The organism is Granulicella sp. WH15 (assembly GCF_009914315.1).
Taxonomy (GTDB): domain Bacteria; phylum Acidobacteriota; class Terriglobia; order Terriglobales; family Acidobacteriaceae; genus Edaphobacter.
The window spans coordinates 1,435,887-1,493,557 of the sequence record NZ_CP042596.1 but is presented as its reverse complement, the minus strand read 5'-3'; the positions used below and the strand labels follow the sequence as shown (position 1 = coordinate 1,493,557).

The following is a 57,671-nucleotide window of genomic DNA, read 5'->3' as shown; positions in this document are numbered from 1 at the left end:
GATGGGATCGGGAACGTCGCTGTCGAGCAGGGTCTTGCCGCGCCAGTGCGAGGTGGCGACTCGCTTGCCCGTACGATCGAAGTTATCCCACGTCCAAGTCCCGTCGTCGCTGTAACGCTTCGTCCAAACCGGCGTGCCGTCCGGCAGCAGGTACTTCTCTTCCCCGACCTTGCGGCCAGCCTTGAAGTCCACCGACCACATCGGCTTGCCGTTAGCGTAGAAGAAGCTCTCCGGCCCGTCGAGCAGTACGCGACCATCGCTGGCGACGCCAGCCGACCAGACAGTCTTACCCTCGGTAAACTTCTTAGCCTTGGCCACCGTGGCGCTCGCGCCCGTGTCGCCCGAGGCGTTCTTGTCCAATACCCACGCCTCGTTCAGCTCGATCTCGTAGTCCGGCTTGTTCTTCGAGGTAACGACGTGGATGATGCCGTCCGGTCCCTGCGTGGCCGTGGTGTAGCCGACGGTAAGAACATCCGACGGAAGCTTCTTCATCGTCCAGGTTGCGCCGTCGTCGTCACTGAGAGCCACATAGGAGCCATCCTTGTGGATGTGCTTCTGGTTGGTTGGATTGTAATCGGCCACGAAGAAGAGACGGCCGCTGGCGAGACGGATGACGCTGGGACGCTCGCCGCTGAGGAGCTGGTCGAAGGGCGTCTTGGACTTGGTCCAGGTCTTGCCGCCGTCGGTCGAGCGGGCAAGCGGCATACGGCCCTCGATGTTGGAGTTCTTGCCGCCGAAGCCGAGGATATCGCCGTTCTTAGCCATCACGATGGTGGTGTGGCGTCCGGCGGTGCGTCCGCCGGTGTCGTACCAGGTCTTGCCCTCGTCCTTGGTGGCCCAGACGGCGCTGACCGAGCCGTTGCCGTCCGAGTCGCGCCCGGTGGAATCAGTCGGAATATAGATCGTGCCGTCCTTGGCCCGGACGATGGAGTTGATGGGCTGCGAGACGTAGCGGCCGATCGGATTCGGGAAGTAGGGGAAGATCACCGGCGACCAGGTGGCCCCGTTGTCGTTCGAGATGGCGTAGCAGAAGGGCCCGGCGCCGATGAGGCGCGGGAAGCCCCAGAACAACCAGATCTTTCCCGGGTGCGTGGTGTCGTTCCAGAAGACAGGCGCGGCCAGGGCGGCGTCGGCAAACTGCGGGAAGGCCTCAGGCATATCCCACTCCTCCGAGCCAGCGCGGCGGCGCATGATGAGGACGGTCTGGTCGGGGTCGTCCTCGCGGTCGGGCGTATTGTAGTAGGCCGCGATGGCGTCGCCGTTGGGCAGAATCTGGATAGCGGAGTTGTGGTAGTTGATGCCGATACCGGACGCGATGCCAAGCTTCCAGCCGACGCCGGGCATGTCCTTCCCTTGCAGGTTCGGGAACATCTCGTGCGTGTGATACCAGGGCTTCGAGAGGTCGGGGCCACTGAGCTTGGCCTTCGCCAACAGGCCCGTCTGCTTGACGGCAGTCTCGAAGAAGAAGTGCTGGGCCGGAGTGGGCGCAGTCGTGACCGGACCGGCCTGCACTACGCGGAAGCCGATGTTGCCCTCCTTCGACGCGTAGACCGGAGGCATGGAGGCGCGGTTGGCGGGGCGGACGAAGAACGGCGCGGTGGCCGGAACGTTGAGGTCGGGAGAGGTCTTGGTGGCGGTGTGACGCCAGTCGAGCCCGCCGCCGCGAACGACGCGGGTGTAGCCGGAGGCTGCTCCGGAGGGATCGGCCTGCTCGCCCGGCTGGTAAGGACCATACCAGTCGGCGACCCACTCGGGACGGCCGACTTCCATGTTCTTGACTCCCCAGGGGTTGGCCTCGTCGGCCTTGGGTGTGGTGTCGGATGCGCCGAAGATGGACTTGCCACCGGAGCGGGCCACGTACTCCCACTCGGCCTCGGTGGGCAGACGCCACGGCTTGCCGGTCTTCTTGGTGAGCCAGGCGCAGTAGGCCACGGCCTGCGCGTAGCTGACGCCAGCCGCATAGGCCGGGGTGGCGGAGCCGGCAACGTAAGTGGGATCGAACTGCTGGAACTCGGCCGGGCTGACCTCGGTGACGCCGATGCGGAAGCCCTTGGTGATCTGGACGGGGTGCGCGGGCAGCTCGTCGTAATCGCCATGCTCGGGACGGGAGGACATGACGCCGAAGTTCTTGATGACGGACTCGGGCAGCGTGGCGGCGTCAGCACCCATGAGGAAGCTGCCGGGGGAGATGGCGACGGTGGCGGGTACGCCGTCGGCGGCCAGCGGCGGAGCGGTGCCTTCCAACGTGGCCAGGCGGCCGTCTTTTTGCGCCATAAGCGAGCCGGCCAGAGTGAGAGTGAACACGGCGGCGGCGAGGTGGGTCTTCTGCATGGGGTCGATCTCCGTTATCTCGTGCTGATCTTTAGCGCAGGGCCGCTTCTAGCGGGCCAAGGGTCTTGCGTGAGGCGGCTTTTTTGCCGTCGATGAGGAGGGTCAGGCCCTTGCCCCGGTGGTAGCGTTTGCCGGTCTCGTCCCACAGGATGGTGAGCGTGTGGCCGTGGTATGGCAGGGCGTCGATGGCGAAGTAACTCCACTGCCCCGGCGGCAGCAGCGGGTGCAGGACGATCTGGTTATCGGCGCGCGGGCGCAGGCCGATGAGGCCAGTGATGAGCGGGTCCACGAAGCCGGAGTGGTTGTAGTAGTTGCCGCGGCCCACCTGCTTGTTCTTGGCGATGAGCATGTTCTTGGCGATCCACTCGCCGGTGTCGGCGTCGTAGTCCTCGTCGATCCAGTCGATGGTGTGGCCGCTCGCCAGCGTCTGGTGCTGGGCCAGCACGTAACGCGAGAAGAGCTTGTAGTAGTCCGCCGGGCCGAGGACGAAAGAGCCGGGCAGGTTCTCATAAGCCGCCAGCGCCAGCAGGGTCTGGGTCATGGCAAAGGGCCACGCGGGGCCGTTCCAGGTGCACTGGTCGGAGCTGGCGAAGCGGAAGCGCGGGCTGCGGCGCTCGGCGGTAGTGGCCCCGTAGCGGCCGTCGAAGCCCTGGGGATCGAAGAGCTGCTTCCAGGCAATGGCGTGGCTGACGGGCGGGATGTCGAAGAGCCAGGGGTTGTAGCCGATCTGCTCACGGACGCCGGAGAGCTGCATCTGGGTGCCGGGGTCGATGAACTTCTTCTGCTTGCGGATGCCGGAGTCGGCGGCGGGCGAGACCACCTCGTAGAACTGGTCCTTGGGGTTCCAGAGACGGGTTTCGATGAGGTTGCGGAGGGTGTCGGCCTTCTGGTTGAAGGCGGTGGCCGTGGCCGTGTCGTTAGCAGCGGCGGCGATGGCAGCGATGGCGCGGGCGTCGCCGTACATATAGGAGTTGAGGGTGGGGCGGTAGCCGTCGCCGGAGATGCTCTTCTCCATCGCATCGCGGGTGTCGATGGACCAGAAGAGGCCGTTCGCATCCTGCTGGGTCGTCTCCCACGCCTTGTAGTAGGTCTTGAGCGCGGGCAGAAGCGTTGTGCCCAGGGCGGCGTTACCATTGGCCAGCGTCAGGTCGCGGACGGCCGAGGCCATGGCGGCGCTGTACTTTCGGGTATCGGAGTCGGGCACCGAGAACCAGTAGCGGGCGTCATCTTCGGCGATGGCGGAAGTGTGGAGCCAGCGGGCCTCGCCGAGGTGGAAGGGCACGGCGTCGTTCAGCGCGCCGTAGCTGCCGTCCTTGAAGTCGGGCTTGGGCAGCCACTCGGTGACGACGTAGCCCTTCGAGGTCTTGACCAGGTGTTTCTTCCAGGCGTACCAGCGGAAGTAGTACATCTCCTCGAAGTGCTTGTCGGAGGCGTCGAACCAGGGGATCTCGCGCTGCATCCAGGGCCATGTGGACTCGCCGCCCTCGCCCTCGTAGAGCTTGCCGGTGGCCTCGCGCTCCTGGTCGTGGAAGAGGTCGACGTAGTGGGCGTAGTCCGCTGGATGGAGGACGGTCTGGGCACCGGCAGACGGGGCACCGGCAGGCAAGGCCAGAGCCAGCGGGAGGATCGTCAGCCAGCTTCGAGTTGCGTGCTTGCGTGAGGTCTTCATTCGTCTGCCACTATACCCGGCTGGATGTGGAGGTATCAATCATGTTTTGAAAGTTAAATGATGAAGTTGAAGGAGAAAGGGACGGGACGGCTGCAGAAAGGAGTCCCGCAGCGGCTTAAAGCCGCAATGCGGAAGGATGGTGGATGGCACGACTGAAGCCGTGTCCTTAAATTCCCTGCCCCGGCGTTCAAGCTGCAAGCCTCGTTCGCCGGGGTGTTGAGTCTATCTCAAGCCTGTGCCAACAGAGCGCGGGCCTCTTCGAGAGCCAGCCCCGCGCCGCGCTTCAGGCAGGCGATGTCGTTGGTGCAGAAGAGCAGGTCGATGTTCTGGTCGAGCCAGAACTTGAAGTCCGCCGGAGCACAGGCCGAGGCGATGAGCTTGTTGTTCGCGCGCGCGGCCTGAACGATCTTTGTGCAGGCTTCGCGGACGACCGGGTGGTTGGTCTGCGAGGGATAGCCCATGCTCGCGGCCAGGTCGGCGGGGCCGACGAAGAGATCGACATCCGGCGTCGCGGCCAGTTGGCTCAGCTCCGACATCGCATCGGTGTGCTCGATCTGAGCCATCAGGCACAACTCTCGGTTGACGCTCTGCTGGGTCTCGTTGACGCTGTTGTTGACGCCGTAGTTGACCGCGCGGGAGACGCTGAAGTAGCCCCGGTGGCCGTCGGGAGCGAAGCGGGCATACTGGCGGATCTCGCCCATCTGGGCCGAGGTGTTGACCATGGGGACGTCGATGATATCGGGTGCGCACTCGGCGGCCTTGAGGACGTTCTCGCGGCGGGAGTCGGGGATGCGGATCATGGTGAGCATCCCGGTGCCGGCAGCCATGCGGCAGAGGTCGGCCGCCTCGGCGAAGGTGATGGGCGCGTGCTCCATCTCGATCCAGATGGCCTGGTATCCGAGGTGAGCGGCGATCTCAAGGAAGATGGGATCGTAGAAGTAGAGTGCCGCTCCAAGTAGCGTCTTGCCACCATTCAGTTCAACTGCCTTGCGCAACCGATTCATCCGTTACTCCGTTGTGTGTTGAGGGTTGGGTGTTGTGGGTGTGAGCGGCGCTGGGCCAGCCAATCCCATAGGGTCGCGCCGGAGGCTTCGCTGGCGGGCAGCGCGAGCGAGGCGAGATAGCCGACGACGAAGAGCAGAATGTTGCCGATGGCTCCGATGGTGAACTCGTGCCAGGGGTAGTTGTACTGGTGGAGGTTCCAGGTGTGGCCGTGGTTCATGGTGAGGGTCGCCCAGGTGGTGAAGACCAGGTTGACCACGATGCCGATGAGCCCGGCGGCACGGCCTGCTTTGCGGACCAGAAAGGCCAGTAGAAACAGCCCGGCTAGTCCGCCCGCGACCACAGCCGTGATGAGGTAGTAGAGAGCCAGTGCCGAGCCCTGGCTGTTCGAGAGACGCAGCGCCACCGCGATGGCCAGCAGACCCGAGACCGCCACTGCGACCTTGCCGACGCGTAGTCGCTGGCGGTCGGTGCGGCCCGGAAGCAGGTAGCCGTAGAAGTCCTCGACGACGATGACCGCGAGACAGTTGAGGTCGGAGGCCAGCATCGACATGGCCGCGCCGAAGAGAGCCGCCATGAAGAGGCCGGCGACGCCGGGCGGCATCTGCGTGACCATGAAGTGCGGGAAGATCTGGTCGGGCTTGGTGATGGACTTGGGCAGGTGCTCGCCGGTGATGCGGTAGAAGGCCCAGAGCAGGCTGCCGATGAACATGAACGCCGTCCACACCGGCAGGCAGAGCATCGCGCCCATGCCGATGCCGCGCAGGGCGGCGCGGTCGGTGGTAGCGGCGAGGTAGCGCTGCACGACCGTTTGGTCGGCGGTGTACTTTTGCAGGTAGAAGAAGAGGCCGTAGATCGCCATCGTCCAGAAGGTCTGGGTGTGGAGATCGAAGCTCATGCTGCCGAGGCTGGTCTTGTGGTTCGCCGCGATCAGGTGCAGCACCTCGCCCGTGTGGACGCGGGGCGAGAAGAGCAGCAGACCGATGGAGACGGCGACGCCGCTCCAGAGGACGAATCCCTGGATCACGTCGGTCCAGATAACGGCTTCGAGGCCTCCGATCAGCGTGTAGAAGATGGTGATGATGCCGAGGACGATGATGACCTTCGTGAGACTCCAGCCGGTGATGCCGCCGACCGAGAGCGCCAGCAGGTAGAAGACGAAGCCCATCTTCGAGAAGTGGCCCATGGCGAAGGCGAAGGACGAGTACATGCGCACGCCGGAGCCGAAGCGCTTGCCAAAGTACTCGTAGACGCTCATGGCGACGACCTGGCGGAAGAACGGGACGACCACGACGCCGATGCCCGCGATGACAAGGACGAACATGATGCCCGGCACCAGCAGCGACCAGTTGCCCGCGTAGGCCGCGCCCGGATAGGCGATGAAGGTGACACTGGTGATGATCGTCGCCAAGAGCGACATGCCGATCGCCCAGCCGGGGATGGAGCGCTCGGCGAGGAAGTACTGGTCGGTAGTACGCTGACGTCGCGAGACGCGCATACCGATGCCGACCAGCACAGCCATGTAGAGACCGATGACGATCTCATCGAGAAGGTGCATCTATTGAGCCCCCTTCAGGCTCAGCTTGCCTGCCGCCATGCGCGCCGCCATGCGCATCGCCGCCTGCATGTTGCGGCAGTCGGCCTTGTCCTGGCCCGCGATGTCGAAGGCCGTGCCGTGATCGACGGAGGTGCGGATGATGGGGATGCCGAGCGAGATGTTGATGGTCTTCTCGTAGTCGATGAGCTTCATGGGGATGTGGCCCTGGTCGTGGTACATGGCCACGATCAGGTCGAAGCCGCCGCGCACGCCCTTGAGGAAGATGGCGTCGGGCGAGTGCGGGCCGGTGACGTCGAAGCCCAGCTTCTGCGCGGCTTCCACCGCCGGGGCGATGATCTCCGAGTCCTGATGGCCGAATAGGTTGTGCTCGCCCGCGTGCGGGTTCAGGCCGCAGACGCCGATGCGCGCAGGGCGTCCGAGCATGAGGCGCATGGCCTCGGCTCCAAGCTCAATGGTGCGGATGATGCGGCCCTGCTCGAGCTTGCAGGCCTGCTCGAGCGCGATGTGCGTCGAGACGTGGACGGTGGAGAGCCTCTCGCTGGCGAGCAACATGCGCGACTCGGTGGCGCCGCAGATCTCGGCGATGAACTCGGTGTGGCCCGAGAAGATCTGGCCGGACATGGTGACGGCCTCTTTGTTGAGCGGCGCGGTGACCATGGCGTCGGCCTCGTCCGCAAGGCACATGAGCGTGGCGCGACGGACGTAGTCGATAGCGGCCAGGCCGTAGTCGGCCGAGAGCTGGCCGTGCTGGATGGGCTTGGCAGGGTCGAGGTTGCTGGCTTCGACGAGGCGTACGCGCGGGTCCAGCGACTTGCGGAACTCAGGGTCGATGGCCTCGAGGGCAACCGGGTCGGCGATGACGATCCACTCGGCGATGCCGAGCAGGTCGCGGTCGGCCAGGGCCTTGAGGGTGATCTCCGCGCCTACTCCGGCAGGGTCTCCGATGGTGAGAGCGATTTTAGGCAGACTCATACAACCTCCGTTCACAGAACTCAAATGCGTGTACGAGCGACTCGGGATTGCCGAAGCCGCCGGATTTGGTGATGACGATGCAGCCCGCAGCCATGCCGCCCGCGATGATGCCCCAGGGGATGCCGCGGGCGATCTCGCCTGCAAGCAGGATGCTCGAAGCGCTGAGCGCACGCAGGACGAACGCTGCGGTATCGCCGCCGGTGAGGATCAGCGCGGAGACCGGCGAGAAAGAAAACGTCTCTCGAATTGCAGCCTCGGGCGTGACGGCGCAGTCGATGATGTGGGTCTCGTGCGCGGCTCCGTCGAGGCGCGCTACCTGACTCAGAGTGACCGGGTGCGGCGTGCCCGCGAAGAGCACGGTTCTTCCCGGCTTGGCTGTAATGGCCTGTGCGATGGAAGATGCGTTGGCCTTCGGCAGCTCATCCGCCAGCGCGTGCGCCAGACCGGCAGAGCCAGCCCAGAGGATCGGCTGATCCAAATGCAGAGCGGCTGCGGCCAGATCGTGCAGGTGCTGCTGCGTCCTTGCGGCGCAGAGAAGGATGTCGGTGTTGTTGGCGATGGCAGCGGAGATATCGTCCGCAAGCTGCTGCCTTGGAGAATCATCGGCCAGCACGTCGATACTGATTTCTTTTTCGTGAGCGAAGAGGTCACGCAGGGCGATGGTCGAGTCCTGACCACTGAAGTCGCTCACGCGCAGGACGCCAGCATGTACGGTGCGGCCAGCCTCGGGGAACGCCGGAGCGACCAAGGCGATGCTGGCACTGGAGGAACGAAGCGCTGCAATAACCTCAGTACCCAAGTGACCGCGGGCCGCGGAGTCCACCTTCTTGAAGAAGAGGCTTCCCTCGTGCGGCAGCTTCGCCATGCTCTCGGTCAGGCGCTCTGCGGCCTCATGCATCGGCAGGTTACGCGACTCGGTAGTGAACGACCACACCTCATCTTCACCGCTTGAGCTATCGAAGCTCGTCAGATCGAGAACGACCCGCACCTGTCTTCCCGAACTGAGGAAGGCAACGCCACTGTCGCAGGCGCCGGTCAGGTCATCGGCCAGGATGATGACTCTGGGCGTATCGACCTGCTGCTGCGGAATGGATGGGGCGTTCTTCATCGTCACTTGCTGCTTCCTTCGTTGTTTGCCTGTGCCAGCGCGGCCTTCACCCAGTTTGCGTAGACGAACTCGCTCTTGCGCTCCTGCCACTTTTCCATGCTGAGCACGTCGGTCTGTTCGTGGGTCATCAACGGCACATCGCCGTCGATGGACTGGATGCCCGCGTCGCGGTCTTCGCGGCCCGAACTCTTACCTAGAGGGTAGCCGACCTTCGCGGCCCATGCGCGAATGGAGATGATCGGCAGTTGATTGATGGTGCTCTCGGGCCAGTTGGGGAAGCGGAGATTGTTGCCCAGCCACTTGGCTGACGGGCGGGCGATCCAGCCGGGACGGTGGCTCGCGCCGGGGTCGAAGAGGGTCTCGAATACTCCCTTCGAGCCACCGTTAAGTGCGATGACGCGCTGCCGCATAGCGTCGAAGAAGTCCTGCTCATGGTGCGGGATATCGACCACCGTGTCGTTGGTGCCGTTGAGGATGAACGTGGTGCCGCGACGGGCGTTCATGGTGTAGAGAACAGCCGGGCGATCGCCGAGGAAGCTGAGCGCCTTGTACGGGCCGGACTGGCACATGACCGCGTGGCTAGCATCCCAGTAGCCGCCGGGGCCGTCGAGATCGCCGCCGCCGGTGAGCAGCAGCGCGTGAATACGCGGGTCCGCCGCACCCGCCAGCGCGGAGATAAACGACCCCATCGAGAAGCCCATGACGGCGATGCGGTGGGCGTCCACATCAGGGCGCTGCGAAAGGTACGAGACGGCCTGCATGACGTCGGTGACCATGAGGCCGCCCATGCGCGCGGGCATGGTGGGGACGTCGATGATCTTGTCATGCTCGCTGGTGCCGTACTTATGGTCGTCGTTGCGCTCGCCCTCGCCGATGGGGTCGTAGGTGAGAACGACAGCCCCGGCGCGGGCGTAGAGGACTCCGGTGTAGTAGGCATACCAACTCGACTTATCGCCACCGTGGCCGTTGACGACGATGATGGCGGGCTGCCTGCCCTTAGGCTTGGTGGCCGGTGCATAGATGACGGCTGGAATGCGCAGGCCGTACTCGGAGCGGTAGGAGACGCGCTCGGCGACGATGCCCGGGGCTGGCGTGAAGGTGCCGTAAGACTCGGGCTGCACGGCGGGCAGGGGGTTGGGGATGAAGAGGGCTTGGCGCATCTGGGTGCGCCACTGGTTGACCTGCTTCTTGCTGGCCACCTGCGCGGGCGCGGCGATGGCGACTCCGAGCAACAGCAATGCGGTGATGCGTGTCGAGAGAGTCATGGACGAGTCAGCCTTCTGAAATGAATGTCGAGGAAGTTAAGGTACTGGTCCCAGTCAAAGGCTGTCACGTCGTGAATGCCGGAGCGGACGTGGTAGGCGACGTTCGCTGCCGGAGAGTTGATCGGCTGGTCTACGGGCGGCATAGTGTCGGTGGGCAGGCCGTGGCGGCCTAGCAGTTGATAGACGCGGCTGGCGCTGACGGAGGAGAGGAACTCACCTTTGGGGTCGGACCATTCGTCGCCGACCGCGCTGGCGACGTAGAGCGGGCGAGGCGCGATGAGAGAGAGCAGCAGGTTGCCGTCGGCTGGGATCTCTTGGTCGTGGCCGACCCAGCGGGCGTAGTTGGGGCAGAACCAGTAGGGGAAGGAGTGCTGGAGGTGATAGACGGACTCGCCGAGGCCGCGGCGCTGGATGGACTGGCCGCCCTTGCCGGACTCGGTGGAGAGAACAGCGGCGATGCGCGGGTCCTGCGCGGCGGCCCAGTCGGCGACCTTGGCCAGACGGCTGTGGCCGGTGACGGCGATTCTCTTCGCATCGACCTGCTTGTCGGTCTCGAGGTAGTCGATGGCGCGGCTCAGACCCCAGGCCCACGCACCGATCGCGCCCCAGGAATCGGGGGCGTTCGATGGAGCAAAGAGCTGGCGGATGCTGTACTGGCTGGCATCCTTGAAGTCAGGCTCGAGGTCTCCGTAATAGATCGTGGCCAAGCCGTAGCCTCGGCTCAGGACCTTCTCGACCTGCCACTCCTCTGTCTGGCTGCCGCGTGTCTTTTCATCAGGGGCTACTTGCTGGAGCACCAGCGAGGGCTTCGGCTTGACCCAGATTTTGGTGGGCTGGATGCCGGGGTCGTTTACCACCGTCTGATTGCCGCCGAAGTTCAGCCCAAGCACCACGGGCACTCTTCCCTTTGCACGTGCGGGCAGATAGAGCAACATGCGCATTTTCGGGCCGTCTGCGCCTTTGGTGGTGAAGTAGAGGTCGATCTGCTTGCGGATCGCTAAACCGCCGAGTGCGTGTGGGTCGGTCTCGATTAGCTTGGCTCGCAGAGGGACTTTGGCGTTCGCCGGAGTGACGCCGAAGACGTTTTCTTCGAAGAGATGGACGATCTCGGGGCGGCGCTGCTGCCACCATGCGGCTGCGGTATTCACGGGCTTACCATCGGCGGCAGTGAGCGGGTCGAGCAGCGTGTACGGAGGGATCTTCGCCTCATCGTAGTTGTAGCCGGGGATGTGCTGGGCCAATGCAGGGGCTACCAGAACGGCTAGAAGCGCGGCGCAGACGGGCAGAAGTCTCACTTGGCCCTTCCCTTCTGCGTGAAGGTGAACTCACCTGCATGTTGCAGCGTGATAACGGAGCGGGTGCCGTCCTCGGCTGCAACGGCCTTCACGGCTCGGCCGTTCTGGAGGATCGTTCCCTGCCCCGAAGCAAAGGGCAGGATGAGCTTTGCGACCGTCGCGGGCGGGATCGACACCTTGATGGAACCTGCATCGGCAGCGACGCGGATGAGGCCGCGCGGCGTCGGCTCCGCGCCGTGTGCCCACGCGAGGCCCGCGAGATCGGGGCGGATGGTCACCGCTCGGAAGCCCGCCGCCGTGGGCTGGATGCCGAGGATCTGCTGCATGAGCCACGCCGTGGGGCCGCTGGCCCAGCCGTGGGCGAGGCTGGTGTAGTAACCGCGCTTGCCGTCGGCTTCGAGGTAGGCGTGGAAGTTCTGCTTGGGCCAGCGCGGGTCGTAGGCCTCCCAGAAGCTGGTTGCACCCTCGGCGATCATGCCGCCCCAGTACTGGCGCATCCAGGTGAGCGCGTCGGAGCGGTGATCGAGGCGGGCCATCGCGTCGAGCATGTAGAAGCCGTAGTACGGGGTGACGACGGTTTTAGGACCGACTGGCGCGGTCACATGCGAGAGAACGCCGGTCCAGATGGCCTGCTGCTGCGTGGGCGTCGCCGCGCCCGCGACCACCGCCATCGCGTTCGACTGCCAGCGGTTGCCGAAGGTGTTTGTTGCTGGATCGAGAAGCTTCTGTTGCGCTGCTAAGCGTAGATGCTCGGCTTTGGCTCGGTAGGCCGATGCGTTCTCAGGATCGCCGATCTCGGCAAGCAGGTACGCTGCCTCCTGATAGGCGAGGTAGAACTCCATGTGCGTGGCGATGCGGGCGTCGGGCGTGTCGGCGCTGAAGCCGTCGGACCAGTCGACGAAGACCTTGTGCTTCTGTGGATTGGCGAAGACACCGTCGGCATCAAGCTCGGCGTCCATCACGCGCAGCAGCTCGAGCATCTGCGGGTGAACGCTGCGCAGGTAGGCCAGGTCGCCGCTGTGCCGGTAGAAGTCGGCCTGGCCGGTGATCCAGAGGGCGGAGTAGCCCGCGATGGTGTTGACGTCGCGGGTGACGGGCGAGTCGCCGATGACCTCCGTCATGGTCTGCTCCATCAGCTCGCGGTTGGCGAAGACGCTGCTGATGACGCGGCCGGTGACGTCGAGGTCGCCCATCCAGCGGCCACGGTCGCGCTTGGGCGCGTCCCAGATGCCCTCCTGCATACAGAGGTGGGCGGTGTAGGCGCCGGTCTCCCAGATGCGGTTGAGGAGCGGGTCCGAAGACTCGAAGGAGCCGAGGTAATCGACCGGAAAGGCAATGCCCTGCGCGTCGATGCGGCTCCATTGGGAAGCTGTGCCCGCGGGGAAGGTCAGGCGCACGTAGCGGAAGGCGCTCTTAGGGCCGAAGGCTTCGCCGTGGGGAGGGACGGTGACGCTGCGGACGCCGAGGTAGGCGTGGCCCATAGCCTCTTCGGCGGACTCGCCGTAGCTGGTCTCGACCGTGACGGGAACGTCGGAGGAGGAGACCAAGCGGAGGCGACCGCTGATCTCTTTGCCGAAGTCGAGCGTGAGCGCGGGGGCCGTTGCGCTGGGAGATACCGTGAACTCGCCTCTGGATAGCAGGCCGTCGGTGTGGGCAAGGCTCTCTGGCTGAACCACGTCGCGGACGCTTGTGACGGAGGCGTCAAAGGTCCGCATAGCGGGACCGATGCCAGCGTAACCGGGCCACTCGTAGAGACCCGCGTCGGCGTTCCACTGGAGGAAGTCGCTACGGCTGCCCAGGGGACCGAGGCTCTGCACGAGGGGCCACCCGGAGTCGTCGAACAACGGTGCGGACCATTCGCCGTGGGCCTCGAGCGAGCTGCGCCATGAGGCATCGGAGATCAGCAGCGGCGGCGCGTCCGCGGCGATGCCCGCGGGGACGATCTTGGCCGCCAGCACCTCGCCGTAGGTGACCTGATTGATGACCGGACCGGCCCCGGTGTGCAGCGAGCTGTGGCCGCGCACCTCTTCGATGGCCAGCACGTTTTCGCCCGGGTGCAGCGCGGCAGCGACCTCCGCGTGCATGACGTGGAAGCCCTTGCCGAGTCCCGCATCGGCGAACTCGAGGACCTTCGTGCCGTTCAAAAAAACTGTGGCGGAGCGGGGACCGGCGATGTAGAGCGTCGCCTGCTGGGGGAGCGTATCTACGCGGAAATGTGTCCGAAAATAATGGGGAGCGGTCTTGTCGTCCTGTCCACGAACCTTGGCCTGATAGGCCGGATCGAGTGCGGCGGCATCGTTTTTGGTCCAGATGAACTGCTCCCGCAGAGTGGTGGCAGGCGGCATGTGGAGCGAGGTGCGGTCGCGGGCGGGATCGAGGGATTGAGCGGCTGCCGAGGCTGCGAACGCGACACAGCACAGCAGCGCCGGGGCGGCTAAACTCCGCCTCTTCCGTTCCCTTCCCCCTTTTCCCAGCACTGACACCACGTCACCCCGGTTCTTTACGATAAGGAGATTGACTTCTATTCCCGCCAGGGCACAGTATATGCACACAACTGAAAGTTAGCGAACTGTTTTGAAAGAGACGGAAACTCATGGGAAATCTGTATACATCGGTCTGGGCGAAGAGCGTCCTGAACCTGGGTGCGGCGGTGGTCGTCTCCGCGGGGCTTGCCTCCTCGGTGCAGGCGAAGATGATGACCTGCGACGCACATGCGTTTGGCGCTAAGGGCGATGGTAAGACCAAGGATACGGCAGCTCTGCAACGGGCGATTGACCAGTGCGCAAAGAAATCGGGCGGGGTGGTTCATCTGGGCAGCGGCACGTATGTCTCGGCTCCGCTCGACCTGAAGAGCCATGTTCATCTGCAACTCGATAAGGACGCCACGCTACTGGGCTCGCCGGACCGGGAGGACTACCCGATCCGCGAGGATGCCAAATGGCGCAAGGTCTCGCTGATCCATGCCGATCATGCGGTGGATATCGGGATTACCGGTGAAGGTACGGTAGATGGCAATGGGCATGTGTGGTGGGAGGCCAAGGCCGAAGACCACAAACGCGGTGCGCCTGAGGCTCCGCGTCCGCTGTTGATCGACATTACCAACTCGAAGCAGATTTTGATTGAGGGCGTCACGATCCAGAACTCGCCGCAGTACAACATCACGACGTTCTGGTGCGACGGGTTGACGGTGCGGAATGTGAAGATCCTGAACCCGGGCCGGACCGCTCCGAACACCGATGGGATCGATCCTGTGTCGACCAGCCATGTGCTGATCGAGCACGACCTGATCGACACGGGTGACGACAACATCGCCATCAAGTCCGGGCTGGTGGAGCGTGGTGATCCCAATGTTCCCAGCACGGATATCGTGGTCCGCGACTGCATTCTGCGCAATGGGCACGGGCTTTCGATTGGAAGTGAAGTTGCCGGTGGCGTGAGGAATGTGACGGTGGAACGCGTCACCTTTGCGGGGACGCGACAGGGGATACGGATCAAATCGGCTCGCGGGCGCGGCAACGATGTGGGCAACTTCGTCTATCGCGATATCACGATGGAAGACGTGGAGACGCCCATCGAGATCACCAACTACTACACCGGGCTGGTGAAGAACGATCCCGGCCAGCCGGTGACCGAGCACACGCCGCGGTTCCATGACATCACGATTGAAAATGTAACCGCAACAGGAGCAAAACGCGCGGGCGTCATCATGGGACTGCCGGAGAGCCCGATCAAAAACGTGGTGCTGAAGAACGTGCATTTGACCGCCGCTACCGGCATGACGATGCAGTACGCGCAGGTGAGTCAGGATGGGTTGGTGATTACTCCTGCGAGTGGCGATGCGCTCACCAAAGGGCCGGGCTTAACGATCAACGGTAAGTAAAGCGCACTTCATAACGAAGGTTCTCCCGTTGGTCGGAATTGAGATGCTTGCTTCCGACCAACGGGAGACCTCAGAAGACCACTTCCCCATGCCGCCCCGAAACCTCACGAAGTGCTTAGCTGCTGATCCCCACCTTGTAACGCTGCCACATGGGGCGGATCAGGTGGTGGTCGACGACTGGCGGTCTGTCGCACTCGACCTCAATGACAGTGACAGGATCGTCCGGTGCCGTTGCAGGCAGGCCGGTAAGGCACAGGTGGATATCATCCTGTGTAAACTGCACGGGCTCGCCGGTTTTGAGCAGGCGCGCCGAGAGCGCCTTGGCCTTGACGCCGCCGACTGAGACTACCGTGCCGGGCTGGTAGTACGTGAGCCACTCGGCTGCGGGGGTTCCGCCCGGCCAGAAGTAGACGTGGATGTAAAGCGTGTTGCCCTTGCGGGTGAAGTTGTCATAGTTGCCGAAGCTGACGGATGCGCCGCCATCGGTGCCGTAGATGGCCTTGCCGTTGACGTCGAGCCACTGGCCCACGCGCTCGAGGACGCGAACAGACTCCTCCGGCACCGAGCCGTCTGGCTTAGGTCCGATGTTCAGCAGGTAGTTGCCGCCCTGCTGCGCGCAGATCGTCAGGTCGTTCACGATGCGCGTGGGCGACTTCCACTCGGTGTCGTTTTTCTGGTAGCCCCAGCCGAGATTCATGGTGTCGCAGGACTCCCACGCGCGCTGTGCGGCCTCGATCTTGTGCTCCGGCGTGGAGAAGTCGCCAGCCAGGCCGTTGCGGTTGTTGACGATGATCTCGGGCTGCAGATCGAAGACCATCTGGTTCATCTTCTCGGCCTCCCACTGCGCGCTGGTCAGCGGCTTGTCGACGTCGTACCAGAGGATGTCGATCTTGCCGTAGTTCGTCAGCAGCTCGCGGATGAGACCGTGGGTGTAGGCGACGAAGCGCTTGCGGGCCTCCTCGTCCGTCTCGCATTTGGCTCCGTCGGGGTGGTGCCAGTCCATCAGCGAGTAGTAGAAGCCGACGCGCAGCCCCTCTGCGCGGGCGGCATCGACGAACTCGCGGACGAGGTCACGACCCGGCCCCTGCTTCATGGCGTTGTAGTCGGTGAGCTTGGTGTCCCAGAGGCAGAAGCCCTCGTGGTGCTTGGTGGTGAGCACCATGTACTTCTGCCCGGCGCGCTTGGCCAGGCGTGCCCACTCGCGAGCGGCTCCGGGCTTGGGCTTGAAGTGCCTGGCCAGAATTTCATATTGCGGAATGGGAACGCCCTCGGACTCGAGCACCCACTCCTGGTGCCCGATGATGCTGTAGAGCCCCCAGTGAATGAACATGCCGAACTTAGCCTCCCGCCACCAGGCCAGGCGACGGGCGCGGGAGGCGCGCTGCTCGGGCGTCTCGTGGGCGGGGTCGGTCTGCTTGCCGGTGGGCGCGGCCCCGGCCTCCTGGGCCATGGCGGCTGCGGGAGCCAGGGCGGCGCTGGCTCCGATTCCGAGCATAAACTTTCGACGTGAAATAGAATCGTGCAACATATGAAAACTCCTGAGTGGTTCGACCACTGGATACTAGCAGAGGAGAGCGTCTCAATTCACCATGATCTTGCCTGAGCTATTCCGCCTTGACAGCGTTCCCTGCACGCTCCGCATAATGGGGCCAACTCAACCGTACGGCCAATCTTCGAGGGTTTAGAAATGTTTCCAGATCGCGCGCTTCCACTGCGCCGAGGCCTTGGGGCTGCGGCAGCCACTCTCTGCCTGATGCTCCTGCCCGCTGTTTCTTCGCGCATGATGGCTCAAGAAGCTGTATCTCTGCCCTCTGCCGCAACCTCGACCCAGGCCGTGGCGCAGGAGTTCTCCTTCGCCTCCGATGGGCCCACCGGGCCGGGCTGGTCGCGGCCGGACGAGATCGCGCGGGCCTACTTTCACGAACAGCTTCCCCTTCTCTTTCAGCGTACGATCCGGCTCGACGGCGATGTGCCCGGTCATGGAAAGCTGCAGTGGATCTTTACCGGGCCGCACGCGGGCTTCACGGTGGAGCTGACCGGCTCGAAGGTGCGACTGGTGCAGCGTTTCTACAACTCCACCGCGTTCTATAGCGGCCAGGGCAGCTCTCCCGACAAGATAGTTCACGACGAGGAGCAGCAGTACACCGGACATGCGCGCACCCTTACGGTTGTCATGGATTCGCATCTCTCCTTGCGGGTTCTGCTCAATGGGCGCGTTCTCCTTACGCAGCCGTGCGTCTTCGATGTCACGCGCCATCAGTTGATGTTCACCGCTCCGCGAACGGAACACCTCGTAGTGGCAGGAGCTCTGTTCGCGGAGTCTACCCAACAGGCTTCGGTGACCGTAACTCCGCAACAACGGCACCAGACCATGATCGGCTTCGGTGGCAGCCCGAGTATTCCGGCCTATGAGCAACTGAGTGATGCAGGCAAGAAGCAGTACTGGGAGCTATTGCAACGCTATAACCTGCTGCTCGATCGTGAGTACCCGATGGGCACGCAGTTGAAGCCCGACCTGTCGAACTTCGATCACCTGAGCGACGCGACACCGCACTACTACGGCGATAACTTCCCCAACGGCGAGGTGTCGAGCTTCGAGTACAGCAAACATGCGCTGGCGCTGGGCGGCGAGGTGATCTACGAGATGTGGGCGCTACCAAAGTGGGCCACTAAGCCCTACTCCGGCCCGCCGGTGCTCGACGCATGGAACAAGTCGATCAAGATCACCGCCAACCCGGAGGAGTATGCGCGCATTGTCGTGGAGTACTGCCGACGGGCCAAGGAGCGGACGGGTTCCGCGCCTGCCATCGTGGGGATACAGAACGAGGTCGAGCAGCCGACCGAGGTCTTCAACCAAATGGCGCTGACGCTGCGGCGCGAGTTGGACAAGGCAGGCTTTCAATCGACGAAGATCCACATGGCCGATGCGAGTTATCTCTACTTCGGCATCGACCGCGCCCATGCACTGAAGCAGCAGAACCCGGCGGGCTGGGCCGCAATCGACTACACCGCCGCGCACGAGTACGACTATCAGGAGTACTTCGCCAACCCCGATCTGTACGACGCGCGCATGTTGGCCATGCACGATGCCAGCGAGGGCAAGCCCTTTATCGCGACCGAGATCTGCCTCAACGATCCGCACTATCAGGAGCCGTCGTATCGTATCTCGTTCAACGTGGCGCAGCTCTACCAGAAGAACCTGACCGAGTTGGATGCTGTATCGCTGATGTACTGCTGGCTGCTGCTCGATGTGGAGCAGCCAAACTTCGGCGCGTCGCGCTCGCTGCTGGTTCCGGACAGGAGCCACGGCAACGTGCCGGTGGCCTCCAGCTATCAACTGCGCGTGCTTGGGGCCTTTAGCCGCCATGTGCTGAAGGGCATGACGCGCGTGGAGGCGAAGAGCTCAAACCCGGACCTGATGACGGCTGCGTTCGAGCAGGGCGATAGGGCCAGCATGATCGTGATGAACCGCTCGACCGAGGCACAGCGATTGGATGTGCAGTGGGTGGGGCACAACTGGGTTCAGATGGAGCGCACCAGCTTCTACGCCGAGAACGAGACCACGACTTCCCTGCCTAAGGAAGTTATTGTCCAGCCCGGCGAGATCGTTACCCTCTCCACCTTTGCGGTCAACTGAAAGGAATCTCTGTGAACGTTGCACTCAAACTATCTCTGGCTGCGGTGATGGTCTCCACGGCTTACGCGCAAACCAAGCCTGCGGGCGAGTTCATCTTCGAAGTCGGCTCTACTTCGTTTCCAGAGAGCCATGCCTCGACCATCGTGGCGCTGAAGAACGGCGAGCTGATGGCGGCGTGGTTTGGCGGCACCAAGGAGCGCAATCCGGATGTGGCCATCTGGGGCTCGCGGCGAGTAAACGGCAAGTGGACTGCGCCGGTGGAGCTTGAGCGGGAGAAGAATGTGCCCTCGTGGAACCCGGTTCTGTTTCACACGCTGGATGGGCGGCTGTGGCTCTACTACAAGGTGGGGCCTTCGCCTGGGGAGTGGTCGGCGGGGCGCAAGTATAGCGATGATGAGGGCAAGACGTGGTCGAGCGATGAGCGTCTGCCTGCGGGGCTGCTGGGACCGATCCGGGCCAAGCCGCTGGTGCTCGAGGATGGAACGATTGTGAGTGGAACATCGTTCGAGGCGCATGAAACATGGGCCGCGTGGATCGAGCGCAGCACCGATGGAGGTAAGACGTGGGCCAAGATCGGGCCGATTGATATCTCGCGGGAGTTAGATAAGGCGGAGCCTCCGGCTGCCGATCCGCCCGCGGGCGCTCCGGGCTGGGAAGCCGATAAAGGGCCGCGCAAGTTCGAGGGGATCATTCAGCCGTCGGTAATCTCGCTTGGAGGCAAGCATCTGCGGCTGTATGCGCGGTCGCGAAGTCTGGCTTCGAAGATCGCGGTGGCGGACTCGATGGATAATGGGCTGACGTGGACGCAGGCGCGGTTTATCGACGTGCCGAATAACAACTCGGGGATTGATGCAGTAACTCTGAAGGATGGGCGGGTGGTGTTGATCTACAACAACACGACCGTGGGACGGACTCCTTTGAATCTCGCCGTGAGCAGGGATGGCGAGCACTTCAAGATGTTTGCCACGCTGGAAGATACGGTTGGCCAGTACTCTTATCCGGCGCTGATCCAGGGGCCGGATGGGAGCCTGGAGATGACGTATACGTGGAAACGAAAGACGATCAAGTACGTGCATCTGCCACTTTCGGCAGTGCCACAACCTTGATGATTACGGGTGCCCTTAGGGGCACCCGTAATAGCGATGAGCCTTTTAGAAGTGCATGATGAGAAGCCCATAGCCGACGCCGGCTACGTCTGCGGTGTGGGCGACCTGGAAGGCCGCGAACTTGCCGTCGGTGGAGACAACGGGATTTGAGGCCTTCCATCCGGCGTAGTCGTTGAAGTGGGTGAGGCGCACGAAGTCTTTTCCGGTGCCGTCCAGCTTGAGCTTGTAGAGGTCGATGTTGTGCGAGCCACGGCGTCCGCCGTCCTGGTCCTCGTGGCGGTCACCTTCGACGAAGGTGTACTTACCGTCGGGGAAGATGCCCTCGCACTCGTTATAGGTCTCCTTGGACTGCGTGAAATCCACCGTCTTGCCCGTGGTCAGGTCGATTCCGTGTACGGTGGCGTACTCGTCGGCGTTGGGCTTCACGTTGCTGTGCTGGTAGCAGGTGAAGGTCATCTTCTTATCGTTGTCGTAGAAGTCCTGCGCCTCGAGATCGCACATCTCGGTGTGGCTCTCGTAGACCACCTTGCGGTTGGTGAGCTTCGGCGTGGGGCCGGAGAGATCGACGTCCGCTACGACCAGCCGCGAGTTGCCCTTACCCAGCTCGGGAAACTGCGCGGGCAGCTCCGAGAAGGAGATCTTCAGACTGTGCTTTGAAAGTGCCGCGCCCTCACTGAGCTTGACGCCAAAGGGCACCGGCTTCGAACCGGGCTTCTGGCTCAGATACCACAGCTCGTTGTCGCGCGTGCGGCTGGTGATAATGTCGGTGAACTTGCGCGCACCGATGAGGATGTAATCCCCGTTCGACAGGTGCATGATGCGGAGAAAGGCCGCGCCCGGAACGTTACAGGTAAGGCAGCGGATGGTGCGCGTCGCCAGATCCAGCACGAAGGCGTCGCCAAAGCTCTTGTCCATAAAGGCAATGCGTTTGTTGTCCGGCGAGATGTCGGCGCGCTCGCCGAAGTGGGTCAGGATCTCGATGTTCTTCGGTAGTGCATCGAGCGGGTTGGATGTTTTCTGCTGCGCGTAGAGCGGCAGGGCGGCGAGTAGACAGATTGCGAGAATTTTCAAGGTTTTAGCCTCCGGAATCTTCACTAGAATGGTCTCCTTTTCATACCAATGTTGGAGACCGGATTCTACGTCGTGAAATAGACAAGCGGCAAGGTTTCCTGCAAAAAAAGATATGGCCGCCGGGGAGGCTCCGGCGGCCAGAAGAAGATCGAATGCAATTTCAAATTAGAAGGTAACGCGTCCGGAGAACTCCATCTGGCGCATATCACCCGCGGTGGAGGCGTAGCCGAAGTTCGACTGGTTGGTCGCCGTGGACGAAGAGAAGGTGGAGTTGATGGAGTTGATGTTGGGGTGGTTGAAGACGTTGAAGGCCTCGGCGCGGATCTGCACTTTTACGCGGTCCGTGACGGGAAAGTCCTTGTTGACGGCGGCGGCGAAGCTGACCTCTTTGGGTCCGCGCAGGACGCCGGGCTCGGAGTTGCCGAAGGTGCCGTAGGCGGGCAGCGCGAAGGAGGTGTAGCTGTAGAGCGGGGCCTGTCCGAGCGCCTTCTTGCCGCTGCCTCCATTGCGGATGAGCGGAGCGATCTGGTTCGGACGATTGGCCAGACCGGCCGTGGTGGAGCTGAGGCCGACCGGAGTAGTGAAGCCGCTCTGCACCGTGATGAGGCCGGAGGTGCCGAAACCGGAGAGGATCTCCCGCGCCAGCAGGTGGCTGGAGTGACGGAAGAACGGCAGCTCGTAGACATAGGCGCTGGTGAAGACGTGGGTGCGGTCGTAGCTGGGACGCCCGTAGTCTCCGGCCGGGTTGCGAGGATTCTGGAAGCCGATGTTGGAGTCGAAGCCATAGGCCAGGTTGCCCTGGGCGCTCTGGTTCTGGTTGCCCAGAGCCTTCGAGTAGGTGTAGGCGGAGTTTAGCTGGAGATCGGCCAGGCGGTAGACGAAGCCGGTCTGAAGGCCGTGGTAGTTGGACTGCCCAATGGAGACGCCGGTAGTGATACCGGAGTAGCCAGGATAGGGACGATCGAAGTTAGTGTTGATAGTTCCAGTGTTGATGCAGGGGTCGAAGAGCCACTTGCTGGACGGCACGACGGTAGGGCCGCTGGCCGCGCAGGCAGCGGAGTTGGCGCTGGTGGTGTTGATGGCGAAGTTACGATCGACCGAGTTCGAGAAGATGTGATCGGCCTTGTCGCCCGCATAGGTGATGTTGAGGATGCCGTGGGGAACGATCTCGTCTTCGACGCTGAAAGACCAGTTTTGCAGCATGGCCGGGCGATAGGTGCTGTCGATCGCGGAGAGAGACTGCAGGCCGGGTGCGCTTGCAGTGCCTCCCGCAGGGCTGCTGAACTGCGCATAGGAGAAGGTAGGCGTGGAGACGTAGGGCGAGTTGCTGAGCAGGTTCGATGTCTGGAACATGCCGACCTGAGCGTAGCCCAGGCCGTATCCACCGTGGATCGACATAGTGCCCTTGCTATTGACGCGATAGGCAAAGCCCACGCGTGGAGCAAAGAGATTCTTCTTGGGCGTGGTGAAGCCGCACGGCGTGCCGTTCTGGCAGGCGGTGACGACGCCGTTGGTGAGGTAGTTGGCAATGCCGCCGGAGGGAGTCAGCGGCTGGTTGGAGGAGTTCACGATGAACTGTCCACTGGTTGGATTGATGGCTGGAGCCTGCGACACGACAAAGGCCCCGGCGTTGAAGTTGGTGATGTCGTTGCCCTCCTTGGTGGTGGGCGAGTAGAAGCTGTAGCGGACGCCGTAGTTGAGCGTGAGGCGAGAGGTGACCTTCCAGTCGTCCTGCGCGTAGAGCTCGAACCAGTGTTGATGGAAGACGCCCGCACGCTGCACATTGGACTGCGAATAAGAAGAAGCCATGCCGAGGAGGAAGTCGGCTGCCGTGTCACCCGTGGTCTGGGCACCGCCGCTGAAGGAGAAGTTGCCCATCGAGAAGGCGGAGGCGTTGGAACGCAGGATGTTCCACATATAAAGACCGCCGACCTGAATGACGTGAGGACCTTTGGCGAGGGTCAGGTCGTCGGAGAAGACGCCGTCTCCGCTCTTTGAGAAGTTGGGCTGGACGCCGACGCCAAGCCAGCTCCAGAAACCGCCGATGGAGACGGCGGGAAGACGGGTATCGCCGTTGTTGAAGGCCTGTTGGATGAGGCTGCCCGGAATGTTGTAGTTGCCGGTGGGAAAGAGCGATACCTTCTGATCGGTGTAAGCGATGCCCGCCGTGTTGATGATGTTGGGAGTGATGTTGTAGTTCCAGCGCACGAGCATATTGAGCGCGGGCGTGTAGACACCGGCTCCGGGATTGGGAGCGGGGTCGTTGTAGTTGCGCGCGGGGCGGATGTTGTTGACCTCCTCGTGCATGTAGCGCAGCGTGATGAGGTGGCTGTCTCCGATGTGATGGTCTATTCGATAGATCGTGTCGTTTTGACTATCCAGTTCGGGGTTGGTGTTGATGTAGTTAGCAAAACTGGTGTTGTTGTTTTGAGAAAGATTCGGCAGCGGCATGAAGGTGTTGCTGGGGTTGATGAAGTAGGCCGAGGCTGCGTCGAAACAGTTCGGGTTTACTTGATTGGTGACTCCAAAGGAGTCCTTGGTGATGCAGTTGGCGGCGGTGAGATGACGTGCGGCTAGCAGATTCTGGCACTGCGGGCCGCAGAAGAGAAAGTGATCGCTGAGCGTGGCCGAGGTGCAGCCCGAAGCGATAGCGTTGGCGGAGTTAGCGCCCGAGAGTGTGCAGACCGGGGCGTCGTGGCTGAGGCTAAGATCGCCGCCGCGGATGGCGGGCGTGAACTCGGAGCGGCTGTTGAGAACCGAAGCGTAGTGGTTGGTCTTGAACTCGGCTCCGGTGAAAAAGAAGGTCTTGTTCTTGCCGGTGTTGTAGACCTTCGGGATATAGATGGGACCGCCGAAGGAGAAGCCGAAGATATTGAGGTGCAGGCTGGAGTTGGTGGCAGGAACACCGCTGATGGCATAGGGGCGGGCAACCGCGAAGCTGTTGTTACGGATGTACTCGTAGCCGGAGCCGTGGAAGTCGTGCGTGCCCTGCTTGGTCTCGATCAGCACCTGGCCCGAGCCCGCGAAGCCGTACTTGGCGCTGTAGGAGTTCTTGAGGATGCGCATCTCATTGATGGCGTCGATGGACGGGGTAATGTTGATGTTGACGAGCGAGGTGGGCGTCATATTGTAGACGCCGTCGATGGTGTAAGTCGTCTCCTCGGAGGAGGCTCCGCCGATGATGAGGTCGGTCTGTCCGAGATAGCCCGCGTTCACCTGCTGGTTGGTGCCGTTTACGCTGCTGACACCGGGAACGAGCGTGGCCAGCTGCTGGAAGTTGCGGCCATTGAGCATGAGGTTCGAGACCTCTTTGGCTGAGATGGTTCCGCCGCTCTCAGCCGACTCGGTCTGTACGGCGAGCGTGTCGGCCTGCACGGTGATCTTGCTGTCGACCGCGCCGACGGAGAGCTTGATGTCCTGACCGCGCCGCTGGCCGGGGTCGAGGTGGATGTCGGTCACCGACGTCTGCTGGAAGCCGGACTTCGAGACCGAGACGGTGTACTCGCCATCGGAGAGATTCTGCACCGCGTAGGAACCGCTGCCGGTCGAAGTAGCGGTCGAGGCCTGGTGCGTGTTCTGGTTGGTAACGGTGACCTGCGCGCCGGGCACAACGGCGCCGGTGGAATCGGTGACAGTTCCGGCGATGGCGCCGGCATTGGTGTTCTGCGCCTGCAGAGAGACGCAGGAGAACAAGAACACAAGGAGAGTGGACAGGAGCAACTTACGCTTCATGGGACGTGCCTCCGAAAGAAAACATCACGTCCGAAAGGCCGTGGCCTTTCGGACTGATCTGATTGCGGGAGCCAACCTAAGGAGCGCAAGGCTCACTGTCAATACGGAATGAAGAGGAATCGCCCAATTTATGAAAGAACTTGTTTTCGCGGATGATTCTCGAGTTTCAGTTCCGCGCAATGGAACACTTGCAGATCAGTGGCTCCGAGGGCACTGCGTCAAGATGCGGAAGACATAAGCGATATCGCCTGCGGGCTGCGTATCGGGAAGCGTAAGGTGAAGGCCGTCAATCTCCTGCGTAAAGGGGATGGGATTAGGCGAGCCAATGAGCTGCACCGAGCAGACCGGAGCGGGCAGATAGGGATTGGCGCGGAAGAGCGTGTGCAGGATGAGCGAGTGCGTCGTCGACCATCCCAACTCGGTGGCGTAGAGGATCTTGCCGTCGTGCGAGGTGGTGTAGCGGATGTCCTGCGGAGTGTAATCCTGAATGTCCTTGTTCTTCTCGGTGGAGTTTTTAGGCGCTTTGGTAGGGCCTTCGCCAAAGACCGTAAACGGCCGCGAGGCATAGATGGCCTCGCCGTTGACGCTCAGCCAGTCGCCCATCTGGAGCAGGATGGCACGGGCCTGCTCGGGGATGGTGCCGTCGGATTTGGGGCCGACGTTGAGCAACAGGTTGCCGTTCTTAGAGACAGTATCGACGAGTTGATGGATGAGCGACTTTGCCGTGCGGTACTCGTCATTCTCCACGTATCCCCACGAATGAACCGAGATGGAGGTGTCCGTCTGCCAAGGCAGAAGGCGCAGTTGATCGAGCTTTCCGCGCTCGATATCGAGCGTTGCGACATTGGCAGGCATGGACTCTCCCTTGTAAGTCAGGATTGGCTGCTGGTTCCGCTTAGCGGCACTATCGTAGTAATAAGCGGCAAACTCCTGAAGAAACGGCTTGTACGCGGGTTGAGCAATCCACCAGTCGAAGTAAATGAAGTCGGGATGGTACTTATCGACCAGCTCGGTGGAGCGGGCGAGCCAGTTGTCGAGCCAGGCCTGGCTGGGCGGGAGCCACTTCTCCAGATGCGATGGATCGGGCTCCTTCTCGTCGTCCACGGTGCCATCGGGACCGGGCATGTTCATCGTCGCGGCGGGACCGTATAGCTCGGCGGTGAGCGGCGTCTGGTCGCGTACGTCGGAGGCGAAGGAGCGGCCACGGCCATACCACCACCAGTGCTCGGCCGTGTGGGAGGAGACACCGAAGTTCAACCCTTTGGCCCGCGTGGCGGCAGCCAGTTCGCCTACGACGTCGCGGTGCGGCCCCATCAGGCTGGCGTTCCAAGGCGTCATGTCGGAGTTGTACATGGCAAAGCCGTCGCAGTGCTCGGCCACGGGCACAATGTAGCGCGCACCTGCGCGAGCGAAGAGATCAACCCAGGCCTTGGCGTCGAACTTCTCCGCCTTGAACTGCGGAATGAAGTCCTTATAGCCGAACTTCGTCAGCGGGCCGTAGGTGGCTACCTGATGCTCGTTGGCCGGATTGCCGGGCACGTAGATGTTGCGGGAGTACCACTCGTTTCCGAATGCCGGAACGGAGTAGACGCCCCAGTGCAGGAAGATGCCGAACTTGTCGTCGCGGAACCAGTCCCCTGCCTTGTACCTGGCGAGAGAGTCCCAGTTGCCGTGGAAGGGCGCGTCGCGGTTCGAATCGGCCACCTCTGCATGGACGCGAGCAACCTGGCGGGCGATGTTAGCCTGGCTCTGCTCAGGGGTAGGAAGAGCAGTCTGGGCGAGCAACGCGAGGGGCGCTGCGCAGGGGACGAGGGCGGCGAGACGGATGATAGATTTCACGGCGACACAATAGCAGAGGGCGGGGTAGTTTGATAGGCAAGTTCGAAGGAGATCGGCAATGGCATGGAGTGGAACAGCGGCGGTGATGGCGTTGGCTCTCGCAGGGATGGCAGGAGCGGGAGCAGCAACCGGACACCCGGGCCGGGTAACGGAGCTGCACTGCGAAGGTCGCGAGACTCCGCTCGCCGTGGAAGAGGCTCATCCCCGCTTTAGCTGGACCTATGGAGAACGCACACCGCTGCCGCACGGGACGCTGGAAGACGAGGCACGCGTCGTTGTATCTCACAGCGCGGCCACGGCCAAGGCAGGCAAAGGAGAGGTCTGGGATAGCGGCTGGGTGAAGACAAACTCCCTCGCGATGATCTACACCGGCCCGGCGTTGGAGCAAGGTTCGGAGTACTGGTGGAGCGTGACGACTCACAACGCAAACGGCGCTCCGATGACCTGGAGCGATCCCGCGCGTTTCCGCATTGCGGAAAGAGAGTGGCAGGGCAAGTGGATTCAGGCTCCCTGGAGCACCATACGCGATGGAGCCGAGTCCGATGGCGGCAAACCCATGCCGATCTTTCGGCGCGAGTTTGCCCTGCGTGAGAAGCCCGTGGAGGCCATCCTGCGCATCGCCGGATTGGGCCAGTGGGAGGCGCAGCTCGATGGCAGCTCCACGATTGCTCCCTCCGGTCTGCATCAGGCGTGGACCAGCTATCGCAAGACCGTGACCTACTCGAGCTACGACCTGACCGCGCAACTCAACGCGGGACACCATGCGCTGGGTGTGATGCTGGGCAACGGCATGTACAACGTGCAGAGAAGCGTGATGCCGAACGGCAAGGCAAGGTACACCAAGTTCGAGGGCAGCTTTGGACCGCCGAAGATGATCGCCGAGCTGCGCCTGCGCTATTCGGATGGACGGACTGAGGTGATCGCGAGCGATACAGCATGGAAGGCAGCGCGGGGGCCCGTGGTCTTCAGCTCCACCTATGGTGGCGAGGACTACGATGCGCGCAAGGTTCAGGCGGGATGGAGCCGTGCGGGCTTCGACGATTCAAGCTGGGCTGAGGTGTCTATCGTTGCGGGGCCGGGCGGCGAGCTGCGCGCCGAGATATCTCCCGAGATGCACGAGGCTCAAAGCTATCCCCCTGCAAAGGCGAAGGACCTCGGCCCCAATACCGTCCTCTATGACTTCGGCCAGAACTTCTCAGGCCGTCCCCGGATCAGGGTGCAAGGACCGGCGGGAGCGGTGCTGAAGCTCACCCCTAGCGAACTTCTCAATCCCGATGGCACGCCGATCCAGCGCAGCTCCGGCGGTCCCGCGTGGTGGACGTACACACTCAAGGGAACGGGCGTCGAAGAGTGGGAACCACAGTTCGATTACTACGGATTCCGCTACATGCAGGCCGAGTGGAGTGGCACAGGAGCGCACATCGTTAATATCTCCGCCAAGCGCCTGACCTCGGACTCGCCCGACACAGGCACCTTCGCAAGCTCAAGCCCGATGCTCAACGCGATTCACAAGCTGATCGTCTCCGCGATGCACAACAACGAGGCCAGCCTCTTCACCGATTGCCCGCATCGCGAGAAACTGGGCTGGCTGGAGGAGACGCACCTGGTCGCGGCGGGATTGAACTTCAATAACAATCTCGAAGCCCTCTTTCAGGCGACTGACAAAAACATGGCCGATGCCCAGCGAACCGACGGCATGGTGCCTGAGATCGCGCCGCAGTACATGGTCTTTGACCCCAAGTGGGATATCTTCAACGACTCGCCCGAGTGGGGTTCGGCCGCGGTGCTGGCTCCGTGGGCGGCTTACCGGTTTTACGGCGACGCCAGAGAGCTTGCCCGCAGCTATCCGACGATGCAGGCATACGTGAAGTATCTCGAGAGCAAGGCGCACGACGGCGTCGTCGACTACGGCCTTGGCGACTGGTACGACATTGGGCCGGGCAATCCCGGTGTCAGTAAGCTAACGACGACTGGCGTGACAGGAACGCTGATGCTCTACGAGGACGCCGTGGTCATGAGAAAGATCGCCTCGCTGCTAGGCCATAACGAAGATGCCGCGGCATATACCGCTCTATCCGAGCGCACCAAGGCCGCATTCAACCGGCGCTTCTGGGATGACAAGGCCGGCTTCTACGACAAGGGCAGCCAAGCTGCGAACGCGATGCCGCTGGCTCTGGGCGTAGTGCCGGAAGAGAGGCGCGCGCAGGTGCTTGCGCATATCGTGGCGGATATCCACGCGCACGATGACCACGTGACTACCGGAGAGGTGAGCTATCCCTACCTGCTGCGCGCCCTGATGGCCGCCGGACGCGGCGACCTGCTACTCACAATGACACTGCGCAAGGACGCTCCAAGTTATGGCTCGCAACTGGCTGCGGGCGCGACCGCGTTGACCGAGGCGTGGGATGCGAACCCACACGCCAGCCAGGATCACTTCATGCTCGGTGCGGTGGAGGAGTGGTTCTATCGCGGCCTGGGCGGCATCGACATCGACATGTCACGGCCCGATCCAGCCGAGCGAATTACGATTCGGCCCGATATGGTCGCAGGTTTAAATTGGATCAACTCCAGTTACAAATCGACGGTTGGCAAAATCGCGAGCAGTTGGAAGCGTGAAGGCGGCATCACCCGCATGGAAGTAACCATTCCTACGGGAGTTGAAGCGACGGTCGTGGTCCCGGCACGCAAGGGCGAGTTCGTTACGGCAAGTCGCACCGCGAAGCTGCTGCGCAAGGATGGTGAGGCAAGGGTGTACCGCCTAGGCTCCGGTACATCCACCTTCTCCATACGCGGTGCTAAAGCTTAGCTACCAGGGCTTCGAGCGAGCTACCGCGATACCTCGAACCTCGTTGGGATACTTGCCCGAGACAGCACAGTAGAAGTGATAGAGCGCGCCCTCGTGGTAGATCGCCGAGGGCTTATGCGCGAAGGTCTCATCCACTGTGCCGGGCCTACCGATGTCGATCAAGACCTCGGGAACCTTCGTAAAGTGCAGTGGGTCGTTGCCGAGCGCGAGCATCTCGCAGGCCCGGCCCGGGCGCTCATAACCGAAGCCGAAGTAGAACATCGCATACTGCTTGCCATACTTCATCACGTATGGGTTCGAGGCGAAGCGGCTATCACGCGCATCGGGCGTTGCTGGCATCTGGTCATGCAGCGGGTTTGCCGCAGGATAAGTCGCCGAGCCACGCGGCCCGTTCTTCAGGATCGGGCTGAGCGGAGAGCGTGTCCATGTCTTCAGGTCACGGCTAGTCGCGACGCCGCTCTGCTCGTGCCATCCGCCGCCTTCGAGTTTTGGCAACGTGTCGGTCTTGGCGTTGTAGTAGAGATAGTACATCCCGTTGTCGAGCAAGAGGTCCGGGCGATAGAGACCGCCGTGCTCCCACGGTGCTCCGTCCTGCGGCAACAGGATCGCGTCGGTCAGTGTCCAATGCAACAGATCGGACGAACGCGCAAGGCCTATGACGGCGGCTCCCGACTCATAACCGGCAGAAGGGTAGGCGTTCCACGCGGCGATGTAATGGCCATCAACCTTCAGGGCCTCGCCCGTACCGTGCAGGTTCTTATCGCGCAGGATGGAGCTGATCGCAAGGTTGTACTTCGTATACTGCGAGTTCGCATCGCGCGGCCCGACCAGCGCTGTCGGCGTCCAGTGAACGAGGTCCCCTGAGCTGGCAAGTCCGGTCTGATAGCCGGTACCGTCGAAGCCTATGTAGAGCATGTGGAACCTTCCGTTGGCGCGAAAGACGATGGGGTCATCGACGGCCAGGCCATCGAAATCCATCTTGTTACCAGTGGCCTTGTAGATCAGCTCGGGGTACTTGTACGGCGTGCGATAAGGCGCAACGGGATCGTCGGCAGCCTGAAGCAGTGGCGGCGCGGAGGCAAGAGCAGCAGCCTGGAGGCTGGCACGAAGAAAGCAACGACGGTTCATCATCGGGATACCTCAAGAACGGCGACGCCCTGCATGGGCAGCTCGACCGTGGTTGTGTTCGCGCCGGGCCGCGTGCTGACGGCGGGAAGAAGACTACGATAGCGCCCCGTCAAGACAGCCTGCTGAGCGGCGTTCGAGTGATTGATGAGGATGGCAATGGTGCGCTCCGCGTTGCTGCGGATGCAGAGTTCCACATCCTTAGGCAGGCTGGCCGAGGATGCGGCGACGTGGGCGTCATGCACAGCCGTGCTCATCAGGCTGCGCATGCTCGCCTCATCAGGCAGAGCGCCGAGATAGGATATGCTTCCCCTCCCCACCGCTCGCGTAATCATGGCCGGCCGGCCGTCGAGCCAGCCATTGGCCACACCATAACGCAGGTCAACCGTCGTATCGGCCGCCGTAGTGGAGAGCTGCTCAGCCCAGATGTCAGTCGTTGCATCTTTGCCGATCCGCACCGGCTCTGTGAGTGCGTAGTACTGCTCCACGCGGCCTCCCAGCGCCGCAGCCAGCGGCCCCGGCTGGCGCTGCGGATGAAGTGAGTTGTACTCGTCCTTCATCCCCGAACGCGGCCCCAGCAGCAGGTGACCACCCGCCTGCACCCACGCCATCAGATGATCGGCCAGCGTCTGCGGGATGACGTTGAGCGAGGGCGCGACCAGCAATTTGTAACCATCGAGGTTCGTTATAGGCCGGATGACGTCGACGCTGCGGACAAGCTCTTGCAGCTGCGCGTAGAAGCGTACCAGCACCTGCTGCTGGTCATACTCTCGCGTGTGGAGCTGGAAGTCGATGGCCCAGCGCGAATCGTAATCATGCAGAACCGCCACCTCCGCATGAGGCGATGTGCCCGCGAGCGCACTGCGCGTAAGGTCGAGGTCGCGGCCTAGCTGCTCGATCTCGTCATAGATCGGCAATGGCTTGCCATCGGGCCCAGCGATGGCTCCGTGATACTGTTCCTGCCCATTGAGCGCGTCGCGCCACTGCCAATAAAGGACAGCATCAGCACCGTGGCCGATAGTCTGCCACGCCAGAGCGCGGGTCTCGCCAGGCGCAAGCGCATTGTTGATCGGAGCCCAGTTCACCGAGCCGGGCTGCGTCTCCATCACCCAGAAGTTCTGCCGCTTCCAGCCGCGCACGAAGTCGTTAAGCATGGCATTGCGCGCAGGCTGCAGATGCCCCTGCCCGACGTAGTCGTCCCAACTCGCCAGGTCGAGGTCCTCGGTCATCTCGTAGTGATCCCAGTTATCCGACCAAGCGAGGCCGCCGATGTTCGTCGTGATGAACTGCGACGGCAGGATGGCCGCACGCAGTACGTCTACCTGCTCCTTCTGGAAGCTGCGCCACGTCGCAGTAACGAAGTGCTTATGCTCCAGCAACAAGCCGGGGTTTCCATTCGTGTTCACCATTGGGATCTGGTCCCATGCGGTATAAGTCTGCGACCAGTAAGCCGTCGTCCACTGCCGGTTCAGGTTGTCGAGCGTTTTATACTTCGCTTGAAGAAAGTGCTGAAACTGTGCGCGGGTCGCAGTGTCGAAGGACTCGTCCGTGTACTCGTTGCCGATCTGCCAGCCGATGATGTTGGGATTGTGGCCGAAGCGCTGAGCCATCTGCCTCACGATCAGCGCGCAGAGCTGCCGATAGCGGAGGCTGGCATAGTTAAACTGACGCCGCCCGCCGTGCTCACGGTAGTGACCGTCGGCGTTCATGCCCAAGGTGTCAGGATACTTCGTGGTCAGCCACGCGGGCGGTGCGTCGGTCGGCGTGCCAAGGACGACAGCGAGATGATGCTTACCCGCCAGAGTAATCGCCCGATCGAGCCAGTCCAGATCGTAGCGCCCCTCGGATGGCTCCAGCGTCGACCACGCAAACTCGCCGATGCGCACGACGTTCATGTGCGCCTGTTCCATCAGCGCGAGATCAGCATCCCAGCGCGACTCCGGCCACTGCTCCGGATACCATGCCGATCCAAGCAGAGGAGCGTTTGGCGTCATGTGGGGCTTTGCCTCCTGAGCATGACTCCAGGTACCCGAGATAAGAGCTACAGCAAGTACAACTCCGGCTCGGATCACGGCCGCCTCGCAAGCTGGTACACGGCCACGCCATGAGGAGGCAGTTCAATCGACTGACCGGACTTGCCGGAGAGCAGCTCCGTCCCGTCGCGATGCGTCTCGACATGTTGGGCTGCCGAACCATGATTGATGAAGATCCACACAGCTCCCTGAGCACTAGAACGATCCATCAGCTCCACATCAGCCGGTAGCCCCGGCAGGATGGGATGAACCTCCGCCTCGCTCAGCGACGAAGTGACCGCAGCCTTCATCAGTCCCGCGTCAAGCGTCGCGCCAATGTAAGTGATGCTGCCCTTGCCAAAGCCATGCTCGATGGCCGCAGGTTTGCCCGCGAGCCAGCCCGCGCTGTCGGCGTAGGTCATCAGCACCTTGGCATCAGGAGCCGTCGGGCTCAGCTCCTCGGCCCAGATAGCGGCTGAGCCGGAGCCGAGCGGCCCGGTAATCTCCACTGGCTTGTCGAGGGCATAGTACTGCGCCACATGCCCGCCCAGCGCGGCGGCCAGGGGGCCGGGCTGGCGCTCGGGCTGAAGCGCGTTGTCCCCGTTCTTCATTCCGGAACGCGGACCCAGCACCAGGTGTCCGCCCCGCTGAACATAGGCCAGCAAATTCTTAGCAGTCGCGTCCGAGATGACGTTCAACGAAGGCGCGAAGACCACCTTATAGCCGGTCAGATCGGCATCCGGCGAGAGGATGTCGATGTTCTGTGCCAGAGGCTGAAGAGCCCGATAGAGGTCCGTGAACTGCTCCTCGTAATCGAACTTCTGGCTATGCTTCTGGAAGTCAATAGCCCAGTGGCTATCGTACGATTGCAGCACCGCTACTGAGGCATGTAGAGACGTTCCTGCCAGAGCCTTGCTGGCCTGCTCGAACTCCGCACCCGTCTTCTGAAGCTCGGCGTAGATTGGCACCGGGGTTCCATCCGCTCCAAGCAGCGTACCGTGATACTCCTCCTGCCCGTTGAGCGCCGAGCGCCACTGCCAGTAGAGCACCGCGTCGGCACCGTGGCCCACGGCCTGCCACGCCATCTCGCGCGTCACGCCCGGTGGCAGGATCGTGTTGATCGCCCCCCAGTTCACAAAGCCCGGCTGCGTCTCCATCACCCAGAAGTTCTTCTGCTTGAAGCCGCGCACGAGATCGTGTTGAACCGCGTTCACAACGGGATCGAGATGGCCGTCGGGGTAGTAGTCGTCCCACGCGGCTATGTCGAGCGAGCGATGCAGCACGTAGTGATCGAAGCCTTGGAACCAGTGCATCGTATTGGTTGTGATGAACTGGCCTGGGGCGATGTTGGGACGAATCACGTTGATCTGGTTCGCCATGTAGTCAACCCAGGTATCGGTAGCGAAACGCTTCCAGTCCAGCAGCAGCGCGGGGTTTTCTCCCTTGGCATGGACGGGGATCTCGTCGAAGTTATCGTAGGTCTGCGACCAGTAGGCGGTAGCCCAGCGCCGGTTCAGCTCCGCGATGGTGCCGTAGCGATGCTGAAGCCATAGGTGGAACTGCTGCTTCGCGGAAGGATCGAACGAGGGCGCCGCTAGCTCGTTGTCGAGCTGCCAGCCGATCACATTTGGGTTGTGGCCGAAGTGCTTCGCCATCTCGAGCGCAATGCGAGCACTCAGCTCACGGTAACGCGGGCTTGTAAAGGAGAAGTGTTGGCGGTTGCCATGCTCCGCGCGCTTACCGTCCTCGTCCACCCGCAGCGTCTCCGGATACTTCGTGGTCAACCACGCAGGCGGCGCGGCGGTCGGCGTGCCCAACACGACAGCGATGTGATGCTTCGCGGCCAGGGTGATGGCATGATCGAGCCAGGTGAAATCGAAGTGCCCTTCGGACGGCTCCATCGTAGACCAGGCAAACTCGGCGACGCGCACGACGTTCATGTGCGCCGCTTCCATCAGTTGCAAATCGGCCTCCCAACGCTCCTCGGGCCACTGCTCGGGATACCATGCAGTACCGAACCGCAGGGGCTGAGGAGAGGTCATCGGAGCCTGCGCAGCCAGAGGCGCGGCACATAGAAGGAGCGCGAAGAATAGTTTGCGATACAAGCGGAACCTCTCGGAGATAACTCAATAACTCTTAGACCTGCGCTGCAACTTCTGCAATAAACGTGAGCCAGCATAAAACGTTCTCGCCTGATTTATCCATGCAGGAATCGCATTGTGTCTCAAACCCGTCCATGATGGACAATGGAAGCCAGGGCAGGCCGCGATATTCCACGACGCCGCAAGAGCCGAAGCGTTCCGCTATGCGGTTCATTGAGATGGCCTTACGCGCTGGTTCCCCGCGGTTACGCCACTCGAGAGCAAACTCATCTTTACTAAGAGGCAAGCTCCGCGTAGAAGGAGAGTCGTCCCATGCCGCGGCCACGAGAGTGGCGGAGCATGACGTTCCTGATGGTGTTTCTAACGGTGTTTCTGGAGGATGACCCGACGTGGCGCAGACCCTTGCATTGATTCACACAAGCCCCACCCTGACCCCGCTGTTCGGTGCTCTCTGTGCCGAACAGATGCCTGAGACTACGATCTTTCACATGGTGGACGAGAGCCTCATCAAGGACACGATCCGCAACGGATACCTGCGCCGCGTGACCATGCGGCGGCTGCTCGCCATGATCGAGTCGGCCGAGATGTCCGGTGCTGACGCCGTGATGGTCACCTGCTCCTCCATCGGCGCGGGCGTCGAGCTAGGCAAGCAGCTCTTCGACTTCCCCGTCGTCCGCGTGGATGACGCGATGGCCGAGCAGGCCGTGCGGATGGGCCGCCGCATCGGCGTGATGGCCACGCTGCGCACGACGCTCGAACCCACCATCGCGCTGCTCCAGGCCAAGGCTGCCGAGGCAGGCAGGGAGATCGAGATCGTCTCCTCGCTCTGCGACGGAGCCTTCGACGCCGTGCTCGCCGGAGACACCGCGACCCACGACCGCATCTTGAGCCAGGCTTTGCAGAACGACATGAAGGGTGTCGACGTGGTCGTGCTGGCTCAGGCCTCCATGGCGCGCGTGGTGAAGGCGATGCCCGAGGGCCTGCTGGCCATGCCCGTGCTCAGCAGCCCTGAGCTGGCAGTACGGCGCGCGGCGGAGATCATGGCCTCCCGCAACGGATCGGCGGCACGTTGAAGAAGCGGCATGGCGTTCTGGGATTGCTGTGCGTGGTCTCGGTCATCACCTTTCTGGACCGGCTCGCCATTCCTGTTGCCGAGCCCGGCATCCGCGGCGAGCTGCACCTGACACCCGAGCAGTGGGGCTGGGTGCTCAGCTCCTATGTGCTGGCCAACGCGCTCTTCGAGATACCCTCCGGGGCCTTCGGCGACCGCAACGGCCAACGCCTCGAGCTGACGCGCATCACGGTCTGGTGGTCCGGCTTCACCGCGCTCACCGGCTGGTGCCGCAGCTTCTTCCAGATCACCGCCGCACGCTTCCTCTTCGGCGTCGGAGCAGCCGGAGCCTATCCCAATGCGGCGGGAGTGCTCTCGCGCTGGTTCCCCAAGAACGAGCACGCCCGCGCCCAGGGATTCATCTGGGGCGCAAGCCGTCTGGGCGGAGCACTGGCTCCCCTGCTGCTGGTGCCGCTCGCCCGCCACGTCGGCTGGCGCGGAGTCTTCTGGGTCCTCGGCTGCGTGGGCCTCGCATGGTCGGCGGCTTGGTGGCTGTGGTTCCGCAATGACCCGTCTGAGATGCCCGGAATTACCTCCGGTGAGTTAGAAGAGATCCGCGCCGGACAGATCGCGCACGGAGCCACGCATCATGCCATCCCATGGCGACGTCTCTTCGCCCTGCCCCAACTCTGGCTGCTCGTCCTCGCCTACTTCTGCTACGCGTGGGGAAGCTGGTTCTACTACGGCTGGTTCACCACCTGGCTGGTACGCGGCGCGGGCCTCTCCGTCGCGCAGATGGGCATCTTCGCATCGTTCCCCTTCGTCATGGGGCTGGCCGGAAACCTCGTCGGCGGAGTCGTCAGCGAGCGTCTGGTCGAGCACCATGGCGCACGGCGAACCTACCGCTGGGTCACAAGCCTCTGCCTCATCGCCACCAGCGCCCTGCTGCTCAGCATGAGCCTCGTGCATGGCCACGCGGCCATCGTCGTCCTGTCCACGCTCGGCTTCGGCGTCATGGACCTGATGCTGCCCTCTGCCTGGGCCATGTGCATGAGCCTGGGCGGACGCTACGGCGGCACAGCCACGGGCGTCATGAATACGGCGGGCAACCTCGGCGGCTGGGTGTGCACCGTCGTCTTCGGCTACATCATCAAGGCCACCGGCGACTACAACCTCCCGCTGCGCGGAGTCGCCGCCATGGTGCTGATCGCCGCGTTGATCTTCTCCCAAATAGACTGCACACGCGGCATGGGCGAAGAGGCCTGAGGGCGCAGCTAGCCGTTTTCAACGCGCGCCTTGATATCCAGATACGCTGCCTCGATAAGCCTGCCGAGCGCCGCGGCATCTGTAGCGGTTCCCGGTCGCAGCTTCACATGGCGCATAAACTTGCCAGCACCTTGCAACAAGCGGGCCTGGTCCGGTAGTGCCGCGCCGTGAAAGAACCCCACATTCACGTGCGAGGTGAATACATTGACGTAGCCGAAGGGAGCATCGCCCAGACAGGCGACCGGACAACCGTCGTGCAAGACCTCCCGGACCTCATCCCCGCAGCTTCGCATCACCTCAAACCACTGCTGCGCGATGGCTCCCAACTCTCCTTCATGCTCCTTCATCCACGCACCAATGGCGGGATCGCGTTCGACAGCACCGTTGAATCGCAGCAAATCCGTTCTCATCGCAGCTCCATTTCTGCATTCGGCCCCATGTTACGTGGCTTCCTGCTCGAGGACCGGCAAGATACAGATTGTCGCTCAATCCAGCCTCGGGCTATCATGCAAGAACCGCTGAATCAGCCGCCACACGGAGTTCCCATGCCATCGTCTGAGCCCATCGTCCTCGAACAGATCCTTACGCCCGTCATTGGGCCCGAGCGCACCGGCCGCCTGCTTCGCATCCTCACCCTCGACCCGGCTCTGCTCGCACCCGGCAACCGAGTCAGCCGCGCAGTCCTGGCCCAGGCGCTCAACGTGCTGCTCTTCGAAGACCTCATCGCCCGCGTTCCCGCCGCCGCCCTTTACGTGGAACGTTGCCTCGAGCATGGCGGCACCATCCTGCACGACCACGGCGCGGTCCGCACGGTCGATCTCGCGGGCATGGGCGCTCTTCCCGGTGGACAAGAGGCCATCATGCGCATCCTGCGTCCGCTCGGCTACCAACTGCGTGGCACCTACCCGCTCGAGCGCCTGCGCATGACCGGCCGCTCCTACGCCCAGGCCGAGCACCCCGAGACCATCGCCCAGTTCTTCATCAGCGAGCTACACGTCGACCGCTTCCCCGCCGAGTTTGGCGAGGCCGTAACGCGCGTCACCTCTTCCTCGAAAGACCCTCTCGCACCCGAAGCCGTGGCCCTGCTCACGAAACTTGAGGTGGAAGGCTCACTCTCCATCGCCGACGCCGTGGCCCTGCTACCTGCGCTGGTCCTCTGCTTCGACCGCCAGCACGATGTGCCCACGCTTGCCGACTACGAGGCCCTGCTGCCGCACTCCGCCGAAATGGCCTGGATATCCACCGAGGGCAACGCCTTCAACCACGCAACGGATCGCGTGCAGGATGTCGAGAAGCTGACGATTGAGCAGAAGGCCCTCGGCCAGCCCATGAAGGACAAGGTCGAGGTCTCGGGCTCGGGCCGCGTCCGTCAGACCGCCTTCCACGCCGCCCGCGTCATGCGCAGCTTCCGCGATGCCTCGGGCTCCCTCGTCGAGCGCGAGGTGCCCGGCTCCTTCCTCGAGTTCATCGCCCGCGACTTCATCCCTGGCGAGGCCACGCAGACCGCGCCGATACTTGATCTCAGCTTCGACCCATCGAACGCCCAGGCCATCTTCAAGATGACCGCAACCAGCTAAACGCAACCGGATCGGATACAAATGGCGGCTTCTCCTTTCGTCCTGCTCCCCAGCTCCCACGCCCGGGCGCACCTCCGCTTCCCTCAGTCCGACGCGCTTGAAGAGGCGCTCCGCGAAGCCATCTGCGGCGAGGTGCGCTTCGATCCGGCGTCGAAGGCGCTCTACGCCACCGACGCCTCCAACTACCGGCATATCCCCATCGGCCTCGTCATCCCGCGCGATGAGGCCGACGTGATCGCCGCCGTGGACGTCTGCCGCCGCTTCGACGCGCCCATCCTCTCTCGTGGCGCGGGCACCGGCCTCGCCGGACAGAGCTGCAACTTCGCCGTCATCTTAGACTTCTCGAAGTACATGAACGGCATGGACCCCATCGACACAGAGGCCCGCACGGTCCACGTTCAGCCCGGCATCGTGCTGGACCGTCTGCGCGACGCCGCCGAAAAGTTCAACCTAACCTTCGCGCCCGACCCCGCCACGCACAGCCGCTGCACCCTCGGCGGCATGATCGGCAACAACTCCTGCGGGGTCCACGCTCTGATGGGCGGCAAGACGGTCGACAACATCGTCTCGCTCGACCTGCTGCTCTACGATGGAACCCGCCTCACCGTCGGCCCCACGACAGAGGAAGAACTCGAAGCTCACATCGCCGCCGGTGGACGCATCGGCGCTATCTACGCGGGTTTGAAAGACCTGCGCGACCGCCACTCCAATCAGGTCCGCGAGCGCTTCCCTGATATCCCCCGCCGCGTCTCCGGCTTCAATCTCGACGAGCTGCTGCCCGAGAACGGATTCAACATCGCCCGCGCCCTCGTCGGCAGCGAAGGCACCTGCGCCGTCATCCTCGGGGCCACGTTGCGACTCGTGCAGTCTCCACCCTATCGCACCCTCTTGGGTATTGGCTTTTCAGACATCTACGTCGCCGCCGATCAAGTCCCGCACCTGCTCTCGCACCCGCTCATCGGCCTCGAAGGCATCGACGGCTACCTGCTCGACGCCCTGCGCCGCAAGCAGAAGTCCCTCGACGACCTTACCCTGCTGCCCGAGGGCCGCGGCTTTCTGCTGGCCGAGTTCGGCGGCGACACCCAGGCCGAGTCCGACGCCAAAGCCGCAGCCCTGGCCGCATCACTGGCCACGCTCCCCGTCGCGCCCGACTCCCGCATCTACACGCCCGCCGAGGCCAGCCGCGTCTGGCACATCCGCGAGTCCGGCCTGGGCGCGACCGCCTTCATCCCCGGCGTCGGCACCGGCTGGGAGGGCTGGGAGGACGCCGCCGTCGATCCCACCCAGCTCGGCTCCTACCTCCGCGCCCTCAGCGCGCTCATGCAGGAGTACGGCTACTTCAGCCCCATGTATGGCCACTTCGGCCAGGGCTGCGTGCACATGCGCTTCAACTTCGACCTCGAGACCGAGGCCGGAATCCTCGCCTTCCGCGAGTTCATCGACCGCGCCGCCGATATCTGCCTCGCGCACGGCGGCTCGCTCTCGGGCGAACACGGAGACGGACAGGCTCGTGGAACCCTGCTGCCCAAGATGTTCGGCCCCGAGTTGATGGAGGCCTTCCGTGTCTTCAAGCGCCTGTGGGACCCCACCAACCGCATGAACCCCGGCAAGCTCATCGACGCGCACGAGGCCCACGAAGACCTCCGCCTGGGTGCCGACTACGCTCCCTGGAAGCCCGAGACCCACTTCGCCTTCGCCGAGGACAAAGGCTCCATGGCCTCAGCCGCGCTACGCTGCGTGGGCGTGGGAGCCTGCCGCAAGACCGACGCCGGAACCATGTGCCCCAGCTTCATGGCCACCGGCGAGGAGCTTCACTCCACCCGGGGCCGCGCCCACCTGCTCTGGGAGCTGATGCAGGGCGACGGCACCCCCACGGGCAGCGAGGCACTCGCCGACCGCTGGCAGAACGAGCAGGTCCGCGAGTCGCTCGACCTCTGCCTCTCCTGCAAGGCCTGCAAGAGCGAGTGTCCGGTCTCGGTCGACATGGCCACTTACAAGGCCGAGTTCCTCTCGCACCACTACGAGCACAAGCCGCGCCCCATCGCGCACCACGCCTTCGGTCGTATCGACCGGCTGGCCCGCATCGCGTCGTACTTCCCCGGCCTGGTCAACGCTATCAACAACGCGCCCGGCATCAAGTCGATCATCAAGTCCACGCTGCACATCCATCCCAACCGCATCTTTCCGCGCTTCGCCAAGGCCTACACGCGTACCCGCAAGCCACAGCGGCACCTCGAAACACTGCCCAAGGTGATGCTCTGGGCCGACACCTTCAACAACTACTTCCACCCCGCCACCATGCAGGCCGCCGACCACGTCCTTCGCGACGCGGGCTTCGAGATCGAGCTACCGAAGCGTCACCTCTGCTGTGGACGCCCGCTCTATGACTTCGGCCTTCTCGACACCGCCAAGCAGTACCTGCTCGATATCCTCGACGCATTGGCTCCGCAACTCGCCGTTGGAACGCCCGTCGTGGTCCTCGAGCCGAGCTGCGCCTCGGTCTTCCGCGATGAGCTGACCAACCTGCTCCCCAACGATCCTCGCGCGAAGAAGCTCCGCGACCAGACCTTCCTGCTCAGCGAGTTCCTGGTCCGCTTCGCCCCGAATTACCAGCCGCCGGTTATCTCTGCCCACAAGGAGATCATCGTCCACGGCCACTGCCATCATCGCTCCGTCGCAGGCATGAACGACGAGATGAAGCTGCTGCGCATGACCGGCGCAAAGGTGCGCTTGCTCGACTCCGGCTGCTGCGGCATGGCCGGTCCCTTCGGCTTCGAGGACGACAAGTACGAGGTCTCGCAGACGCTCGGCAACCGCGTGCTGCTGCCTGCCGTGCGCGATGCCGCAGCCGACACCATCATCCTCACCGACGGCTTCAGTTGCTCCGAGCAGATCACGCAGAACACCTCCGCCCGCCCGATGCACCTGGCGGAAGTGCTGCGGGGCACGTCCGCCTAAGGGACAAACTTCAGGCTGTAGGCAGAGGCCGGATCAATCGGCCTCTCCAGCACTTTAAGGTCAACCAGCTGCTGGTACGTGGCGTTCCAACGCGCGGCGGTAAAGTGCCCCAGATGCGAATCGGGTGTACCAGCTCCGTCAATAAAGTGGCCGGATTTCAGCGTCTCCACGCTGTACTGCATCTGCTCGGGGCTCATCGCGGGGTTCAGCTTCGATAGCTCCGCGTTCACCTGCGCCGGATCGGCGAGATAGCTCTGCCAACCTTGCATAGAGGCCTTTACGAACTTCGCCACGACATCGGGATGCTCATCCAGAAACTGCTTTGAGGCAAAGATAACGCGGTAGGGCTGGTAGCCGGTCGAGCTGATAAGCAACGTCCGCACCTTGGCCCCGGCCTTGCGCGCAAAGTACGGCTCCGAGGTTACGAAGCACTGCTGCGCGTAGTTGGGGTCTTGCAGAAAGTTAGCGACGCTATAGGTCGCGGGGATCTCGCGCACGCTGTGCAGGCCGTAACGCTTGAGCAGGTACTGGAACCAGATGGAGCCGGGCTTGACCGCGAGCGTATGGCCCTCAAGGTCGGCGAAGCCGTGGACCGGCGACTCCTCGTGCACCATGACGCACTGCGGGTCCTGCTGCATGGTCGCTCCCACGGCCACCAGCGGCAAGCCATGCGAGTGGAAGACCAGCACCTGGTCGGACGACCCCATGGCAAACTGTGCCGCGCCGCTCGCCACCTGCTGCTGCGCCACCACCATCGGGCCGCCCGGCGCGATGGTGACGTCAAGCCCCGCCGCCTTATACAGCCCCTGCATCTTCGCCTCGTAGAAGCCGCCCATCTCCGGCTGCGGATACCAATCCGTCTGCAACGTGATGGGGATAAGCCCATCGGATGATGGCTTCGCCTTACATCCATTCAAGGAGATGACGGCAAGTGCGCAAAACGAGACCAGAAACAATAGCTTACGAAGCTGCATAGCAAAATCTCCAGACGAAGTGGAATAGCAGCAGGGTAGCATCCGGCGTGGCCGGTCAGGGCTTCTGTGCAAGCGACGCCACGTAAGCCAGCAGCGCGCCATCTCGCCCCGGAGCCGCAGCCACCTGAACACCCGTTCCAAAGAGCGTTCCGGGCAGTGACACCACAGGCACACCGGCCAGGCTGAAGGGCGTCGTGTAGCGTAGGATGCGTGCGCGTGCATCGCTCTGATCCTCAGCTGCGACCAGTCGACTGACCGGAGCCACCGGAAGCACCAGCAGATCGAAGCGAGCCCAAAGCTCATCCATCGCGGCTCGAAACTCCACAAGCTGCTGCCGCAACGGATCAAGGTCAGCCTCTGTAAGCGACGCGCCCCAGTGCAGCCGCTGCGTGATGGCTGGCTCGAACTCATCGTAGTGGCCGCGATGATACGTAGACGCCTCATGCGCCTGAATCCCTGCGAATATCTCGCGGGATCGCTCCCAACCTGCGGGGAGAATCTCGGTAAGCTCAGCGCCGGATTTCAGCAGCAGCTCACGCCACGTCTCGTAGGCCGAGAGCACATCAGCATCGCAGTCATCGAGAAAGGAGTGGCCGACGTAGCCGATATGAGGCGCAATAGGCGGTTGCTGTGGCGTGATGCCAAAGAGCGCGTGAGCAATAGGCGCGGCATCGCGGGCATCGCGCAGCAGAAAGCCCACCGTATCGAAGGAGGCCGCGAGATGAGCCGCGCCATCCCAAGCCTCGGGCCACCCTCCTGCCACCGAAGCCAACCCGTGCGAGGCACGGTAGCCCACCAACCCACACAGCGCCGCAGGCACGCGCACCGAGCCGCCGGTATCCGTCCCAATGGCAGCGAGCGCCGAACCCTCCTGCACGCTCGCCGCAGCGCCACTCGACGAGCCGCCCGTCAGCAGGCTTGCATCACGCGGCTGCAAGCAATCGCCGTAGTCGGGGTTCTGTCCAGTGATGCCATAGGCCAGCGGATGCAGATGTGTCTTGCCCGGAATCAGCGCTCCCGAATCTTTCAGCCGCTTCGCCATACCTGAGTCATCCGTAGCGGGAAGATTATGCTGCGCGTAAAACTTCGATCCACACGTCGTCGTGGTCCCGGCAAGATCGAAGCAATCCTTCAACGAGATCGGCACACCGTATAAAGCCGGACGCGAACCCGCATCGGGGAAACTCGCTTCGAGCCTCCGAGCCTGCTCGAACAACTCATCATCATTCCGGTAAAGATAGGTATTGTGCGAAGCACTACCGTCGGCCTTGCGCGCAAACTCAGCAGCAACCTCCACGGCAGTAGAAGCGCCGGAGGACAACGAGCGACACAATTCCGTAAATGGCGAGTCAGCAATCATCACGTTCAGGGATTCGCTTCATGTTCAGGAGTAGTTACATATAACAAGATAATCGCTAGTACGGTAAACATACGGAACGCCGCATCCTGACCATTCCAGACCCTCGACTGCCACATCAGGAACCACTCGCCGCCTACGCTCAGAAACGCCAGAAACCAGAGCAGGCAGCCCAGCGTCAAGCCGACAACCGCAACAGCCTTAGCCCGCTGAAACACAGACGAAGGAGCTTTGAGCAAGCTGAGCAGACGAATCGCTCCCCACCAGCAGAGAACGCCGGTCACGATCTCCCACGCGATCACCGATAAGTAAAAAGCCGTATGAATCCAGGGCTGGCGCAGCGCACGCCACATCCCGTGGTTGCCGGGAAAGGTCGAGTCCATCATCAACACATGCCGCATGAACTGGTAGTTCGAGTCGTAGTCCGCCGTATTGTTCAGCGCGACCAGCGAGAAGTAGACCGCAACGCCCAGCAACAGCGCGCACTTGGAGAGGCGAACGATCATCGGCGTACCTCCGTCATAGCTGCAAAGTAACCCGTCAGCGCCTCAAGAGTCACCTCGTCGTACTGCGGATTGCCGGGCATATGAGCCTGCGGCGCGACCGCCGCCGGGCTGCTGACATACTGCGCGAAAAACGCAGGCTGTTCTCGGGCGAGCCTGCTCAGTACACTCCAGTTCACACCCGACTTTGTGCCTCCGACCTCTCCACTAAAGTGGCAACGCAAGCAGTTCTGTTTGGCGATCACGAATCCCTGCCCCACGGGCGAATCCGGCGCATGGCTTTCGTGCGGCTTGAGCACCGCGAACTCCTTCACCGCGCTGCCGAAGTTCAGCCGCATCACATTGGTCGGCTGCTGCTCCTCATCCGCGTGCGAGAGCACATGAAACGCCGGGACAAAGTTGTCATACTCAATGAAGTACGGCCCCGGATCGTACTGGTGCGTGTGCTCCGCCCATTCGGCCATCCGCTGGCCATCGACCTTCAGCACCAGCAACGGATGATGTCGCGCGCGATACTCCGCCGGAAAGTACGAACGATACCGGTCTGTGCAGAGAGCATCGATCAGGTCGGCCGAGGCTGGCACACCCAACGCAGCCGCAAGCCGATCGAGATCGACGCCAGTAACTTGCATGGTGAGGCCGCCAAAGTCCGGACCGGCGTTGATCTCTGCCGTCACCTGGGGCAGCGCAGTCAGTTCAGCATACCCCACATAACGGGAAGACTGAGGCGGCAGACCGGTAATCTCCAGATCGTCTGCCGATTGGCGCGCGAGGTGCACCGGAAGCGTCACCTGCGGGCTCCGCGCCGCGCCCGCAAACATGCACGCAGCCACCCCACCGGCCATCACGACCCCAACCAGAGCTTGCAGGACCATAAGGGCATCTTAGCCGGATATCTCCTCCATCGCCGCGCAAATCCAATCATCTTTTTCTCACTTCGGGCATCCGCGTGTTACAGTACCGCCAAATGACCGTAGAGAACGCAATCGCAGCAACAGGCATCACCTTGCCGGAACCACCCAGCGCCGGCGGCAACTACATCTCCGCAAAAACCGTCGGCAATCTCGTTTATCTTTCGGGCGTCATCTCACGCGACGAGCACGGCGTCATCACCGGAACAGCCGGTCTCGACCGCACCATCGAAGAGGGCTACGCGGCCGCTCGAGCCTGCGCACTGACCCTGCTCGCCGTGCTCCGCCGTCACCTGGGCACGCTCGATGCGATTCACGAGATCGTCAGCGTCAATGGCTACGTCAACGCCGTCGCAGGCTTCTCCGACCCGCCCAAGATCATCAACGGAGCGTCCGACCTGCTGGTCGAGATCTTCGGCGACAAGGGCCGTCACGTTCGCGCCGCCATCGGCGTCAGTGCCCTGCCCCGCAACGCGCTCGTCGAGTTGCAGATGGTGGTGGCCATAGCATGAGAGAACACATCCTCAGCGCAGAGCCGACACACTCGGTCTGGAACCGCGATCTGGAGCCTCGACTCGTCGTCTCCTCCGGCGACGTCGTCCACATGGCCTGCACCGACGCCACCGGCGGCCAGCTTACCCTGCACTCCACCGCAACCGAGTTCATGGCCATCGACCGCACACGCATCCACGCGCTCACCGGCCCCATCGCGGTCGCCGGAGCCGAGCCCGGCGACGTCCTGCAAGTCGATGTACTGGAGGTCGCGCACAAGGGCTGGGCCTGGACCAGCGTCACGCCCGCCATGGGCTACCTCAGCGAGCGCTTCACCGAGCCTTATCTCTTCCACTGGCAGCTCGAGCCCGATGTCACTCGTTCGCTCGCACCGGCCATCGTTCCCCTGCGTCCCTTCTGCGGCGTCATGGGCGTGGCCCAGGCCGAGACCGGCGCATTTCGCACGCGCCCACCCGGCCCCTTCGGCGGCAACCTCGACGTACGCGAGCTAAGCGCCGGAGCCACGCTATACCTCCCCGTCTTCGTCCCCGGCGCGCTCTTCTCCGCTGGCGACGCCCACGCCGCGCAGGGCGATGGCGAGATCTGCATCAACGGCATGGAGTGCCCGTCGGACGTCACCGTGCGGCTCACGCTACACAAGCACCAGCCACTCTCCGGCCCACTGCTTGAGTCCGCTCCGCGCACCAACGAGCACGGCCCCGCGTGGATCACCATCGAGTCCGGCCCTGACGCCTTCAAGGCAGGACAGGCCGCCACCAGCCGCATGGTCGATCTACTGGCCGCACGTTGGGGACTCAGCGAGGTCCATGCCTACCTTCTCTGTAGCGTGGCCATGAACCTGCGCCTGAGCCAGGTCGTCAACACGCCGATGGTCACGGTCAGCGCGGCCATCCAGAAGAGCATTCTGCCCGAAAGGAAGCTCTTCTAACTCATGCTCATCAACGATCCGAAGACGCATGGCGAACTCACCGAGCTGTATCCGCAATACGAGACAGCCCTGGTCGAGAATGACGTCGAGACCCTCACCCGCATGTTCTGGGCATCTCCTCACGCCATGCGCTTCGGAGCGACCGAAAATCTCTACGGAATCGAAGAGATCGAGGCCTTCCGCAAAGCTCGTGCCGCCGTGGGCTTGGCCCGCAAGGTAACGCGTCTCGAGATCGTCACCTTCGACACCGACTACGGCAGCATCATGCTGGAGTTCGAGCGCGAGACCGCAGCCAAAGTGGTACGCGGACGCCAGAGCCAGGTATGGGTGCGGCTGCCCGAGGGCTGGCGCATCGTCGCCGCGCACGTCTCGTTGTTGCCATAGCGTTCACGCCGACACGACGATCTCAAGCTGCTCCACCGGCGCGGCGGCATACTTCTCCGCAAGCTCATCCGACGAAGCAAAGAGATGCCCGGCGACATGCCGCGCAGGCACATGGCAACGCAGCACAGGCTCATCGAAGGGATAAGGCTCCAGCCGAAATTGCCGCTCCCCAACCGGGAGCACGACGACCTCCTCACAAGCACCATCCGTCGTAGGCAAAGGATGCAGCAGCGTGCTCGGTTGCAGATAAGCCACACAGCTGAGCAACGAGAGGTTATCGGTAGCCTGCAAAAGCCTGAAGTTATTCAGGATCGCCTCATCCGTCGCATCGCTCTCTGCATACTGCACGTCTGCGCGGATCGCACGCCGCAGCCTCTCCTGCCGAGCCAGTTGTCGTTCGAGAAACTCATCGAGCAGCGGCAACTGTGCAGGCGCAATCGTCGAACGATCTGCCCGCGCCGTCAGCAGATTATAGGTGTGCATCGAAACAAGCAGGGCCGCATAGGCATCCTGCGATTCGACCAGCTCCACCGCACTCTCGCGCACCGCAAGATAGTCGGCCAAATCAATCTCCTCGAACGCCGAGTACTTCCCTACCAGTTCATGCGAGAACGCAGAAGGCTTGCCCTGCCGCGTGATCCCCGGCTTAGCATCCCGCGCCGCCCAGCCATCGTCATGCACATGGATTCCATGCAGGACACTTATGCGCGGATGCGGCCGAGCGAACCGTTCATTTCCCCAGTGCGACGCAAACAGCCCCGCCAACCGAGCATGATCGGGATGCGTTATCAACCACCAACCTGTCTCCGACTCTATGCGAAGCATCGTGCCTCCTACTCCATCTCAGCCGTGCGCGCCGACTCATGCCAGTTATGCAGAAAGTACCACTCCAGAAACATGACCGCGAAGAAGAACGCGAAGCCCAGCACCGTAGCCGCCGCGACCAACGCAAACAGGTAGTCCGTCTCGAGCTGCGAGTTAGCATACTGGATCGCATATCCAATTCCGCCCACACCCACGCGTGCCGAGCCCGCGAACAGCTCGCCCGTGATCGCCCCAATCACCGCGATTCCACTGGAGATTCGTATCCCGGTAAACAACGAGGGCAGCGCATGAGGCAGGCGCAGCTTCAGCAAAATCTGTGCTCGCGAAGCGTTATTCATCAGGAAGAGGTCAATCAGGTTACGATCAACGCCAATCAACCCTTGCGTTGTATTCGCGATGATCGGAGCCAGGCAGATGATGAACGCCACCAACCCAACCGAGAAGATTCCCGGTCCAATCCACATCAGGATGAGCGGCGCAATCGCCACGATGGGCACGGTCTGCAACAGAATCGTGTAGGGATAGAACATCCGCCGCACCCAGCGCGACTGCGCAAATACAAGCGCAACCAGAACACCGACAACGATGCTCGCGATCAGGCCACCAGCAGCCGCGGTCGCAGTCATGCCCAGGGAGATCATTAAAGAAGGAAACCGATGCAGAGCCGCCGTCCCTACCTGCACCGGCGACGGTAGCAGATAAGACGGAATATGCAGCAGACGAATCAGCGCCCCCCAGAGCAGCAACAGGAGCATGAAGAGGATCACCGTTGAAAGTAACGTAGTCAGATGGCGTTTCATGTCCGCCCAACCTCTCGCAGGCTACGCGAAACCCGCGCCACCAGCCGGTCAAACTCCTCTGACCTCCGCGTCTCCGCCGTCCTCTCTCCCGGCAGGTCGATGGCAATATCATGCGCCAGCCGCCCGGGATGTGGAGCCAACACCAAAATTCGTGACGATAGAAAAACAGCTTCTGCAACCGAATGAGTTACAAATAAAACCGTCCACTCCCGCTCCTTATAGAGCCGGGCCAACTCCTCGTTCATGTGATCCCGCGTCATCTCATCGAGCGCCGCGAAGGGCTCATCCATCAACAACACCCGAGGATTGCTCGCCAGCGCACGCGCGATGGAAACCCGCATCTTCATCCCGCCGGAAAGTTGCCTTGGATAAGAATCCGCAACATGCTCCAACCCTACCAGAGCCAGCAGCGAGTCCACGGTGGACTCCTGCCGCTCTCGCGTCACCCCCTCCAACTCCAAACCCAGTCCGACGTTCTTACGCACCGTCCGCCAGGGCAACAGCGTAGGATCCTGAAAGATGAACGAGGTGATCTCGCGCGCATTCACCGGCGTCATGCCGTCCACGGCAATCGTCCCCGAGGTCACGGGACTCAACCCCGCAACAAGTTTGAGCAGCGTCGACTTCCCGCACCCCGAAGGCCCGATGATGCTCACGAACTCTCCCGGCGCAATGCTCACCGAGAGGTCTCCAAGAATCGGCGAACCTTGCCCATAGACCTTGGTTACGCTCTCCAAGTTCACCGCAGGCACACGCCGCTCGTTCATGCGATCACCGGAAGATAGATCGTGGAGACTCGATCCACATCGTGAAAGATCGTCTGCGTCGATCGGCTCCAGTTCCACGAGTCCGCCAGCCTTGCGGCAACATCGGTGCCGGGGTTGCGATCATACAGAGGATATGCGCTGCTCGCTATCTCGATGCGGATACGATCTCCCACAGCAAATACACAAGATGTAGGCTCGAGCGAGAACGTCCACCTCCGCGCCACATCCGCCTCGTGATGACTACGCGCGATACCGATGCAGACGAACGTTGCCTCCCCATTGGGCTTCACACACACTAGCTTCACCGCTAGATCCGCAGAGCAGGCCGAAGTAGCACAGTACAATTCCACCGAGGGAGCACCGAAGACATGCACCGCTCTCTCGAGCGGCGGAGTTGTGTACAGCAGTAAATTATTTCCCAGTTCAAGCAAAGCTTGATTCGAAGGCCCTGCGACATTCGCCAAACCACCCGGCCCCATCACCGGAACCTCGGGGTCGTACACAAATACATCAGGCGGCTCCGCCTCATCAGGCACAACGAGTGACAACACACCATCGCCTTTGCTGGAGTTCGCCCGTCCGCCGCTGTGCAGGTAGAACGTAAGCCCCACATCGGCGTGCCAATCGCTTGCATCATGCCACCGGCCTTCATTCAACGCGAAGTGCCGCACCCGGGGCTCACCCGCAAACTCGTTTGTCCCCTTGAGCCAGTGATTGAACCAGCGTAGCAATATCGCATCCGTATCCAGCGCAGCATCAGCACCAAGCGATTGCGTCCCTATCCGGTCACCCCAAGGAATATGCACCCACGGCCCTGCAATCAGATACTGATCATCACGTCCTGCCGACATCGCCGCAAACCCATCCATACTTCCCTTGAGATACATGTCATACCAACCCGACAGGTGCAGTGCCGGCACATTGATCTTCTCTACCCTCTCACTCACATCCATCGAGGACCAAAATGCCCCCGGCCGATCATGCTCCATCCAATCCCGCACGTAGCTCGGCAAGCCCTCTCCGTGCAGAGCAGCATGGCTTCCATACGGCGTCGCCAGATACTGCGCGGGCAGATTCGACCACGCACGCTCGAGCGTGTCGCTCGCCTTACGCAGTTGCAGACGCCGTGCGTCGGCCTTGAGCATCTGCAATCCCCAGCCCAGTGTCGCAGCCAAACGCATCGCACCGTTGTGATAGAACCAGCCTTCATAAAGATCATGCGCAGTCATCGCCGGGGCGATGCACACCAATCCCTGCGGCTGTTCCGCCGCTGCAAGCAACTGTGTCATCCCCTGGTACGAGAACCCATACATCCCCACCTTGCCGTTCGACTCCGGCCTTGCGATGAGCGCCGCAATCGTCTCCGCGCCATCGCGAGCCTCATGCCGAAACGGATAGAAGCTCCCCTCCGAGTCGCCGCGCCCGCGCACATCCTGAATCACAACGTTGTAGCCATGCCGCGCAAACCAAACCGGATGCGCGTACACCACTGTCGAGGCGATATCGCGCCCATAGGGCTGCCGCATCAGCAGCGTCGGATGAGGCCCAGCCTCGGCTGGATAGTAATGATCCGCATAGAGCACCACGCCGTCGGACATGCGGCAAGCCACACCGCGCTCAAGCCGCACGCCGCCACCGCAGTCGATCTGTGCCTTCACCGTCATGCGGGCACGCGTTCCTCAAACGCAAGCATCGCCTCAAGTGCCGCCGCGATCTTCGTCGCAGCCTCTTCGATCCAGCGATCACCGTTCTCCTTGCTAGCTGGTCGAGGATCGCCCATGACTCCACTGGGCGCGATATCCCGCGTCAACCACGAGAACGTCGCCGGACCATTCTCCGGCAGCAGTAAGTCTGGGTTTGCAAGCTCCGCGATGTAGTTCGAGGTGTACTCCTCAGACCTCACCAACTCGGGGATGCCACTCAACAGATAAGCCGTCTCGATCTCGCCAGCATGAAACCCATACGCCTTCTCCTGCGCGCTAAGCCCCTCAAACTTCGCGCCAGCAGAGCCGAACATGCAGAACGTCCGCAGGCCAAACTCCGCACGCAGATCGCGCGCCATCACATCCACCAGCGAGCTGTTGCCCCCATGTGTGTTGTACAGCACCAGTCTGCGAAAGCCCGACGCAGCCACACTCGCGCCAATATCCCGCAATACCGCCATGAAGGTCGAGGCCGACACCGATAAAGTTCCCGGAAACCCAAGATGCTCGTTACTCTTGCCATAGCAGACCGGCGGCAGCGCATAGACCGGAGCCTCCGGCCCCAGCCGCTCCAGAGCTTTGCCCAGCAGCAGGTTGTTGATAAGCGTATCGGTGGCCAGCGGCAGGTGATGCCCATGCTGCTCAATCGCCGCCGTGGGAAGCACCAGCAGCGCCTTGTCCTTCTCGATAGCCTCGACCTGCTTCCAGGTCAGGTAAGCAAAGTTGCGTGCATCAGGAATCCAGGTACGCATCGTGCACCTCAAAATCTACTGCGGTTGAAACGTCACCATCTTGCCCGGGTTCAGCAACCCACGCGGGTCATAACGCTGCTTGGTCAGAAGCTGAATGTTGTCCTCACGATATCGGCCGCCGCCCTCCACGCTGTTGCTGTGCGGGTTGGCCACGCTCACACCGATCGATCGGCAGAAGTCGATCATCTCGTTCAGCCGCTCCTCGGTCGTAAACCGCACCAGCGGTATCGCCGCCGGGATTACCTCTCCCGTGCCGGTCTTCAGAAACTCGAGATGCAGCAGAAGCTCATCGCCGAACTTTTCTTTTAGCACTGCAAACTGCCGCCGTGCCTGGCTCGCGCTGAACCCGCACTGAAGATAGGTAAACGCGCTGTCCTGCTTCATCGCCCATAGAGTCGTGTGGTTCCACGTGTAGTCCGAGAGCAGCGGCACCGTGCGCAACCCGCTATACGGCGCAGCCAGCGTAACTTCGCCGCCAGCAGCTTCAGCCGCAGCTCGAAGCTGCTCCAACTGTGCCTCAGCAATCATCAGAAAAACGAGCGCCTGACCGCTTCGAGTTACATTTGCAATCGAGGTAAAGCAGGAAGGAATCGGCCACTCGAACACCGTCACCAACCGCTTCATCCAAGCCTCATCGCAAGCGATCTTCTCCCCGAAGTCGAACGCCGCATCGAAGCTCGCGAACGCCACCGCACACTGTGCCCACGCCACCGCCGGAGTCAGCGCCAGCCACACCTTCGTCATAATGCCGTTGGTCCCCCACGCATGGAGCACCTCGTGCACCGCCTCGCCCTTATGCAACACCACGCGCGGCTCCGCCTCCATCGTGACGACCTCAACCGCTCGCACCGTCGCAAAGCTGCGCAGCCCGCCGTGCGCCACCGAGCCGATGCCGCCCGAGCCTCCGCCAAGAAACCCGCCCACGCTGGCCTTCACGATGGTGCTGGGATAACACCGCAGCTCCCAACCTACGGCCCGCGCCGCATTCTCGAGCACGCCCAGCCGAACACCTGGCTCCACCACCGCAACCCCATCGCCGGTGATCTCCTCGATAGCATCCATACGCAAGAGGTCGAGCACCACACCACCATGCAGCGGAATCGCCTGCCCATAGTTGCCCGTGCCCGCGCCGCGAGCCGTCACCGGCACTCCACGCGCATAACAACAAGCCAGCACCTTCACCACCTCAGCGGTCGATACCGGCTGCACCACGACCTCGGCCACCTTGTCGTCCAGCAGCTTCTTCAACACCGGCGAGTACCAATAGAAATCTCGCGAGAGCCGCTGCACGATCTGCGCGTTCGTAATCACGCGATCCGCATCGCTCACGCACGCCGTCACCGCTTGCAGATCGTCCGAAGTCATGCGTTCTTGGGGTTCCAGCTGGCGAAGACGCGCAGCATGTTGGGATGCGTGAACAGCTCGTAGCAGGCTTCGCGCAACACCGGCCCATCAACAGCGCAAGCCATATCGCTCCTCCGCACGATCTCCCGGGCAGGCACACGGATCTGGCGACAGTGACGGTTGGCATCCTCAATCGTCGCCCCAAAGACCACGCGATCCAGCCCGGCCCACAGCGCGTTGGCCATGCACATAGGGCAAGGCTCGCAGGTCGTGTACATCGTATAGCCCTTCAACGACGGGCTCTTCAGCTTCTTCGCGGCCTTGCGCACCGTCCGCAACTCGGCGTGGCTGCTGGGGTCGTTCTCGCCGCGCACCGCATTTACCGCACGCATCAAGGACTTGCCCGATGCGCTCTCGACGATCAACGCTCCGAACGGAACCGGTGACGCGGTCTCCAGCGTGCGTGCGGTGAAGCGCACAAGCGACGCCATCATCTGCTCGTCCACCGCCCTCTGTCGAGCGCGTTCCCTGTTGGAAGACATGAGGCAATCTAACATGCTTCCAGTCACCGGAGAAGCAGTTTTCATACTCGCGTTAGAACGATTTAAACACAGCTACTCACGAGTAAGCGCGCGGATCATCTCCGACCACTCGGGCCAGCCTGCGCTCAACTCGCTCCACCGGCCACCCTCGTAGTCCTCATACGCAAATCCCGGACTCACCGTACACCCCAGCAGAGCCCAACGCCCGCCCGCAACCAGTCGCGCCCCCTGCCACACCCCGCGAGGCACTAACACCTGCGGCCTGGCCTCACCGGAAAGATCGCTCCCAATTAACACCCTCTGCCCAGGCTCACCGTGAGCAAGCTGCAACATCTCCACCGCGTCCCCGGCATAGAAGTGAAAGACCTCATCCGACTTCAGCCGGTGCATCTCGCTAAAGGTCTCCGGCTCCAGCAGATAGTAGATCGCCGTGCTCGTCGGACGCGGACTATCGTAACGCTCGTCGCGGAAGCACTCCGCAGCCGCATATGTCTGCACAAACCAGCCGCCCTCGCGTGGATGCGGCGTCAACCTAAGTTTTGCCTTTACCTCATCTGCGGTCATAGTGTCCTCATATCTGTCCTGCCGGACGGGCCCGCTGCGCGCGGGGCGGTCACTTCGTGACTTTCACACTTGTCTCGATGACTCAAAGAGTAAAGGTCCTCCCGTTGGTCGGAAACAAGCAACGCTCGCTTCCGACCAGCGGGAGGACCTCAGAAGACAATCCACCTATACCGCCCCGAGAACGGTACGAAGTACCTAGTGGGTCGTGAAGCCGGTCAGGGCTGGGGCTATGCCGTCCACGCCGTCCTGCTGGGCCTGGAAGATGATGATCGTCTTCAGCGTCTCGTACGGAACCCCCATCAGCGGCAGCAACCGCCCGTTCACCGCGATCATCGGAGTCTGGTCCACGCCCGCCTCCTCCGCCAGCTTGATCGACGCATTCACCTTCGCCTTGGTCGCATCCGTAGCCGCACACGTCGCGATCGCCGCCGCATCCTGCCCGGCCTTGGTCACCGCCGCATTCAGCGTGGCCGCGCCGGTCTCGGCCGTCAACGCGCCCTGCGTGTCATACACGGCCTGCGCATAGGTAAAGTAGGCGTCATTCGACTTCGCCGCCACGCAGTATCCATACGCCGCCGCCTGGAACGCAAAGGGGTGCAGCTCGACCAGCGGGAAGCTCTGGAAGACCACCCGCGCCTTGGGGAAGTCCTGCACCAACTGATCCATCGTCTTCTGTGCTTCCTTGCAGTGCGGGCATTGCAGGTCGGCAAACTCGACCAGCAGCATCTCCTTGCCCGCCGCGCCCTTGGCCGGGCCATCCGCCCGCTCGGTCAGCTTCGTCCGAAGATCGGCATAGGGCTTGTCGCCAAAGGCCACAACCCCAGCCTGATCGGCAACGGCGTAGTGTCCATCCGGCGTCGTGTAGAAGATCGCGCTCTGCACCTTGGCGTTGGCCGTCTTCTCCGACACGAACACCACCACCTTGCTGATACCCGGCGCAGCCGTCGTCTGGATCGCCTCGACCCGCCAGATGCGGTTCGGGTCGTAGCCCCAGATGGCGTGCAGGAATCCATCGACCGTCGCCACCGTCGGCGTCTTGGCGGTAAAGTACTTCGGGTTCACGGCCGGAAACGGATCGGCCTTCGTCTCCGAGGGCAGCGTCTGGAGCTGAAGAGGCCGCCGCGCCGAAGCGGCCGGAGCCGTCTGGGTCGGAGCTGCTTGCGATGCAGCCGCAGGAGCCGCTGCCGGAGCCTGTGCGAACGCCATTCCACTCACGCTGAAACTCATTGCCAACACGCCACAACTAAACCATTGCTTCAACGAACGCCTCTTTCCGCCGTGCCCATCCGTTCTTCCCCGATGATGGCAGGCAAATCCATTAGACCTGAAATTCTTCAAACCGCGAAGTGCTCACACCTGAACCTTTACCGCAATCGGGAACCTTCTCCCCGTTCCAAACGACTTACCGGTCACCTTCAGCACCGGGGCCGCCTGCTGCCGCTTGTACTCGCTGAACTCCACCAGCTTGAGCACCTTGCGCACCAGCTCGATCTCCACGCCCTGCGTCCGCGCAATCTCCTCGGCCGAGCAGTACCGCTCCACATAAGCCTCAAGGATCGGATCGAGCACATCGTAGGGCGGCAGCGAGTCCGTATCCTTTTGCCCCGGCCTCAGCTCCGCCGAGGGAGCCTTCTCGATCGTCGCCTGCGGAATAATCTCGCCGTTCCGGTTCGCATACCGGCTCAGCGCATACACCTGCGTCTTCATCACGTCGCCGATCACCGCCAGCGCGCCCACCATATCGCCATAGAGCGTGCAATACCCGGTGGACATCTCGCTCTTGTTGCCCGTCGTCAGCACCAGCGCGCCGAATTTGTTCGAGAGCGCCATCAACAGCGCCCCGCGAATCCTCGGCTGCAAGTTCTCCTCCGCCAGCCCGAACGGCGTGCCCGCAAAGAGCGGCGCCAGCACAGCCTCATACGCCTCAAACATAGTATGGATCGGCAGCATCTCGAACCGAATCCCCATCCTCTGGGCCAGGTCGCGCGCGTCGTCCTTCGATCCCTCCGACGAGTACACGCTCGGCATCCCGACGCCCATCACGTTCTCGCGCCCCACCGCCTCCACCGCAATCGCCGCCACCAGCGCCGAGTCGATGCCGCCGCTCAGCCCCACCAGCGTCTTCTGGAAGCCGCACTTGCGAATGTAGTCCCGCGTGCCTAGCACCAGCGCGTCCCACATGGCCGCAACGTCCGTCGTATCGGCGGCAATCGGACCAGCAACAGCCGCAGTATCAACCAGCACCAGATCCTCGGCGAACGAGGCCGCCTGCGCCGCCACCGAGCCATTGGGAGCGATAGCCAGCGATGATCCATCGAAGACCAGGCTGTCGTTCCCGCCCACCTGGTTCAGCATGATGACAAAAGCATTGTGCCGCATGGCCAGCGCGGCCAGCATCTCCCGCCGCACCGCACGCTTGTCCTTCCAGAAGGGCGAAGCCGAGATATTCAGGATGATCCTCTGCCCCTTCACATCGAATGGCCACTTGCGCATCAGCTCATCGACGGGGTCGATGGAGTAGTTCCGCCGCGGCCAGAAGCCCTTGTCATTCCACGCGTCCTCGCAGATCGTGATCGCCACCGGAGCATCGCCCACCGTGGTCATCTGCTGGGCCGTTGCCGGTTCAAAGTACCGCTGCTCATCAAAGACGTCGTAGAACGGCAGCAGCATCTTCTGCTGCACATGCTTCACCCGGCCCGCCTCCATCAGCACGGCCACGTTTTTTACATGCTTGCCCTCGGGCGAATCCGCTGGCATCACCGCGCCGCAGAGAATCGCAGGCCGTCCGGCCGCCCCCCCGGTCCAGGCCGCGATCTCCTCGATCGCCTCGCCCGCCCGCGCCACAAACGTCTGCTTCTCCAGCAGATCCGCAGGCCAGTACCCGCACACGGCCAGTTCGGGAAACATCACCAGATCAGCATCCAGCGCCGCCGCCCGCTCGGCAAACTCCAGAATCTTCCGCGTATTCCCCACGAAGTCCCCGACCGTGGGATCAATCTGAGCCAGTGCTATCTTCACCGTCTCAGTCTATCGAATCCGCGCGAGCCACGCGATGCGGTCTTAAGAACCGGTGCCGCTAAAGACCACGCCCACCGTCCGGGCCAGGATCTTCAGGTCCAACCAGAAGCTCCAGTTCTCGACGTAAGCCGTGTCCAGCGAGATATAGCTATCGAACGAGGGGTCCTGCCGCGCCTCGACCTGCCACAGCCCGGTGATTCCCGGCAGCACATCCAACCGACGCAGATGCGCCAGGTCGTACTGCTCCACCTCGCTTGCAATCGGAGGCCGCGGCCCCACCAGGCTCATATCCCCGCGCAACACGTTGTAGAACTGCGGTAGCTCATCCAGCGAGTACTTCCGCAGCTTGCGCCCTACCCGCGTGATCCGCGGATCGTTCACAATCTTGAAGAGCACGCCCTCGCGCTCGTTCATGTGCGCCAGA

General features: G+C 62.6%; 44 protein-coding genes (2 of these 44 cut by a window edge). 11 read left to right on the top strand and 33 right to left on the bottom strand.

Going from position 1 to position 57,671, the window contains the following annotated elements:
* From FTO74_RS06295 to FTO74_RS06255, 9 genes are all read right to left on the bottom strand, one after another.
* Positions 1 to 2,331 carry the 5' portion of an SUMF1/EgtB/PvdO family nonheme iron enzyme gene (locus FTO74_RS06295; RefSeq protein ID WP_162537379.1) on the bottom strand. 45 nt of this gene lie to the left of the window's left edge, so only the first 2,331 of its 2,376 coding nucleotides appear in the window; the start codon lies at positions 2,329 to 2,331; its stop codon lies beyond the left edge, outside the window.
* 31 nt (positions 2,332 to 2,362) lie between these two features.
* The gene (locus FTO74_RS06290; RefSeq protein WP_162537378.1) at positions 2,363 to 4,000 is read right to left on the bottom strand and encodes a glycosyl hydrolase family 65 protein; all 1,638 of its coding nucleotides are present in this window, start codon (positions 3,998 to 4,000) and stop codon (positions 2,363 to 2,365) included.
* Positions 4,001 to 4,227: 227 nt separating this feature from the next.
* A complete protein-coding gene (locus FTO74_RS06285) occupies positions 4,228 to 5,004 on the bottom strand; it encodes an aldolase/citrate lyase family protein (protein WP_162537377.1) in 777 nt (258 codons plus the stop codon).
* Positions 5,001 to 6,560: a sodium:solute symporter gene (locus tag FTO74_RS06280; RefSeq protein ID WP_162537376.1), complete on the bottom strand. Its 1,560-nt coding sequence runs from the start codon at positions 6,558 to 6,560 to the stop codon at positions 5,001 to 5,003. The genes FTO74_RS06285 and FTO74_RS06280 overlap by 4 nt, the downstream gene beginning before the upstream one ends.
* Positions 6,561 to 7,532 carry a 4-hydroxythreonine-4-phosphate dehydrogenase PdxA gene (gene pdxA, locus FTO74_RS06275; RefSeq protein ID WP_162537375.1) on the bottom strand — a complete coding sequence of 324 codons (972 nt, stop codon included), beginning with the start codon at positions 7,530 to 7,532 and terminating at the stop codon, positions 6,561 to 6,563. It lies immediately after the preceding gene.
* Positions 7,519 to 8,640 carry a four-carbon acid sugar kinase family protein gene (locus FTO74_RS06270; RefSeq protein WP_255462615.1) on the bottom strand — a complete coding sequence of 374 codons (1,122 nt, stop codon included), beginning with the start codon at positions 8,638 to 8,640 and terminating at the stop codon, positions 7,519 to 7,521. Before FTO74_RS06270 ends, pdxA begins: the two co-directional genes overlap by 14 nt.
* Positions 8,641 to 8,642: 2 nt before the next feature.
* Entirely contained in the window at positions 8,643 to 9,905 is a 1,263-nt protein-coding gene (locus FTO74_RS06265; RefSeq protein ID WP_162537372.1) for an alpha/beta fold hydrolase, read from the bottom strand.
* Positions 9,902 to 11,200 (bottom strand): acetylxylan esterase, encoded by a 1,299-nt coding sequence (locus FTO74_RS06260; protein ID WP_162537371.1) that lies wholly within the window; start codon positions 11,198 to 11,200, stop codon positions 9,902 to 9,904. The genes FTO74_RS06265 and FTO74_RS06260 overlap by 4 nt, the downstream gene beginning before the upstream one ends.
* Positions 11,197 to 13,683, bottom strand: coding sequence for an alpha-L-rhamnosidase C-terminal domain-containing protein (locus FTO74_RS06255; protein ID WP_162537370.1), 2,487 nt, complete (start codon positions 13,681 to 13,683; stop codon positions 11,197 to 11,199). Before FTO74_RS06255 ends, FTO74_RS06260 begins: the two co-directional genes overlap by 4 nt.
* Before the next feature lie 110 nt (positions 13,684 to 13,793).
* Here FTO74_RS06255 and FTO74_RS06250 point away from each other — a divergent pair, with 110 nt between their 5' ends.
* Entirely contained in the window at positions 13,794 to 15,080 is a 1,287-nt protein-coding gene (locus tag FTO74_RS06250) for a glycoside hydrolase family 28 protein (protein ID WP_162537369.1), read from the top strand.
* Between the two features lie 115 nt (positions 15,081 to 15,195).
* On the opposite strand, the gene FTO74_RS06245 is transcribed toward FTO74_RS06250, so the two are convergent.
* Positions 15,196 to 16,575, bottom strand: a complete 1,380-nt coding sequence (locus FTO74_RS06245; protein WP_255462534.1) for an alpha-L-fucosidase — start codon at positions 16,573 to 16,575, stop codon at positions 15,196 to 15,198.
* Positions 16,576 to 16,767: 192 nt separating this feature from the next.
* On the opposite strand from FTO74_RS06245, the gene FTO74_RS06240 reads away from it, so the two are divergent.
* Together FTO74_RS06240 and FTO74_RS06235 are read left to right on the top strand one after the other, a co-directional pair.
* The gene (locus FTO74_RS06240; RefSeq protein WP_162537367.1) at positions 16,768 to 18,717 is read left to right on the top strand and encodes a hypothetical protein; all 1,950 of its coding nucleotides are present in this window, start codon (positions 16,768 to 16,770) and stop codon (positions 18,715 to 18,717) included.
* A gap of 11 nt (positions 18,718 to 18,728) precedes the next feature.
* Entirely contained in the window at positions 18,729 to 19,823 is a 1,095-nt protein-coding gene (locus tag FTO74_RS06235) for a sialidase family protein (RefSeq protein ID WP_255462533.1), read from the top strand.
* Between the two features lie 45 nt (positions 19,824 to 19,868).
* Here the strand turns inward: FTO74_RS06235 and FTO74_RS06230 are convergent, their stop codons facing one another.
* The 3 genes from FTO74_RS06230 to FTO74_RS06220 form a co-directional block, all read right to left on the bottom strand.
* Positions 19,869 to 20,894, bottom strand: coding sequence for a hypothetical protein (locus FTO74_RS06230; RefSeq protein WP_255462532.1), 1,026 nt, complete (start codon positions 20,892 to 20,894; stop codon positions 19,869 to 19,871).
* 165 nt (positions 20,895 to 21,059) lie between these two features.
* Positions 21,060 to 24,593 (bottom strand): TonB-dependent receptor, encoded by a 3,534-nt coding sequence (locus FTO74_RS06225; protein WP_162537366.1) that lies wholly within the window; start codon positions 24,591 to 24,593, stop codon positions 21,060 to 21,062.
* A gap of 228 nt (positions 24,594 to 24,821) precedes the next feature.
* Positions 24,822 to 26,465, bottom strand: a complete 1,644-nt coding sequence (locus FTO74_RS06220) for an alpha-L-fucosidase (RefSeq protein WP_162537365.1) — start codon at positions 26,463 to 26,465, stop codon at positions 24,822 to 24,824.
* A gap of 58 nt (positions 26,466 to 26,523) precedes the next feature.
* Here FTO74_RS06220 and FTO74_RS06215 point away from each other — a divergent pair, with 58 nt between their 5' ends.
* Complete coding sequence (locus FTO74_RS06215) at positions 26,524 to 29,271, top strand: alpha-L-rhamnosidase (RefSeq protein ID WP_162537364.1); 2,748 nt, start codon at positions 26,524 to 26,526, stop codon at positions 29,269 to 29,271.
* On the opposite strand, the gene FTO74_RS06210 is transcribed toward FTO74_RS06215, so the two are convergent.
* The 4 genes from FTO74_RS06210 to FTO74_RS06195 form a co-directional block, all read right to left on the bottom strand.
* The gene (locus FTO74_RS06210) at positions 29,272 to 30,402 is read right to left on the bottom strand and encodes a hypothetical protein (RefSeq protein ID WP_162537363.1); all 1,131 of its coding nucleotides are present in this window, start codon (positions 30,400 to 30,402) and stop codon (positions 29,272 to 29,274) included. It abuts the gene before it with no gap.
* Positions 30,399 to 32,390, bottom strand: coding sequence for a beta-galactosidase (locus tag FTO74_RS06205; protein ID WP_162537362.1), 1,992 nt, complete (start codon positions 32,388 to 32,390; stop codon positions 30,399 to 30,401). Before FTO74_RS06205 ends, FTO74_RS06210 begins: the two co-directional genes overlap by 4 nt.
* A 74-nt stretch (positions 32,391 to 32,464) precedes the next feature.
* Positions 32,465 to 34,450, bottom strand: a complete 1,986-nt coding sequence (locus FTO74_RS06200) for a beta-galactosidase (RefSeq protein WP_162537361.1) — start codon at positions 34,448 to 34,450, stop codon at positions 32,465 to 32,467.
* Positions 34,451 to 34,544: 94 nt separating this feature from the next.
* Positions 34,545 to 34,724: a hypothetical protein gene (locus FTO74_RS06195; RefSeq protein WP_162537360.1), complete on the bottom strand. Its 180-nt coding sequence runs from the start codon at positions 34,722 to 34,724 to the stop codon at positions 34,545 to 34,547.
* A gap of 175 nt (positions 34,725 to 34,899) precedes the next feature.
* Between FTO74_RS06195 and FTO74_RS06190 the strand changes: the two genes are divergently transcribed.
* Together FTO74_RS06190 and FTO74_RS06185 are read left to right on the top strand one after the other, a co-directional pair.
* On the top strand, positions 34,900 to 35,583 hold the full coding sequence (locus tag FTO74_RS06190; protein ID WP_220399091.1) for an aspartate/glutamate racemase family protein: 684 nt from the start codon (positions 34,900 to 34,902) through the stop codon (positions 35,581 to 35,583).
* Positions 35,580 to 36,827, top strand: a complete 1,248-nt coding sequence (locus FTO74_RS06185) for an MFS transporter (protein ID WP_162537359.1) — start codon at positions 35,580 to 35,582, stop codon at positions 36,825 to 36,827. Before FTO74_RS06190 ends, FTO74_RS06185 begins: the two co-directional genes overlap by 4 nt.
* Positions 36,828 to 36,835: 8 nt before the next feature.
* Here the strand turns inward: FTO74_RS06185 and FTO74_RS06180 are convergent, their stop codons facing one another.
* Positions 36,836 to 37,237: a DUF1801 domain-containing protein gene (locus tag FTO74_RS06180; RefSeq protein WP_162537358.1), complete on the bottom strand. Its 402-nt coding sequence runs from the start codon at positions 37,235 to 37,237 to the stop codon at positions 36,836 to 36,838.
* A gap of 135 nt (positions 37,238 to 37,372) precedes the next feature.
* Between FTO74_RS06180 and FTO74_RS06175 the strand changes: the two genes are divergently transcribed.
* Positions 37,373 to 38,404, top strand: a complete 1,032-nt coding sequence (locus tag FTO74_RS06175) for a DUF1338 domain-containing protein (RefSeq protein ID WP_162537357.1) — start codon at positions 37,373 to 37,375, stop codon at positions 38,402 to 38,404.
* Positions 38,405 to 38,425: 21 nt separating this feature from the next.
* Entirely contained in the window at positions 38,426 to 41,362 is a 2,937-nt protein-coding gene (locus tag FTO74_RS06170; RefSeq protein ID WP_162537356.1) for an FAD-binding and (Fe-S)-binding domain-containing protein, read from the top strand.
* Here the strand turns inward: FTO74_RS06170 and FTO74_RS06165 are convergent.
* From FTO74_RS06165 to FTO74_RS06150, 4 genes are read right to left on the bottom strand one after another with little or no spacing between them, the layout of a single operon-like run.
* A complete protein-coding gene (locus FTO74_RS06165) occupies positions 41,359 to 42,336 on the bottom strand; it encodes an ABC transporter substrate-binding protein (protein ID WP_162537355.1) in 978 nt (325 codons plus the stop codon). The genes FTO74_RS06170 and FTO74_RS06165 overlap by 4 nt on opposite strands.
* A gap of 55 nt (positions 42,337 to 42,391) precedes the next feature.
* A complete protein-coding gene (locus tag FTO74_RS06160) occupies positions 42,392 to 43,657 on the bottom strand; it encodes an amidase (protein ID WP_162537354.1) in 1,266 nt (421 codons plus the stop codon).
* A gap of 44 nt (positions 43,658 to 43,701) precedes the next feature.
* On the bottom strand, positions 43,702 to 44,199 hold the full coding sequence (locus FTO74_RS06155) for a DUF2165 domain-containing protein (protein ID WP_162537353.1): 498 nt from the start codon (positions 44,197 to 44,199) through the stop codon (positions 43,702 to 43,704).
* On the bottom strand, positions 44,196 to 45,071 hold the full coding sequence (locus FTO74_RS06150; RefSeq protein WP_162537352.1) for a hypothetical protein: 876 nt from the start codon (positions 45,069 to 45,071) through the stop codon (positions 44,196 to 44,198). Before FTO74_RS06150 ends, FTO74_RS06155 begins: the two co-directional genes overlap by 4 nt.
* A 92-nt stretch (positions 45,072 to 45,163) precedes the next feature.
* Here FTO74_RS06150 and FTO74_RS06145 point away from each other — a divergent pair, with 92 nt between their 5' ends.
* The 3 genes from FTO74_RS06145 to hpxZ are packed head-to-tail and all read left to right on the top strand — an operon-like array spanning position 45,164 to position 46,932.
* Positions 45,164 to 45,619, top strand: a complete 456-nt coding sequence (locus tag FTO74_RS06145) for a RidA family protein (RefSeq protein ID WP_162537351.1) — start codon at positions 45,164 to 45,166, stop codon at positions 45,617 to 45,619.
* The gene (locus FTO74_RS06140) at positions 45,616 to 46,548 is read left to right on the top strand and encodes an acetamidase/formamidase family protein (protein WP_162537350.1); all 933 of its coding nucleotides are present in this window, start codon (positions 45,616 to 45,618) and stop codon (positions 46,546 to 46,548) included. The genes FTO74_RS06145 and FTO74_RS06140 overlap by 4 nt, the downstream gene beginning before the upstream one ends.
* A gap of 3 nt (positions 46,549 to 46,551) precedes the next feature.
* Entirely contained in the window at positions 46,552 to 46,932 is a 381-nt protein-coding gene (hpxZ, locus tag FTO74_RS06135) for an oxalurate catabolism protein HpxZ (protein ID WP_162537349.1), read from the top strand.
* 3 nt (positions 46,933 to 46,935) lie between these two features.
* Here the strand turns inward: hpxZ and FTO74_RS06130 are convergent, their stop codons facing one another.
* The 11 genes from FTO74_RS06130 to FTO74_RS06080 all read right to left on the bottom strand — a co-directional run.
* Positions 46,936 to 47,757 carry a DUF3891 family protein gene (locus tag FTO74_RS06130; protein WP_162537348.1) on the bottom strand — a complete coding sequence of 274 codons (822 nt, stop codon included), beginning with the start codon at positions 47,755 to 47,757 and terminating at the stop codon, positions 46,936 to 46,938.
* 8 nt (positions 47,758 to 47,765) lie between these two features.
* The gene (locus FTO74_RS06125; RefSeq protein ID WP_162537347.1) at positions 47,766 to 48,557 is read right to left on the bottom strand and encodes an ABC transporter permease; all 792 of its coding nucleotides are present in this window, start codon (positions 48,555 to 48,557) and stop codon (positions 47,766 to 47,768) included.
* Positions 48,554 to 49,324, bottom strand: coding sequence for an ABC transporter ATP-binding protein (locus FTO74_RS06120; protein ID WP_162537346.1), 771 nt, complete (start codon positions 49,322 to 49,324; stop codon positions 48,554 to 48,556). Before FTO74_RS06120 ends, FTO74_RS06125 begins: the two co-directional genes overlap by 4 nt.
* The gene (locus tag FTO74_RS06115; protein WP_162537345.1) at positions 49,321 to 50,988 is read right to left on the bottom strand and encodes a CocE/NonD family hydrolase; all 1,668 of its coding nucleotides are present in this window, start codon (positions 50,986 to 50,988) and stop codon (positions 49,321 to 49,323) included. Before FTO74_RS06115 ends, FTO74_RS06120 begins: the two co-directional genes overlap by 4 nt.
* Positions 50,985 to 51,779 (bottom strand): creatininase family protein, encoded by a 795-nt coding sequence (locus FTO74_RS06110; RefSeq protein WP_162537344.1) that lies wholly within the window; start codon positions 51,777 to 51,779, stop codon positions 50,985 to 50,987. Before FTO74_RS06110 ends, FTO74_RS06115 begins: the two co-directional genes overlap by 4 nt.
* 15 nt (positions 51,780 to 51,794) lie before the next feature.
* Complete coding sequence (locus FTO74_RS06105) at positions 51,795 to 53,144, bottom strand: FAD-binding oxidoreductase (RefSeq protein WP_162537343.1); 1,350 nt, start codon at positions 53,142 to 53,144, stop codon at positions 51,795 to 51,797.
* Complete coding sequence (locus tag FTO74_RS06100; protein WP_162537342.1) at positions 53,141 to 53,665, bottom strand: nucleoside deaminase; 525 nt, start codon at positions 53,663 to 53,665, stop codon at positions 53,141 to 53,143. The genes FTO74_RS06105 and FTO74_RS06100 overlap by 4 nt, the downstream gene beginning before the upstream one ends.
* 72 nt (positions 53,666 to 53,737) lie before the next feature.
* Positions 53,738 to 54,229, bottom strand: coding sequence for a cupin domain-containing protein (locus FTO74_RS06095; protein ID WP_162537341.1), 492 nt, complete (start codon positions 54,227 to 54,229; stop codon positions 53,738 to 53,740).
* A 195-nt stretch (positions 54,230 to 54,424) separates the two neighbouring features.
* On the bottom strand, positions 54,425 to 55,456 hold the full coding sequence (locus FTO74_RS06090; protein ID WP_162537340.1) for a thioredoxin domain-containing protein: 1,032 nt from the start codon (positions 55,454 to 55,456) through the stop codon (positions 54,425 to 54,427).
* Between the two features lie 123 nt (positions 55,457 to 55,579).
* Positions 55,580 to 57,247: an NAD+ synthase gene (locus tag FTO74_RS06085; RefSeq protein WP_162537339.1), complete on the bottom strand. Its 1,668-nt coding sequence runs from the start codon at positions 57,245 to 57,247 to the stop codon at positions 55,580 to 55,582.
* Positions 57,248 to 57,289: 42 nt separating this feature from the next.
* Positions 57,290 to 57,671, bottom strand: partial view of a sugar transferase gene (locus FTO74_RS06080; protein ID WP_162537338.1) — the 3' end only. Its footprint extends 1,112 nt past the window's final position; the window shows 382 of its 1,494 coding nt (coding positions 1,113-1,494); its start codon lies off the right edge, out of view — the gene reads right to left on this strand; the stop codon is at positions 57,290 to 57,292.

Bases quoted from the DNA above. Each gene is read 5' to 3' on its own strand.
- FTO74_RS06290 (WP_162537378.1), bottom strand. From the start codon at position 4,000: ATGAAGACCTCACGCAAGCACGCAACTCGAAGCTGGCTGACGATCCTC.
- FTO74_RS06285 (WP_162537377.1), bottom strand. From the start codon at position 5,004: ATGAATCGGTTGCGCAAGGCAGTTGAACTGAATGGTGGCAAGACGCTA.
- FTO74_RS06280 (WP_162537376.1), bottom strand. From the start codon at position 6,560: ATGCACCTTCTCGATGAGATCGTCATCGGTCTCTACATGGCTGTGCTG.
- pdxA (WP_162537375.1), bottom strand. From the start codon at position 7,532: ATGAGTCTGCCTAAAATCGCTCTCACCATCGGAGACCCTGCCGGAGTA.
- FTO74_RS06270 (WP_255462615.1), bottom strand. From the start codon at position 8,640: ATGAAGAACGCCCCATCCATTCCGCAGCAGCAGGTCGATACGCCCAGA.
- FTO74_RS06265 (WP_162537372.1), bottom strand. From the start codon at position 9,905: ATGACTCTCTCGACACGCATCACCGCATTGCTGTTGCTCGGAGTCGCC.
- FTO74_RS06250 (WP_162537369.1), top strand. From the start codon at position 13,794: ATGGGAAATCTGTATACATCGGTCTGGGCGAAGAGCGTCCTGAACCTG.
- FTO74_RS06245 (WP_255462534.1), bottom strand. From the start codon at position 16,575: ATGCTCGGAATCGGAGCCAGCGCCGCCCTGGCTCCCGCAGCCGCCATG.
- FTO74_RS06240 (WP_162537367.1), top strand. From the start codon at position 16,768: ATGTTTCCAGATCGCGCGCTTCCACTGCGCCGAGGCCTTGGGGCTGCG.
- FTO74_RS06215 (WP_162537364.1), top strand. From the start codon at position 26,524: ATGGCATGGAGTGGAACAGCGGCGGTGATGGCGTTGGCTCTCGCAGGG.
- FTO74_RS06210 (WP_162537363.1), bottom strand. From the start codon at position 30,402: ATGATGAACCGTCGTTGCTTTCTTCGTGCCAGCCTCCAGGCTGCTGCT.
- FTO74_RS06205 (WP_162537362.1), bottom strand. From the start codon at position 32,390: ATGACGCCAAACGCTCCTCTGCTTGGATCGGCATGGTATCCGGAGCAG.
- FTO74_RS06200 (WP_162537361.1), bottom strand. From the start codon at position 34,450: ATGACCTCTCCTCAGCCCCTGCGGTTCGGTACTGCATGGTATCCCGAG.
- FTO74_RS06195 (WP_162537360.1), bottom strand. From the start codon at position 34,724: ATGAACCGCATAGCGGAACGCTTCGGCTCTTGCGGCGTCGTGGAATAT.
- FTO74_RS06180 (WP_162537358.1), bottom strand. From the start codon at position 37,237: ATGAGAACGGATTTGCTGCGATTCAACGGTGCTGTCGAACGCGATCCC.
- FTO74_RS06175 (WP_162537357.1), top strand. From the start codon at position 37,373: ATGCCATCGTCTGAGCCCATCGTCCTCGAACAGATCCTTACGCCCGTC.
- FTO74_RS06170 (WP_162537356.1), top strand. From the start codon at position 38,426: ATGGCGGCTTCTCCTTTCGTCCTGCTCCCCAGCTCCCACGCCCGGGCG.
- FTO74_RS06165 (WP_162537355.1), bottom strand. From the start codon at position 42,336: ATGCAGCTTCGTAAGCTATTGTTTCTGGTCTCGTTTTGCGCACTTGCC.
- FTO74_RS06155 (WP_162537353.1), bottom strand. From the start codon at position 44,199: ATGATCGTTCGCCTCTCCAAGTGCGCGCTGTTGCTGGGCGTTGCGGTC.
- FTO74_RS06150 (WP_162537352.1), bottom strand. From the start codon at position 45,071: ATGGTCCTGCAAGCTCTGGTTGGGGTCGTGATGGCCGGTGGGGTGGCT.
- FTO74_RS06145 (WP_162537351.1), top strand. From the start codon at position 45,164: ATGACCGTAGAGAACGCAATCGCAGCAACAGGCATCACCTTGCCGGAA.
- FTO74_RS06140 (WP_162537350.1), top strand. From the start codon at position 45,616: ATGAGAGAACACATCCTCAGCGCAGAGCCGACACACTCGGTCTGGAAC.
- hpxZ (WP_162537349.1), top strand. From the start codon at position 46,552: ATGCTCATCAACGATCCGAAGACGCATGGCGAACTCACCGAGCTGTAT.
- FTO74_RS06130 (WP_162537348.1), bottom strand. From the start codon at position 47,757: ATGCTTCGCATAGAGTCGGAGACAGGTTGGTGGTTGATAACGCATCCC.
- FTO74_RS06125 (WP_162537347.1), bottom strand. From the start codon at position 48,557: ATGAAACGCCATCTGACTACGTTACTTTCAACGGTGATCCTCTTCATG.
- FTO74_RS06120 (WP_162537346.1), bottom strand. From the start codon at position 49,324: ATGAACGAGCGGCGTGTGCCTGCGGTGAACTTGGAGAGCGTAACCAAG.
- FTO74_RS06115 (WP_162537345.1), bottom strand. From the start codon at position 50,988: ATGACGGTGAAGGCACAGATCGACTGCGGTGGCGGCGTGCGGCTTGAG.
- FTO74_RS06110 (WP_162537344.1), bottom strand. From the start codon at position 51,779: ATGCGTACCTGGATTCCTGATGCACGCAACTTTGCTTACCTGACCTGG.
- FTO74_RS06105 (WP_162537343.1), bottom strand. From the start codon at position 53,144: ATGACTTCGGACGATCTGCAAGCGGTGACGGCGTGCGTGAGCGATGCG.
- FTO74_RS06100 (WP_162537342.1), bottom strand. From the start codon at position 53,665: ATGTCTTCCAACAGGGAACGCGCTCGACAGAGGGCGGTGGACGAGCAG.
- FTO74_RS06095 (WP_162537341.1), bottom strand. From the start codon at position 54,229: ATGACCGCAGATGAGGTAAAGGCAAAACTTAGGTTGACGCCGCATCCA.
- FTO74_RS06090 (WP_162537340.1), bottom strand. From the start codon at position 55,456: ATGAGTTTCAGCGTGAGTGGAATGGCGTTCGCACAGGCTCCGGCAGCG.